This is a genomic window from Stappia sp. MMSF_3263 (assembly GCF_030733745.1).
Lineage (GTDB): Bacteria > Pseudomonadota > Alphaproteobacteria > Rhizobiales > Stappiaceae > Stappia.
This window is the reverse complement of record NZ_JASHIK010000014.1, coordinates 1-53,450: the sequence shown is the minus strand read 5'-3', so window position 1 is coordinate 53,450 and position 53,450 is coordinate 1. Positions and strand designations below refer to the sequence as shown.

The 53,450-nt window shown below is 67.5% G+C and carries 56 protein-coding genes (1 of these 56 running past the window's edge); 28 read left to right on the top strand and 28 right to left on the bottom strand.

All coding sequences use genetic code 11. From position 1 onward, the window contains the following. Positions 1 to 2,060, bottom strand: partial view of a S9 family peptidase gene (locus RBB46_RS15675; protein WP_306030024.1) — the 5' portion only. The gene continues 88 nt to the left of window position 1, outside the view; only the first 2,060 of its 2,148 coding nucleotides appear in the window; it begins with the start codon at positions 2,058 to 2,060; its stop codon lies off the left edge, out of view. Positions 2,061 to 2,159: 99 nt separating this feature from the next. On the opposite strand from RBB46_RS15675, the gene clpS reads away from it, so the two are divergent. Further along, positions 2,160 to 2,465 (top strand): ATP-dependent Clp protease adapter ClpS, encoded by a 306-nt coding sequence (gene clpS, locus RBB46_RS15670; protein WP_306029962.1) that lies wholly within the window; start codon positions 2,160 to 2,162, stop codon positions 2,463 to 2,465. Positions 2,466 to 2,508: 43 nt separating this feature from the next. On the opposite strand, the gene RBB46_RS15665 is transcribed toward clpS, so the two are convergent. The 3 genes from RBB46_RS15665 to RBB46_RS15655 form a co-directional block, all read right to left on the bottom strand. Next, positions 2,509 to 3,090, bottom strand: a complete 582-nt coding sequence (locus tag RBB46_RS15665; protein ID WP_306029961.1) for a TIGR00730 family Rossman fold protein — start codon at positions 3,088 to 3,090, stop codon at positions 2,509 to 2,511. A gap of 4 nt (positions 3,091 to 3,094) precedes the next feature. Then, the gene (locus tag RBB46_RS15660) at positions 3,095 to 4,498 is read right to left on the bottom strand and encodes a M20/M25/M40 family metallo-hydrolase (RefSeq protein ID WP_306029960.1); all 1,404 of its coding nucleotides are present in this window, start codon (positions 4,496 to 4,498) and stop codon (positions 3,095 to 3,097) included. A 168-nt stretch (positions 4,499 to 4,666) separates the two neighbouring features. Next, the gene (locus RBB46_RS15655; protein WP_306029959.1) at positions 4,667 to 6,223 is read right to left on the bottom strand and encodes a helicase HerA-like C-terminal domain-containing protein; all 1,557 of its coding nucleotides are present in this window, start codon (positions 6,221 to 6,223) and stop codon (positions 4,667 to 4,669) included. A 157-nt stretch (positions 6,224 to 6,380) separates the two neighbouring features. On the opposite strand from RBB46_RS15655, the gene RBB46_RS15650 reads away from it, so the two are divergent. Both RBB46_RS15650 and RBB46_RS15645 read left to right on the top strand, forming a co-directional pair. Then, complete coding sequence (locus RBB46_RS15650; RefSeq protein ID WP_306029958.1) at positions 6,381 to 6,776, top strand: DUF2267 domain-containing protein; 396 nt, start codon at positions 6,381 to 6,383, stop codon at positions 6,774 to 6,776. Positions 6,777 to 6,859: 83 nt separating this feature from the next. Beyond that, the gene (locus tag RBB46_RS15645) at positions 6,860 to 7,267 is read left to right on the top strand and encodes a DUF4332 domain-containing protein (RefSeq protein ID WP_306029957.1); all 408 of its coding nucleotides are present in this window, start codon (positions 6,860 to 6,862) and stop codon (positions 7,265 to 7,267) included. 162 nt (positions 7,268 to 7,429) lie between these two features. Here RBB46_RS15645 and RBB46_RS15640 read toward each other — a convergent pair whose 3' ends face one another. Together RBB46_RS15640 and RBB46_RS15635 are read right to left on the bottom strand one after the other, a co-directional pair. Beyond that, on the bottom strand, positions 7,430 to 7,789 hold the full coding sequence (locus RBB46_RS15640; RefSeq protein WP_306029956.1) for a PAAR domain-containing protein: 360 nt from the start codon (positions 7,787 to 7,789) through the stop codon (positions 7,430 to 7,432). Positions 7,790 to 7,866: 77 nt separating this feature from the next. After that, the gene (locus tag RBB46_RS15635) at positions 7,867 to 8,919 is read right to left on the bottom strand and encodes a sensor domain-containing diguanylate cyclase (RefSeq protein ID WP_306029955.1); all 1,053 of its coding nucleotides are present in this window, start codon (positions 8,917 to 8,919) and stop codon (positions 7,867 to 7,869) included. 332 nt (positions 8,920 to 9,251) lie between these two features. On the opposite strand from RBB46_RS15635, the gene RBB46_RS15630 reads away from it, so the two are divergent. Beyond that, a complete protein-coding gene (locus tag RBB46_RS15630; RefSeq protein WP_306029954.1) occupies positions 9,252 to 9,542 on the top strand; it encodes a hypothetical protein in 291 nt (96 codons plus the stop codon). Positions 9,543 to 9,546: 4 nt separating this feature from the next. Here RBB46_RS15630 and RBB46_RS15625 read toward each other — a convergent pair whose 3' ends face one another. From RBB46_RS15625 to RBB46_RS15610, 4 genes are all read right to left on the bottom strand, one after another. After that, the gene (locus RBB46_RS15625; protein ID WP_306029953.1) at positions 9,547 to 9,900 is read right to left on the bottom strand and encodes a hypothetical protein; all 354 of its coding nucleotides are present in this window, start codon (positions 9,898 to 9,900) and stop codon (positions 9,547 to 9,549) included. Positions 9,901 to 10,028: 128 nt separating this feature from the next. Then, the gene (locus RBB46_RS15620) at positions 10,029 to 10,736 is read right to left on the bottom strand and encodes a class I SAM-dependent methyltransferase (protein ID WP_306029952.1); all 708 of its coding nucleotides are present in this window, start codon (positions 10,734 to 10,736) and stop codon (positions 10,029 to 10,031) included. A 7-nt stretch (positions 10,737 to 10,743) separates the two neighbouring features. Next, on the bottom strand, positions 10,744 to 13,674 hold the full coding sequence (uvrB, locus tag RBB46_RS15615) for an excinuclease ABC subunit UvrB (RefSeq protein WP_306029951.1): 2,931 nt from the start codon (positions 13,672 to 13,674) through the stop codon (positions 10,744 to 10,746). A 102-nt stretch (positions 13,675 to 13,776) separates the two neighbouring features. After that, positions 13,777 to 14,679: an HNH endonuclease gene (locus tag RBB46_RS15610; RefSeq protein ID WP_306029950.1), complete on the bottom strand. Its 903-nt coding sequence runs from the start codon at positions 14,677 to 14,679 to the stop codon at positions 13,777 to 13,779. A 167-nt stretch (positions 14,680 to 14,846) separates the two neighbouring features. Between RBB46_RS15610 and RBB46_RS15605 the strand changes: the two genes are divergently transcribed. Further along, complete coding sequence (locus tag RBB46_RS15605) at positions 14,847 to 15,167, top strand: type II toxin-antitoxin system PrlF family antitoxin (RefSeq protein ID WP_306029949.1); 321 nt, start codon at positions 14,847 to 14,849, stop codon at positions 15,165 to 15,167. Between the two features lie 30 nt (positions 15,168 to 15,197). Further along, a complete protein-coding gene (locus RBB46_RS15600) occupies positions 15,198 to 15,662 on the top strand; it encodes a type II toxin-antitoxin system YhaV family toxin (RefSeq protein ID WP_306029948.1) in 465 nt (154 codons plus the stop codon). Positions 15,663 to 15,714: 52 nt separating this feature from the next. Here RBB46_RS15600 and RBB46_RS15595 read toward each other — a convergent pair whose 3' ends face one another. Then, positions 15,715 to 16,014 (bottom strand): SelT/SelW/SelH family protein, encoded by a 300-nt coding sequence (locus RBB46_RS15595; protein WP_306029947.1) that lies wholly within the window; start codon positions 16,012 to 16,014, stop codon positions 15,715 to 15,717. 299 nt (positions 16,015 to 16,313) lie between these two features. Between RBB46_RS15595 and RBB46_RS15590 the strand changes: the two genes are divergently transcribed. The 4 genes from RBB46_RS15590 (at position 16,314) to RBB46_RS15575 (ending at position 18,150) form a co-directional block, all read left to right on the top strand. After that, on the top strand, positions 16,314 to 16,727 hold the full coding sequence (locus RBB46_RS15590; protein ID WP_306029946.1) for a nuclear transport factor 2 family protein: 414 nt from the start codon (positions 16,314 to 16,316) through the stop codon (positions 16,725 to 16,727). Further along, positions 16,724 to 17,164, top strand: coding sequence for a MerR family transcriptional regulator (locus RBB46_RS15585; RefSeq protein ID WP_306029945.1), 441 nt, complete (start codon positions 16,724 to 16,726; stop codon positions 17,162 to 17,164). The genes RBB46_RS15590 and RBB46_RS15585 overlap by 4 nt, the downstream gene beginning before the upstream one ends. After that, positions 17,161 to 17,535 (top strand): carboxymuconolactone decarboxylase family protein, encoded by a 375-nt coding sequence (locus RBB46_RS15580; RefSeq protein ID WP_306029944.1) that lies wholly within the window; start codon positions 17,161 to 17,163, stop codon positions 17,533 to 17,535. The genes RBB46_RS15585 and RBB46_RS15580 overlap by 4 nt, the downstream gene beginning before the upstream one ends. Positions 17,536 to 17,691: 156 nt before the next feature. Further along, on the top strand, positions 17,692 to 18,150 hold the full coding sequence (locus RBB46_RS15575; RefSeq protein WP_306029943.1) for a hypothetical protein: 459 nt from the start codon (positions 17,692 to 17,694) through the stop codon (positions 18,148 to 18,150). Positions 18,151 to 18,186: 36 nt separating this feature from the next. On the opposite strand, the gene RBB46_RS15570 is transcribed toward RBB46_RS15575, so the two are convergent. After that, positions 18,187 to 19,239 carry a hypothetical protein gene (locus RBB46_RS15570; protein ID WP_306029942.1) on the bottom strand — a complete coding sequence of 351 codons (1,053 nt, stop codon included), beginning with the start codon at positions 19,237 to 19,239 and terminating at the stop codon, positions 18,187 to 18,189. A 38-nt stretch (positions 19,240 to 19,277) separates the two neighbouring features. Then, on the bottom strand, positions 19,278 to 20,747 hold the full coding sequence (locus RBB46_RS15565; protein WP_306029941.1) for a hypothetical protein: 1,470 nt from the start codon (positions 20,745 to 20,747) through the stop codon (positions 19,278 to 19,280). A 208-nt stretch (positions 20,748 to 20,955) separates the two neighbouring features. Between RBB46_RS15565 and RBB46_RS15560 the strand changes: the two genes are divergently transcribed. Continuing rightward, complete coding sequence (locus tag RBB46_RS15560) at positions 20,956 to 21,858, top strand: GyrI-like domain-containing protein (RefSeq protein WP_306029940.1); 903 nt, start codon at positions 20,956 to 20,958, stop codon at positions 21,856 to 21,858. Positions 21,859 to 21,939: 81 nt separating this feature from the next. Here the strand turns inward: RBB46_RS15560 and RBB46_RS15555 are convergent, their stop codons facing one another. From RBB46_RS15555 to RBB46_RS15545, 3 genes are all read right to left on the bottom strand, one after another. Next, positions 21,940 to 22,260, bottom strand: a complete 321-nt coding sequence (locus tag RBB46_RS15555) for a 2Fe-2S iron-sulfur cluster-binding protein (protein ID WP_306029939.1) — start codon at positions 22,258 to 22,260, stop codon at positions 21,940 to 21,942. Positions 22,261 to 22,436: 176 nt separating this feature from the next. After that, positions 22,437 to 22,820, bottom strand: coding sequence for an Hpt domain-containing protein (locus RBB46_RS15550; protein ID WP_306029938.1), 384 nt, complete (start codon positions 22,818 to 22,820; stop codon positions 22,437 to 22,439). A 276-nt stretch (positions 22,821 to 23,096) separates the two neighbouring features. Then, entirely contained in the window at positions 23,097 to 23,417 is a 321-nt protein-coding gene (locus tag RBB46_RS15545; RefSeq protein WP_306029937.1) for a hypothetical protein, read from the bottom strand. A 256-nt stretch (positions 23,418 to 23,673) separates the two neighbouring features. Here RBB46_RS15545 and RBB46_RS15540 point away from each other — a divergent pair, with 256 nt between their 5' ends. Beyond that, complete coding sequence (locus RBB46_RS15540; RefSeq protein ID WP_306029936.1) at positions 23,674 to 28,965, top strand: antitoxin; 5,292 nt, start codon at positions 23,674 to 23,676, stop codon at positions 28,963 to 28,965. Between the two features lie 118 nt (positions 28,966 to 29,083). Here RBB46_RS15540 and msrB read toward each other — a convergent pair whose 3' ends face one another. Continuing rightward, positions 29,084 to 29,491, bottom strand: a complete 408-nt coding sequence (gene msrB, locus RBB46_RS15535) for a peptide-methionine (R)-S-oxide reductase MsrB (RefSeq protein ID WP_306029935.1) — start codon at positions 29,489 to 29,491, stop codon at positions 29,084 to 29,086. A 238-nt stretch (positions 29,492 to 29,729) separates the two neighbouring features. On the opposite strand from msrB, the gene RBB46_RS15530 reads away from it, so the two are divergent. From RBB46_RS15530 to RBB46_RS15495, 8 genes are all read left to right on the top strand, one after another. After that, positions 29,730 to 32,120 carry a putative monovalent cation/H+ antiporter subunit A gene (locus RBB46_RS15530; RefSeq protein WP_306029934.1) on the top strand — a complete coding sequence of 797 codons (2,391 nt, stop codon included), beginning with the start codon at positions 29,730 to 29,732 and terminating at the stop codon, positions 32,118 to 32,120. After that, positions 32,117 to 32,536, top strand: a complete 420-nt coding sequence (locus RBB46_RS15525) for a Na+/H+ antiporter subunit B (RefSeq protein WP_306029933.1) — start codon at positions 32,117 to 32,119, stop codon at positions 32,534 to 32,536. Before RBB46_RS15530 ends, RBB46_RS15525 begins: the two co-directional genes overlap by 4 nt. Then, positions 32,536 to 32,913: a Na+/H+ antiporter subunit C gene (locus RBB46_RS15520; RefSeq protein WP_306029932.1), complete on the top strand. Its 378-nt coding sequence runs from the start codon at positions 32,536 to 32,538 to the stop codon at positions 32,911 to 32,913. The genes RBB46_RS15525 and RBB46_RS15520 overlap by 1 nt, the downstream gene beginning before the upstream one ends. A gap of 3 nt (positions 32,914 to 32,916) precedes the next feature. Continuing rightward, positions 32,917 to 34,500, top strand: a complete 1,584-nt coding sequence (locus tag RBB46_RS15515; protein WP_306029931.1) for a Na+/H+ antiporter subunit D — start codon at positions 32,917 to 32,919, stop codon at positions 34,498 to 34,500. Continuing rightward, on the top strand, positions 34,497 to 34,973 hold the full coding sequence (locus RBB46_RS15510; RefSeq protein WP_306029930.1) for a Na+/H+ antiporter subunit E: 477 nt from the start codon (positions 34,497 to 34,499) through the stop codon (positions 34,971 to 34,973). Before RBB46_RS15515 ends, RBB46_RS15510 begins: the two co-directional genes overlap by 4 nt. Next, positions 34,970 to 35,326, top strand: coding sequence for a cation:proton antiporter (locus RBB46_RS15505; RefSeq protein ID WP_306029929.1), 357 nt, complete (start codon positions 34,970 to 34,972; stop codon positions 35,324 to 35,326). The genes RBB46_RS15510 and RBB46_RS15505 overlap by 4 nt, the downstream gene beginning before the upstream one ends. Further along, entirely contained in the window at positions 35,323 to 35,658 is a 336-nt protein-coding gene (mnhG, locus tag RBB46_RS15500) for a monovalent cation/H(+) antiporter subunit G (protein ID WP_306029928.1), read from the top strand. The genes RBB46_RS15505 and mnhG overlap by 4 nt, the downstream gene beginning before the upstream one ends. Before the next feature lie 312 nt (positions 35,659 to 35,970). Further along, on the top strand, positions 35,971 to 36,387 hold the full coding sequence (locus RBB46_RS15495; RefSeq protein ID WP_306029927.1) for a MucR family transcriptional regulator: 417 nt from the start codon (positions 35,971 to 35,973) through the stop codon (positions 36,385 to 36,387). Between the two features lie 90 nt (positions 36,388 to 36,477). On the opposite strand, the gene RBB46_RS15490 is transcribed toward RBB46_RS15495, so the two are convergent. The 3 genes from RBB46_RS15490 to RBB46_RS15480 all read right to left on the bottom strand — a co-directional run bounded on the left by RBB46_RS15490 (position 36,478) and on the right by RBB46_RS15480 (position 38,883). Then, positions 36,478 to 37,536, bottom strand: coding sequence for an ABC transporter ATP-binding protein (locus RBB46_RS15490; RefSeq protein ID WP_306029926.1), 1,059 nt, complete (start codon positions 37,534 to 37,536; stop codon positions 36,478 to 36,480). Between the two features lie 146 nt (positions 37,537 to 37,682). Beyond that, on the bottom strand, positions 37,683 to 38,579 hold the full coding sequence (locus tag RBB46_RS15485; protein ID WP_306029925.1) for a hypothetical protein: 897 nt from the start codon (positions 38,577 to 38,579) through the stop codon (positions 37,683 to 37,685). A gap of 79 nt (positions 38,580 to 38,658) precedes the next feature. Then, positions 38,659 to 38,883: a hypothetical protein gene (locus RBB46_RS15480; RefSeq protein ID WP_306029924.1), complete on the bottom strand. Its 225-nt coding sequence runs from the start codon at positions 38,881 to 38,883 to the stop codon at positions 38,659 to 38,661. Between the two features lie 304 nt (positions 38,884 to 39,187). Here RBB46_RS15480 and RBB46_RS15475 point away from each other — a divergent pair, with 304 nt between their 5' ends. The 3 genes from RBB46_RS15475 (at position 39,188) to RBB46_RS15465 (ending at position 43,145) form a co-directional block, all read left to right on the top strand. Further along, on the top strand, positions 39,188 to 40,315 hold the full coding sequence (locus RBB46_RS15475) for a DUF2336 domain-containing protein (protein ID WP_306029923.1): 1,128 nt from the start codon (positions 39,188 to 39,190) through the stop codon (positions 40,313 to 40,315). Positions 40,316 to 40,444: 129 nt separating this feature from the next. Continuing rightward, positions 40,445 to 41,425 (top strand): ABC transporter substrate-binding protein, encoded by a 981-nt coding sequence (locus tag RBB46_RS15470; RefSeq protein WP_306029922.1) that lies wholly within the window; start codon positions 40,445 to 40,447, stop codon positions 41,423 to 41,425. A 10-nt stretch (positions 41,426 to 41,435) separates the two neighbouring features. Then, on the top strand, positions 41,436 to 43,145 hold the full coding sequence (locus RBB46_RS15465; RefSeq protein WP_306029921.1) for an iron ABC transporter permease: 1,710 nt from the start codon (positions 41,436 to 41,438) through the stop codon (positions 43,143 to 43,145). Here RBB46_RS15465 and RBB46_RS15460 read toward each other — a convergent pair. After that, the gene (locus RBB46_RS15460; protein ID WP_306029920.1) at positions 43,093 to 43,509 is read right to left on the bottom strand and encodes a hypothetical protein; all 417 of its coding nucleotides are present in this window, start codon (positions 43,507 to 43,509) and stop codon (positions 43,093 to 43,095) included. The genes RBB46_RS15465 and RBB46_RS15460 overlap by 53 nt on opposite strands. A gap of 194 nt (positions 43,510 to 43,703) precedes the next feature. Here RBB46_RS15460 and RBB46_RS15455 point away from each other — a divergent pair, with 194 nt between their 5' ends. Both RBB46_RS15455 and RBB46_RS15450 read left to right on the top strand, forming a co-directional pair. Continuing rightward, positions 43,704 to 44,114: a helix-turn-helix domain-containing protein gene (locus tag RBB46_RS15455; protein WP_306029919.1), complete on the top strand. Its 411-nt coding sequence runs from the start codon at positions 43,704 to 43,706 to the stop codon at positions 44,112 to 44,114. After that, complete coding sequence (locus RBB46_RS15450) at positions 44,111 to 44,962, top strand: DUF6456 domain-containing protein (RefSeq protein WP_306029918.1); 852 nt, start codon at positions 44,111 to 44,113, stop codon at positions 44,960 to 44,962. The genes RBB46_RS15455 and RBB46_RS15450 overlap by 4 nt, the downstream gene beginning before the upstream one ends. Before the next feature lie 18 nt (positions 44,963 to 44,980). On the opposite strand, the gene RBB46_RS15445 is transcribed toward RBB46_RS15450, so the two are convergent. Together RBB46_RS15445 and RBB46_RS15440 are read right to left on the bottom strand one after the other, a co-directional pair. Next, positions 44,981 to 45,412: a SufE family protein gene (locus RBB46_RS15445; RefSeq protein WP_306030023.1), complete on the bottom strand. Its 432-nt coding sequence runs from the start codon at positions 45,410 to 45,412 to the stop codon at positions 44,981 to 44,983. Positions 45,413 to 45,692: 280 nt separating this feature from the next. Then, the gene (locus RBB46_RS15440) at positions 45,693 to 46,166 is read right to left on the bottom strand and encodes a DUF5330 domain-containing protein (RefSeq protein WP_306029917.1); all 474 of its coding nucleotides are present in this window, start codon (positions 46,164 to 46,166) and stop codon (positions 45,693 to 45,695) included. 307 nt (positions 46,167 to 46,473) lie between these two features. Between RBB46_RS15440 and RBB46_RS15435 the strand changes: the two genes are divergently transcribed. Genes RBB46_RS15435 through RBB46_RS15425 form a run of 3 tightly spaced genes read left to right on the top strand, consistent with a single transcriptional unit; the run spans position 46,474 to position 49,629 of the window. Next, positions 46,474 to 48,297, top strand: coding sequence for a PAS domain-containing sensor histidine kinase (locus RBB46_RS15435; protein WP_306029915.1), 1,824 nt, complete (start codon positions 46,474 to 46,476; stop codon positions 48,295 to 48,297). A 17-nt stretch (positions 48,298 to 48,314) separates the two neighbouring features. Then, a complete protein-coding gene (locus RBB46_RS15430; protein ID WP_306029914.1) occupies positions 48,315 to 49,247 on the top strand; it encodes a peptidoglycan-binding domain-containing protein in 933 nt (310 codons plus the stop codon). A gap of 40 nt (positions 49,248 to 49,287) precedes the next feature. Beyond that, positions 49,288 to 49,629: a DUF1491 family protein gene (locus RBB46_RS15425; RefSeq protein WP_306029913.1), complete on the top strand. Its 342-nt coding sequence runs from the start codon at positions 49,288 to 49,290 to the stop codon at positions 49,627 to 49,629. Between the two features lie 533 nt (positions 49,630 to 50,162). Here the strand turns inward: RBB46_RS15425 and RBB46_RS15420 are convergent. From RBB46_RS15420 to RBB46_RS15400, 5 genes are all read right to left on the bottom strand, one after another. Beyond that, positions 50,163 to 50,450 carry a GIY-YIG nuclease family protein gene (locus RBB46_RS15420; RefSeq protein WP_306029912.1) on the bottom strand — a complete coding sequence of 96 codons (288 nt, stop codon included), beginning with the start codon at positions 50,448 to 50,450 and terminating at the stop codon, positions 50,163 to 50,165. A 461-nt stretch (positions 50,451 to 50,911) separates the two neighbouring features. Beyond that, positions 50,912 to 51,547 carry a LysE family translocator gene (locus RBB46_RS15415; RefSeq protein WP_306029911.1) on the bottom strand — a complete coding sequence of 212 codons (636 nt, stop codon included), beginning with the start codon at positions 51,545 to 51,547 and terminating at the stop codon, positions 50,912 to 50,914. 71 nt (positions 51,548 to 51,618) lie between these two features. After that, entirely contained in the window at positions 51,619 to 52,242 is a 624-nt protein-coding gene (locus RBB46_RS15410) for an FMN-binding negative transcriptional regulator (protein WP_306029910.1), read from the bottom strand. A gap of 126 nt (positions 52,243 to 52,368) precedes the next feature. Beyond that, entirely contained in the window at positions 52,369 to 52,656 is a 288-nt protein-coding gene (locus RBB46_RS15405; RefSeq protein WP_306029909.1) for a YciI family protein, read from the bottom strand. 58 nt (positions 52,657 to 52,714) lie between these two features. Next, positions 52,715 to 53,290 carry a TetR/AcrR family transcriptional regulator gene (locus RBB46_RS15400; protein ID WP_306029908.1) on the bottom strand — a complete coding sequence of 192 codons (576 nt, stop codon included), beginning with the start codon at positions 53,288 to 53,290 and terminating at the stop codon, positions 52,715 to 52,717. Between the last annotated feature and the right edge of the window lie 160 nt (positions 53,291 to 53,450).

The window sequence follows — 53,450 nt, the reverse complement described above, 5'->3', positions numbered from 1 at the left end:
CCGGCCTCCATGTTGGTCTTCAGGTAGAGCGCCGCGTCGTTGCTGCGCAACTCGCGCAGCCGCGCCACCCACTTCGCCGGTTCCCAATAGGTGACGCGCGGGTCCGTCAGCCCGCCGACGGCAAGCAGCGCCGGATAGGCCTGCGCCGTGACGTTGTCATAGGGCGAATACGCCGCGATCGTGCGGTAGTCGGCCTCCGAGGCGATCGGGTTGCCCCATTCCGGCCATTCCGGCGGGGTCAGCGGCAGCGTGTCGTCGAGCATGGTGTTGAGCACGTCGACGAAGGGCACTTCGGCGATGATGCCGCCAAAGGCCTCCGGTGCCATGTTGGCGACCGCCCCCATCAGCATGCCGCCGGCGGAGCCGCCCTGGGCGACGATCCGGTCGGCGGAGGTAAAGCCCTCAGCCACCAGATGCCGGGCGGCGGCGATGAAATCGGTGAACGTGTTGGCCTTCTCCGCCCGCCGTCCGGCGGCATACCAGCGAAAGCCCTTGTCCTTGCCGCCGCGCACATGGGCGATGGCGTAGACGAAGCCGCGGTCGGCGAGCGACAGGCAGTTGGTGTTGAAGCTCGCTGGGATGGCGATGCCGTAGGAGCCGTAGCCGTAGAGCAGGCAGGGGGCGGAGCCGTCGAGCGGCGTGTCCTTGCGGTAGAGCAGGGAGACCGGCACGCTCTCCCCGTCCTCGGCCGGCACGTGGATGCGGCGGGTCACATAGTCGGCCGGATCGTGGCCGGAGGGCACGTCCTGCGTCTTGCGCAGGGTGCGCGCCCGGGTTTCCATGTCGTAGTCGAAGACCTGGCCGGGCGTCGTCATCGACGAATAGGTAAAGCGGATCCGGTTGGTGTTGAACTCGTAGCCGTCCGACATGCCCAGCGAATAGGCCTCCTCGTCGAAGGCGATCGCATGTTCGAGACCATCGGCGAGCCGGTGGATGACGATGCGCGGCAGCCCGTCCTCGCGCTCCAGCCGCACCATGTGCTTGGCATAGACGGTGTGGGAGAGGATCAGCCGGCCGGACCGGTGGGCGACAACGTCCCGCCAGCCATCGCGCCCCGGTGCTGCCAGCGCCGTCTCGGCGTCGACGGTGACGATGTGGAAATCCTCGGCGCCGCCGGCATTGGTGAGGATGAACAGCGTTCCGGCGCCGTCGTCCTCGACCGAATACTCGGTGCCCGTCTCGCGCGGTGCGACGAGGCGCGGCTCGGCGGTCGGGTCTCCGGCCGGGATCAGGCGGACTTCCGAGGTCTCGTGGTCGTGGATGTCTACGGTGATGAAACGGCCCGACTGGGTCTTGCCGACGCCCATGAAGAAGCCGGGATCGGTTTCCTCGTAGACCAGTACGTCACCGGCCGGGTCGGATCCTACCTCGTGGCGGAAGAGCTTGGAGGGCCGGTGATTGGCGTCGAGGCGGACATAGAAGATGTGGCGTCCGCAGGCGGACCAGACGCCGCCGCCACCGGTGTCCTCGATGCGCTGGTCGAGGTCGCGCCCGCTCTTCAGGTCGCGCACCAGCAGCGTGTAGAATTCCGATCCCTTGTCGTCGAAGGCCCAGGCAAGCTGCGAGTGGTCGGGCGAGTGCATGGCGCCGGCAAGACGGAAATAGGCCTTGCCGCTGGCTTCACTGTCGCCGTCGATCAGCACTTCCTCGGCTTCGCCGCCCTTGTCCGCCGCCTCGCGGGCCATGCGCACGAGGCGAGGATGCTGGCCGCCGGTGACATAGGAAACGCCATAGGCGAAGGGGCCGTCGGGCGAGGGGACGGAGCTGTCGTCCTCCTTGATGCGGCCCTTCATCTCGGTGAAGAGCGTGCCCTGCAGCGCTTCCGTGTCGGCCATGCCGGCTTCCAGATGAGCGTTTTCCGCCTCCAGATAGGCGCGGATGTCGGCGTCGAGCGTGTCGGGCGCGCGCATCACCTCCTGCCAGTTTCCGGCCCGGAGCCAGGCATAGGGATCGTGGCGGGTGATGCCGTGGATCTCGTGCGTCGTGTCGCGCTTTTCAGCGCGGGGAGCGGAGGCCCGGGGAGCGGCGTCGGCGGCGGGGGATGAGGAGTTTTTCAGCATCACGCGGAGGTAGGCACTTTGGCCCGGGAAGGCAAGAGCGCAAGAGCACCGACGCGGGATGGATGCATGCCGCCGCGCCCTGTGGTAAAAAGCGCAATCATGAGCGACAAGTCGACCATCCTGAAGCCGGAGCGCAAGACCCGGACCGAGCGGCCGCGCCTGCACAAGGTGTTGCTGGTCAATGACGACTTCACGCCGCGCGAATTCGTCGTGGCCGTGCTCAAGGCGGAGTTCCGCATGAGCGATGACGAAGCCTTCCAGGTGATGCTGGCCGCCCACAAGCTGGGGCTCTGCGTCGTTGCGGTTTTTCCGCGCGACGTGGCCGAGACCAAGGCGGGCCGGGCGACCGATGCCGCCAAGGCGCACGGGTTTCCGCTGCGCTTCGAGACCGAGCCCGAGGAATAGGGGCCGGAAGAGCTGGGCTCTCCCGGTCCGTTCGCGTGGCCGCTCACGTCTCGGAGCGTTCGATCCATTTTGGCGTCGCCGGCGGCGTGTAGCCCTCGAACAGGTCGAGGAGCGCGGCCGGCTTGTCCGCCACCAGCACCATGTCGCGCATTTCCGGCTTCACGAACGCCTCGTCCCGCTGCAGGTCGAGGAACGTCAGCAGCCCGTCATAGAAGCCGTCGACATTGAGGAAGCCGCAAGGCTTGCGGTGATAGCCGAGCTGGCCCCAGGTCCAGACCTCGAACAGCTCCTCCAGCGTGCCGGCGCCGCCGGGAAGGGCGATGAAACCGCCGGAAAGGTCGGCCATCATCGCCTTGCGCTCATGCATGGACTTGACGACGTGCAGCTCGGTCAGGCCGGTATGGGCCAGTTCCTTTTCCTGCAGGGCGATCGGCAGCACGCCGATCACCTCGCCGCCGGCGGCGAGCGCCCCGTCGGCGACCGCCCCCATCAGCCCGACCCTGGCCCCGCCATAGACGAGGCGACGACCGGAGCGGGCGATCGCCTCGCCGGTCGCCACCGCCGCTTCGCGATAGGCGGGCTTCGCGCCCATGCTGGAACCGCAGAAGACGCAGATGGATTTCATCGGCTCAGCCCTTCGCCAGCTCGCCGAGGACGCGCGCCCAGGAGCGGATGCCCTTGTGGTAGCTCGTCATCTCGTATTTCTCGTTGGGCGAGTGCACCCGGTCGTCGTCGAGGCCGAAGCCGATCAGCAGCGAATCCATGCCGAGCATGGTCTTGAAATCGCCGACGATCGGGATCGAGCCGCCGCAGCCGATCAGCGCCGCCTCGCGGCCCCACTCGTCGGCCAGCGCCTTGCGGCCCTTGGCCAGCGCGTCGCTATCGAACGGCAGGCGCAGCGCCGGACTGCCACCGTGCTTGGCAAAGGTGACCGTGCAATCGTCGGGCAGGTGCTCGCGCACATAGGTGCGGAAGGCGAGGCGGATCTGGTCGGGATCCTGGTCGCCGACGAGGCGGAAGGACACCTTGGCATGGGCCTGGGACGGGATCACCGTCTTGAAGCCGGCGCCGGTATAGCCGCCCCACACGCCGTTCACCTCGCAGGTCGGCCGCGTCCAGATCTGCTCCAGCGCGCCGCGATCTGCCTCGCCGGCCGGGTGTTTCAGGTCGACGCCGCCCAGGAAGGCCTCGTGGTCGAAACCGAGCTTGTCCCAAAGGGCGCGCACGTCCTCGGGCATCTCGATGACACCGTCGTAGAAATGCGGCAGCGTCACCCGGCCGGTCTCGTCATGCAGGCCGGCCAGAACCGTGGACAGGACATGCAGCGGGTTGCGCGCCGCCCCGCCATACATGCCCGAATGCAGGTCCTTGTCGGCGGCGGTGACGGTGATTTCCTCCCCCACCAGACCGCGCAGCATGGTGGTGATGGCCGGCGTCTCGCTGTCCCACATGCCGGTGTCGCAGACAAGCGCCAGGTCGCAGGCAAGCTCGTCCTTGTTGGCGGTCAGGAAGGGATGCAGCGAGGGCGACCCGGACTCCTCCTCGCCCTCCAGCAGCACGGAAACGGGGACAGGCAGGCCCCCGGTCTCCGCGATCCAGGCACGCGCCGCCTCGACGAAGGTCATCAGCTGGCCCTTGTCGTCGGCGGCGCCGCGCGCGACGATCATCTTCGAGCCGTCCTCGCGGGTCACGACCACCGGGTCGAACGGATCGCGCTCCCACAGGTCGAGCGGGTCGACCGGCTGCACGTCGTAATGGCCATAGAACAGCACATGCGGACCGGTCTTGCCGTCATCCTTGTCCTCGGACTTTCGATGACCGACGACCATCGGGTGGCCGGTCGTGTCGCGCACGTCCGCATCGATGCCGAGCGCGGTCAGTTCCCTCGCCAGCCAGTCCGCCGCCTGCCGGCAGTCGGCCTTGAAGGCCGGATCGGTGGAGATGCTCTTGATGCGCAAGAGGTCGAAGAGGCGGGCGAGTGAATTGTCGAAATCGGAATCGATTCGAGACAGGACCCGGTCGAGATCGGACATGGGGAAGCTCCGCTGTGAAGGGTGCGGCGACCGGTTCTTGCAATCTCCGGCGGCGCGAATGAGGACGCCTAGAAGGACACAGAACGGCAGGCGTGGCAAGGCGCAGCAGCGGTTTGGAACCTCCGTCGCGCGGCACGGCGCGCTGCACGGCGATGTCCCCTACGCTGCTCAGAAGCCGCGCTTGAACGAGCCCAGGACGCCGCGTGCCAGGGCCCGGCCGAGGGCCGAACCGAGCGAGCGCACCACCGACTTCACCGCCGCGTCGGCAACGCTGTCGGAGCGCGAGCGGCTGCTGCGCGTCCGGCTGCGCGAAGGCGCCGGGCGGTCGCCGAGGCCGAAATCGGGGATCTCGAAGCCGGAGCGCGTGCGCCGGGGCGCGCCGCGCCGCGCGGTCTCCTGTTCCTCGCGTTCCTGCTGTCGCGCCTCCATGCGCGCCGCTTCCTCGGCCCGGCGCTTCAGCACCTCGAAGGCCGAATCGCGGTCCACCGTCTGGTCGTAGAGATGGCCGACCGGGCTCGCCGCCAGGATCTCGCGCCGTTCCGCGTCGCTGATCGGGCCGAGCCGGGAGGAGGGCGGGCGGACCAGCGTGCGCTGGACGATGGAGGGAATGCCCTTGCCTTCCAGCGTCGAGACCAGCGCCTCGCCGACGCCCAGTTCCATGATGGTGCGTTCCGTGTCGAGGTCGGGATTGGGGCGGAAGGTCTCGGCCGCCGCCTTCACTGCCTTCTGCTCGCGCGGGGTGTAGGCGCGCAGGGCATGCTGCACCCGGTTGCCGAGCTGGGCGAGAACCGTGTCCGGCACGTCGAGCGGGTTCTGCGTGACGAAATAGACGCCGACGCCCTTCGAGCGGATCAGCCGCACCACCTGCTCGACCTTTTCCAGAAGCGCCTTGGGCGCCTCGGCGAACAGCAGGTGCGCCTCGTCGAAGAAGAAGACGAGGCGCGGCTTTTCAGGGTCGCCGACCTCGGGCAGTTCCTCGAACAGCTCCGACAGCAGCCACAGGAGGAAGGTGGCGTAGAGGCGCGGTGCGCCCATCAGCTTGTCGGCGGCAAGCACCGAGACGACGCCGCGCCCGTCGCGGGTGGTGCGCATCATGTCGCGGATGTCGAGCGCCGGCTCGCCGAAAAAGGCATCGCCGCCCTGCCGGTCGAGCACCAGCAACTGGCGCTGGATCGCGCCGACGGAGGCCTTGGAGACGTTGCCGTAGACCCGCGACAGTTCCGAGGCGCGCTCCGCTACATGGGCGAGCAGCGCCTGCAGGTCCTTCAGGTCCATCAGCAGCAGGCCCTCGTCGTCGGCCAACTCGAAGGCGACATTGAGGACGCCTTCCTGGGTCGCGTTGAGGTCCATCAGCCGGGCCAGCAGCAGCGGCCCCATTTCCGAGACGGTGGCGCGGATCGGATGACCCTGTTCGCCGAACAGGTCCCAGAAGATCGTCGGGAAGTTCTCGTAGATGTAATCCTGCGTGAAGCCGATCTGCGCGGCGCGCTTTTCCAGGAAGTCCTTCTTCTCGCCGGGCGCTGCAATGCCGGAAAGATCGCCCTTCACATCGGCGCAGAAGACCGGCACGCCGGCATTGGAAAACCCTTCCGCGAGGATCTGCAGAGAGACGGTCTTGCCGGTGCCGGTGGCGCCGGTGATCAGCCCGTGCCGGTTGGCCAGCTTCAGCGTCAGATATTCCGGCTTGTCCGAACCGCCGATGAAGATCCTGTCTGCGTCCTGCACGTTTCTCGCCTCCGCTGCCCTGAAGATCGCGCGCCCCGTCGCGGCAAGTGCGCGTTTGTCATGTAACGCGCGCATGGGGCTCTGTATAGCGGTTGTGAACGGCCCGGCTCTCGTGTCAGATTGGACTGACACTTTCTTTCGATTCCAAGGGGGAAGAATGGAAGAGATCATCAGGCGGATTGCCGCCGCGGCCGGAATCAACGAGGACCTGGCGCGCGAGGCGGTGGGCATCATTCTCAATTTCCTCAATCGCGACGGACCGCAGGACAAGGTGAGCCAGCTGCTGGACGCGTTGCCGGGCGCCCGCGACCTTGTCGCCGGCACGGATGCGCCGGGCGGTCTTCTCGGCGGCCTTGCCGGCAAGCTCGGCGGCAGTCTCGGCGGCGGCATGGGCGCCATGGCGGCGCTCAACGAGCTGACCAGCGCCGGCCTCGACATGGGCCAGGTGCAGACGGTAACGCGCGAGCTTGTCGGCATCGCCCGCGAGAGGGCGGGAGCCGATGTGGTTGACCAGGTGGTCGACGCCATTCCGGGCCTTGGCCAGGTGTTGTGAGGCCGGGTGTTGTGAAGCCGGGCGGCATCGTCCGGTCGTTTTGAAATCCGGCATGGTGCGCCGGGTCATTGTGGAGATGCGAGATGTCCTATTCCATTGACGAGATCGAGGGTATCGGCCCGGTCTATGCCGAGAAGCTGAAGGCTATCGGCATCAAGACGACGGAAGCCTATCTGGAGCGTGCCAAGGACCCCAAGGGGCGCAAGGCGCTGGCCGAGGAAACCGGCATTGACGACAAGCGCATCCTGAAGTGGGGCAATATGGCCGACCTGATGCGCATCAGCGGCGTCGGCGAGGAATATTCCGAACTGCTCGAGGCCGCCGGCGTCGACACGGTCAAGGAACTGAAGCACCGCAACGCGGCCAATCTCCACGCCAAGATGGCGGAAGTGAACGAGGAGAAGAAACTCGTTCGCCAGCTTCCCAGCGAATCCGCGGTGGAGAAGTGGGTGGCCCAGGCCAAGGACCTGCCGCCGACGATGACCTACTGATCGACTGACGTGCCGATCGGCGGTGCGCGACGGACGCGTCCGCGGTCGGGATATTGCAGCGCCGGGCTGGCAACAGTCCGGCGCTTCGCGTTTGCGGAGACAGCCGGCGCGCCGGGTCCGTGGACGTCAGCCGGCCCGCGCGCGAACCGCCTGGCGGCGATCTCAGCCCGGCGGGCAGACGGCATCGCCGCCACGCGTTGCCGGGGCGCCGTTCATGATCACGTCGGCCGATCCGCCCGCGACGCAGCCCTTCACCGGCGCGACGAAGCGCACCGCAGGCTGACCCTCGATGGAAATCCCCGGCACCGGCTCGAACATGCCGGCCGGGCAGGTCGCAACATCGGAAAGCCGCAGCGCCGGCCGGCCGTTGATGATCACCGACGATGCCCCGCCGACAGCGCAAGGTGGCAGGGGCTGGGCATGGGCGGCAAGGGGCGCAGTCAGGAGCGCGAGCGCGGCGGCGAGCGGTACGGCGGCAAGCGGCGCGAGGCGGCGGGGCGCATGTCGGATCTTCACTGTCATCCTCTCCGCATGAAGGTCGCGCCGGACGATGCCGCGCGGGCGGGCAAGGTCGCACGGAGAGGGTGTTGCCGACAAGGTCAGGCAGGTCTGCCGGGTTGCGTGAACTCGATCCGGTCGCGCCCTGCTTCCTTGGCGCGGTACATGGCCGCATCCGCATGGCGCATCAGCAGACCGAGATCGGCAGTGCCGTCCTCGATCAACAGGGCGCCGATGCTCGCGGTCACGGTGATCGGCCGCCCTGACCCGAGCAGGACGGTGTCGCGCAGCGCCGTGATGATGTCGTCCAGAACGGCCTGCAGGCCCTCGCGATCGATATCGTCCATCACGAGGCAGAACTCCTCGCCGCCCATCCGCGCCACCAGGTCACCCTTTCGGACAGCGTCTTGCAGGATTTCGCCGACCCGCACCAGCACGCTGTCGCCAGCCTCGTGGCCATGGGTGTCGTTGACCTCCTTGAAATGGTCGAGATCGATCAGAGCGACGCCGAGGGTGCCCGAACCCGGTTTGCGTTCCCGTATCAGTTCGGCAAAGATCCGCCCAAAGGCGCGCCGGTTGTAGGTGCCGGTGAGAGGATCCGTGTCTGAAAGCACGGCCATTCGCTCCACCTGTCGGTGAATGCGGACGCTGGCCGCCACCCAGTGGGCCATTGCCTCAAGCCGGTGCATGTCGGCCTGCGTGAAGGCATGTCTCTCCACATCGCCGACATTCATCGTGCCGAAACACTGGTTGCCGCTCACGAGAGGCACGTCCAGACAGGATTGCAGCCCCTTCGCTTTCAGCATTGCGCAGTCGAGGTCGCCGGAGGTTGAAAAGTCGGGGCAGATCTCGGGGCGGCGCTGCGTGAAGACGCGGCCGATCATCGTGCCCTCTATCGGCACCGGCATGTCGATCGGTATGGCATTGTTGCCCTGCATCGCGATCAGCTTGAGATGCGTGGGCGTGTCCTCCAGCGCGATGGTGGCGCGATCGGCATTGAAGACGACGCGCGACCATTGCGCGACGGTGTCGAGCACGTCGTCCAGGGTTTCGGCTGCGGACAGCTGGTGCACGAAGCGCACCGGCAGCTCGATGATCAGATCGCCGGCGGTTTGGGTGGCACCTTCAGTCTGCCCTGAGGTGGCTGGTTGCATGGCCATCTGTCCTTCCGTCCGTCGTGCGGTCGCCCCGAAACCGCCTGCATAGTCGCTGCCCGCGCCAAACCTGCCATGCGAGATGTAAAGATTTCGCGACCCCGGCCATCCAAGGGCCGGGTTCCGTGTCGGTGCGGAACGAGGGCAGGGGCAGGCCGTTTGGTGCTACGCTGCAAGGACATGCATGTTGTGTCCCGACGCGTTCCGGGCGGGCGCCGCCTTCAGGCGCGGTGCCGGTGCTTGGGGGCAGGGGTGACGCCACAGGTGAGGGCCGGGAGCCGGAAGGTGCCGTTCGTCTCTGCTTTCACCTTCTGCAAGCAAGGATGCAAGCTGTGACAGGACCCCACCTCGTCTTCATGACCTTCATGACGCTGGCCCTGCTTTTGATGGTGGCCGGCTATGTCCGCACGCTGCTCTTCGCCCGCCGCCTGCGCCTGCTGGAGGACGCCGCGTTCAATCCGTTGGACGGCGTTCGCCTTTGGTTGCGCATCTTCCGTCCGAACGGCTTCGGCCCGGATCACGAACCGGCCCGGCGCGGCATCGTCCGCCTCTACGCGCTCGCGCTTGCCGCTTTCGCGGTCGCGGTGCTGCTGTTTCTCGTGCTGCCGGTGGTGCCGGGGTGAGGGGCTATTTCGTCCGGTCGGACACGTAGCATTTGTCGGGGTTCTTCGCCACCTTGCGGCATTTCGCGATCGCGACCTTGTCCGCCGCAGCCTGACTCTTTTCGTTCCAGGTCATGCCACATCCCATCATCCCGGTGATGGTGAAGGCGCGGCCTTTGGCGAAGGCGGCGTATTTCTTTGTCTGCAGTTCCCTTCGGAAGTGGTGCAGCCTGTAGGTGCAGCCGTAATATTCGTACTGGTTGAGCTTGACCTTGGCCTGCGCGGGTGGCGGCGACAGCTGGAACCCGCCATCCGGCGAGATGCCGCCGAGGGCAAGGAAAGCGGCGAAGGCCGCGAGCAGTCCGGTGGTCCTGAACATCTTCATCCGTCCAAACCCTTTCTGAAAAGTGCTGTTGCAAAAGCCGGCTCGCGCAGGCGCGGGAGCGCTCCCGACAGGAAAGTCGACTGCCCCCGGACTCCAGCGATCATCATGCCAGATCTCCCGTTTCAAAAGGCCTTGCGCATGAGCGCGATGTCCTTGCGAGGGATCTCGCATGACCACCCGAAGAGCGCGGCGAGGTATCGCAGCGTCTCCTCCCTGTAGAAAACCACATGGGTCGGGTCCCGGCGATAATGCCAGTTGGCAAAGCGGCTGTCCTCCGTTCGGAAGCACGTCATCAGGCCGAGCCAGCCGCCTGGCTTCAACAGCCGGTCGAGAAGGGCAAACTCGCGTGCCGGCTGGTGAAAATGCTCCACGACCTCGCTGCAAACGACAAAGTCGTAGCGCTCGGCAAGCGCGCTTCGATCCGGCGCGAAGAATGGGTCATAGGCAGCGACCTGATGGCCGTCTTCGCGCAACATCGCCGCAAGGCCGGATCCCGGCCCCGATCCAAAGTCGAGACCACGGCTTGTGGGTTTCAGTCGTTCCCGCAAGGGGTCGGCCAGTCTTGACAGGAAACGCCGGTATCCGGGGTCCTGCGGGTCGTTCTGGTGTGTGAGATAATGCGCACGTTCCTCTGCCCCCGTGGGCAGTTTCGAGCGCCCGACAAGGACGGCCTCGCAGGTCTCGCAGCGCCAGTAGTCGGTGCCACCGACTGTCTGGAACGGACGGCAGGCGCGGGCGAGGCAGACACGGCAAGGTTCGCCATGCCCCTGGTCGTGCCCGTCGGCGTTCTCCAGGGGTGTGGTCTTGAGGGACAGGGGCGGGGAGATCATCCGCCACTCATCTTCCCGGCCGTCCGCTCTTCTTCGAGCGGCCGCCCCGGCGGCGTTCCTCGCCCGGGTCCTCGTAGGAGCCCGCGCCGATCTTGCCGCGCGCCACCGGCCTGACGTCGTCTTCCGGGCTGCCGCCGGGCTTTTGCGGCAACGGGCCCTTCGACATCGGCACCTCGGTGCGCCCGACGGTCATCTCGTCGAGCGTGTTCTTGCGCGCCTTCGATTTGGCGGGAACATTGGCGCTGGCGCCATATTTCTTCTCGCCGCGATAGCCGCCGCTGCGGTCCTCCACCGCCGACTGGCGGGCAAGCGGGTCGTCGGCCAGCGCCAGTTCGGTTTCCTGCAGCCGCTTGACCTCGTCGCGCAACCGCGCGGCGGTCTCGAACTCCAGATCGGCGGCCGCCTCGCGCATCTGCTTTTCCAGGTCCTGGATATGCGCCTTGAGATTGTGGCCGACGAGATTGCCGCTTTCGGAAAAGCCCGCCTCGACGGTGACGTGGTCCTGTTCGTAGACGGACTGCAGGATGTCGCCGATGGAGCGGCGCACGCTTTCCGGCGTGATGCCGTGCTCGGCATTGTAGGCTTCCTGCTTTTCGCGCCGGCGGTCGGTCTCGGCGATCGCCCGCTCCATCGAGCCGGTGATGCGGTCGGCATAGAGCAGCACCTTGCCGTCGACGTTTCGCGCGGCGCGGCCGATGGTCTGCACCAGCGAGGTTTCCGAGCGCAGGAAACCCTCCTTGTCGGCGTCGAGGATGGCGACGAGCGCGCATTCGGGAATGTCGAGCCCCTCGCGCAGCAGGTTGATGCCGACCAGCACGTCGAAGGCGCCAAGACGCAGGTCGCGGATGATCTCGATCCGCTCCAGCGTGTCGATGTCGGAATGCATGTAGCGCACCCGCACGCCGTTCTCGTGCAGGTATTCCGTCAGGTCCTCGGCCATCCGCTTGGTCAGCACCGTGACCAGCGTGCGCATGCCCTTCGCCGCGACGGCGCGTACCTCGCCCAGGAGGTCGTCGACCTGGGTCTTGGCCGGGCGGATGTCGATATGCGGGTCGACGAGGCCGGTCGGGCGGATGACCTGCTCGGCGAAGACACCGCCGGACTGCTCCATCTCCCAGGAGCCGGGAGTGGCCGACACGCAGACCGTCTGCGGCCGCATCGCGTTCCACTCCTCGAAGCGCAAGGGCCGGTTGTCCATGCAGGAGGGCAGGCGGAAGCCGTATTCGGCCAGCGTCGCCTTGCGGCGGAAGTCGCCGCGATACATGGCGCCGATCTGCGGAATGGTCACATGGCTCTCGTCGGCGAAGACGAGGGCGTTGTCCGGCAGATACTCGAACAGGGTGGGCGGCGGCTCGCCGGGCGCGCGGCCCGTCAGGTAGCGCGAGTAGTTCTCGATGCCGGCGCAGGAGCCGGTCGCCTCCAGCATCTCCAGGTCGAACAGCGTGCGCTGCTCCAGCCGCTGCGCCTCCAGCAGCCGGCCATGGGCGTTCAGTTCCTCCAGCCGCTGGACGAGCTCCGCCTTGATCGACTTGATCGCCTGGTTGAGCGTCGGCTTCGGCGTCACGTAGTGCGAGTTGGCGTAGATCTTGACGCTCTTCATCTCCGCCGATTTCTGCCCTGTCAGCGGATCGAACTCGGTGATCGACTCGATCTCGTCGCCGAACAGCGAAATGCGCCAGGCACTGTCCTCGTAGTGGGCCGGGAAGATCTCCACCGTGTCGCCGCGCACCCGGAAGGTGCCGCGCTGGAAGGCGGCGTCGTTGCGCTTGTATTGCAGCGCGACGAGATCGGCGAGCAACTGGCGCTGGTCGATGCGCTCGCCGACCTCGATGGCGAAGGTCATCGCCGTGTAGGTCTCGACCGAGCCGATGCCGTAGATGCACGAGACCGAGGCGACGATGATGACGTCGTCGCGCTCCAGCAGCGACCGGGTGGCCGAGTGGCGCATCCGGTCGATCTGCTCGTTGATCGAGCTTTCCTTCTCGATATAGGTGTCGGTGCGCGGAACGTAGGCTTCCGGCTGGTAATAGTCGTAATAGGAGACGAAATACTCGACCGCGTTGTCCGGAAAGAAGCTCTTGAACTCGCCATAGAGCTGGGCGGCCAGCGTCTTGTTCGGCGCCAGGATCAGCGCCGGGCGCTGGGTGCGGGAGATGACCTGGGCCATCGTGTAGGTCTTGCCCGAGCCGGTGACGCCGAGCAGCACCTGGGTGCTGTCGTCATTGGCGAGCCCGTCGAGAAGGTCGGCGATGGCGGTCGGCTGGTCGCCCTTCGGCTCGTATTCGGAAACGAGCTTGATCGGGATGCCGCCTTCCGACTTTTCCGGCCGCGAGGGGCGGTGCGGCACCCAGGCCTCGCCGTTCTTGTGCAGCGGGTTGCCGGAGGTGATCAGGTCGGTCAGCGCCTGCACCGTCGCCGTATGGCCGGTGGTGCCGTCCGACATTTCCGGCGGCGGCTTCTTGCCGCCCTTGCGCGCCTTCTTCGTCTCGGCCACCTGCCTGGCCAGCAGCGCCTCGGCCTCCTCCAGGCTCATGTCGAGCCCGGCGACCGGATTCAGTCCGCCGGCGGCGCGCTCGCGCGGACTGCTGGAGGAGCCCATCGACGTGCCGCGTGCGCTGCGGGCTGGCTTGTCCGCCTTGGTCGCGCCCTTGCCCCCGCTGTTGCCAACGTCCTTGCCCTTGTCGGCCGTCCCTTTCGCTGGAGCCGTGGCCGGCGTCGCCTTGGTCGCCGGAACATCCTCCTCGATCTGCCGGGCCCAGTCGGACACGGATCCCGACAGGGGCGTGCCCTCGAAGGCCGCCTGCGGTGCCTCGCCGAAGCCCTCCGGCGCCGGGGGGGCACCTGCTCCGCCTGCGGACGGCAGGGCGTCACCGTCGCCTTTGCTGTCGGCGCGTTTGGCGGAAAGGTCGGGGGAGGAAGACGAGGGTCGCTTGGCCATGGCGGCAATATGGTCCGAAAGCCCGGTTTCGGAAACCCCGCGTTCCGGCTTTGTCCGCCGGAATCCCGCACCATGCTGACACAACGGTGTCAGGAGGGGGGATCAGTGTTTGAAGATCTCGTTGCGGTGCCAGGCGAGATAGTGCGGATGAGGGCGTAGATGCGGTGCTTCCGGCACGCGTGCCGTCATGTCTTTGTGCAGAAGATGCGAAACATCGTAGTTCAGATGGCGCGATGGCAAAATGCTGAAGTCGTCGCCCAGCGACAGCAGGCCCCTGTCGAACATCCAGTGGACGGTTCCTGACAGGGCGATACCGTTCTGGATCGAATCCGATCCGCCGTGTTCCACGGGCTGGATATGGGCGGCCTCCACCTCGGGACGGCCATGGCCATTGATCAGGCGCAGGCCCGTGAAGGCACAGGTCCGATCATAGATCTTGCGAATGTTCTGGCGGAACTTTGCATCCCGGAACGGTCGGTTGAGCAGTTGCGTGATGATCGGTCGTTCCTGCTCCTCTCCGATAAAAGGAGCCTGTGCCACATCACCGAAGCCGGGTATGGAGTTGGCGGCTTCGGGCGGATCGACCCGGTCCGGCCATTCGTCCGGATTGGCAAGCCCCGCATGAATGATGGCGGCGAACTCGGAGGGTTCCAGGAGACGGACGGCCTGGACCGATCGTCCACCGTTCACCGACCCGTCCGCTCGGAACATCTTCTTCTCAAAGCCGCCGTTTTCCGCGTAGTCGACGAGACGATCGAAATCGAGATACCCGTCGAGTTCGGCGTAGAAGTGGTTGTCTTGTTTTTGGTCGGGCCTGACCGATACCACTTTGGCGATACCGGAGTAGAAGCGACCCTTTTCCTTCGGAACAGGGCCGTAATAGACGATCCAGTCGCCCACCGTCTGCTCGATACGGCTCAGATACATCTTCGGGAAATGGTACTGCTTCCCGGTGATGTCGTCATAGACGCTGTCAAGCTTGTGATAGAGAACCGCCTGAGCCATGCGAGCCTGCTCCTCCTGTCTCAAGAAGTAGGCCGAAAGCGGTTGTGGTGACAATAGCTTGGATGCGGGCCGGGGTCATTGGAGCGTGGCCGGCCGGTGGCCGTGATGCTTGACGCTGGTAATGCATCTGCATTACATTAACATCGCCCTTCGCCCGGAGAAAAGCCATGGCCGAGCAACTCGCCTTCGAGGCGACTCTTACCGACAAATATCAGAACACGGTGCCTTCGGCGGTGCGGCGAGCGCTCGGTCTCGGCAAGCGCGACAAGGTTCGCTATGTCATTCGCGACGGCGAGGTGCTGCTGCAGAAGGTTGAGGGCGGCGCGGACGACGATCCGGTGGTTGCCGCCTTTCTCGACTTTGTCGAGAAGGACATGATCCGCCATCCGGGTCGGGTCACCCCGCTTTCCGCCGCGCTGATTGATGAGGCGCAGGAGCTTGTGAGCGGCGTTGAGATCGACCTCGACGCGCCGCTCGAAGACGACTGACGCAGGATGCGGCCCGAAGGTGCGCTGAGGGTGAACTGCTGGCTGCTGCTTCAGCATCCCGCCTTTCAGGAGGCCTTTGAGGCATCAACGGAGGCAGTCAGGAACCTCGCCGAAAAGGACCCGGAAGGCTACCGGTCAAAGGCGGAAACCAAGCTCCTCGCCGCAATCCTGAAGCTCACCACCGAGGACATTCCGGCCAACCCTGCCGATGAGAAATACCGTCTCGGAAACACGATCGGCAAGGAACGTCGTCACTGGCGCCGGGCCAAGTTCTTTCAGCAATACCGGTTGTTCTTCCGCTTCGACGCGGCCCGCAAGATCATCATCTATGCATGGGTCAACGACCGGACGACGAAGCGCGCGTATGGCAGCAGGACGGATGCCTATGAGGTTTTCCGTAAGCGCCTCGGCAGGGGGCATCCGCCCGATGATTGGGACGAACTGCTCACTGAGGCACGGGCGTTCAGGGGAGGTAGGGAGCTTCCTGTTCGGTAGGTGCGCGCAAGGCGCGCGTCTTGCCTCTTGCCCCCTCAGGCCTCTCTCCCCCTCACTCCTCTCCCTTGTGCCCGTCATTGTGGCCGAGGCTCATCTGCGGCCAGACGAGGTCGCGGACGCGCTGTTTCAGCACCTTTGCCTCCGGGAAGCCGCCGTCCGTCTTGCGGTCCCATATGGCCGCGCCGTCGCAGGTGATGGTGAAGGTGCCGCCGGTGCCCGGCACCAGCGTCAGCGAGCCGATCTCCTCGGAGAAGGTGGAGAGCAGTTCCTGCGCCATCCAGGCGGCGCGCAGCATCCAGTTGCACTGGCGGCAATAGGTGATGGTCACGGCGGGTTTGGGCGTCTCGGTCATGGCTGGTCCGCATGTCGCAAAGGGGGAAGGCGCGCCGTCCGGCCCGGCCGGCTGGCAGCGGGGCAATCGGCGGGGCAGGGTGTTCCGGCTGGAGCGGGGCCGCGTTCCACAGGCGCGGGCGCCTGTCGCGGACGGTCTGGCTGGACCCCAATATGGCGGGAAAGCGCGGCGCGGCAAGACTCTTTCCTCCGGTTTTGCCGGCGCGGCGGGCTTGCCGGAAAAGTTCTGAAAAAGCCTGTTGACCTGGAGTGCGCTCCAGCTCCCAGGATGCGACGCTGTTCACACAAGGAGACAGCGCCATGAGCGTCATCGAAGCGTTTTTCACCGCCCTGAAGTCCGGCGACCCGGACAGGGTCCTGCCGATGATCGCGGAGGATGCCATCATTGTCGGCGTCAGGGGGAAGGCCGATCCGCGCCTGCCGATCTATGGCACCTATCGCGGCCGCGAGGGCATGCGCGCCTTCCTTGGCGAATTGCGCAAGGCCTTCGACACCGAGGCCTTCGAGGTCGACGAGATGCTGGAGAGCGAGGCACTGGGTTTTGCCTCCGGTCGCTTCCGCCACCGCGTCCGGCACACGGGACGGCTCTTCGTCTCGACCTGGGCCTTGCGGGCGAAGCTCGCGGACGGGAAGATCGCGCATTACCTGTTCTTCGAGGACACGGCCGCGCTGGAAGCGGCCTTCGGGGTTTCCACGGCGGAGGAAGCGGCATGATGATCGGCGACCTTGCGCAGCGCACCGGCCTCAGCGTCGACACGCTGCGCTATTACGAGAAGATCGGGCTTGTGCCGGCTCCCTTGCGCGACAGCGGCGGCCGCCGCGTCTATGACGAGGCGATCCTCGGCTGGCTGCGCTTCCTCGACCGGCTGAAGGCGACGGGCCTTGGCATGCGCGAACGGCTGCGCTACGCGGACCTGAGGACACGTCCCGGCGTTGCCTCGGTGCGCGAGCGGCGGGAGATGCTGGAACGCCACCGCGACAAGGTGGCGGCGGATCTGGAAAGGCTCGCCGACACGCTGAAGCTACTCGACGAGAAGGTCGACCTCTACCGCCGGATCGAGAGCGGCGAGGTGGCCGATCCGGTCGTGCCGCTTGCCGAGGCGGTGGCCGTCCCGTCCCCTGCCGGCGCACGCGGGAGGGCCGCGTCATGAGCACGGCTCTTGAAAAGGGGCGGGACCTCGCGGCCCGACTGAATCCCGACCTCGAACAGGTGTTGGCGGAGCGCTACGATGCGCTGCTGCCGGGCTTTTCCGAAAGCCTGATCGAATGGGCCTATGGCCGCCATTACGCGCGCGGCACGGTCGACCTGAAGACACGGCAATTGTGCACCGTCGCGGCGCTCACCGCGCTGGGCGGCCAGACCGAACCGCAGCTCAAGGTCAATATCGAGCACACGCTGGCCGCCGGCGCCAGCGAGGCGGAGATCCTCGAGGTGATCTGGCAGATGGCGGTCTATGGCGGACTGCCGGCGGCGATCAACGGGCTCAACGCCGCGCGCGAGGTGTTCGAGGCACGGGTCTGAGATGAGGTCCTGAGATGAGGTCCTGAGAGGAAGGGGCAGGGCGCGCAGAGTCGCGCCCTGTCAAAAATACTGATATAATTCTGCGGCAGAGGAGATGACCGCCTGCACGGACGGGCGCGCAGACGGATTGTGCACTCCAGCCCATGGAGATCTGCCATGTCCGCAACAGTCCTTGCCAGATACATGTATGCCACCGACCGCCGCCGGCTGTTCCTTGACGGCTGGCGCGCCGGGTTTGTCCCGGCTGCATTGCTTGCCTTCGCCGCGCTGGCGATCCTGGCCGGCGGGGTCGCCCGGGCCGGTTCCCTCGAGACATGTCCCGCACCGGCCGTGGCCGCCTCGGAGGCCGCCCCGGGAGCGGCCTTGATCGTCCTTGCCAGTCTCGCGGCGGGCGATGCCGCACCTTCGGCTTCCTCGGCGCCGATCACAACAAGGCGTGTCGTGCCGGTCTTCGGCGACGCCGCCGGCACCGCCATCGAGGCGGCGCCGATTGTTGTCGCCGGTCGCTGCGGCTCGTCGCAATACAGTTGCACCAGCCCGGGCTTCACCTATTGCTGCGGCAACTCGACCGACGGGTTCTACTGCGCCGCCGACGTCAACGGCTGCACGAAGTAGACGCGCCTGTTCGTCCGCGCGGCCTCGGGCTGAGGCTCAGCCGTGCGGACGCGCCAGCTTCAGCCCGAGCAGCAGGATCAGCACATAGGGCCAGATGACGAGCGCGATGAGCCCGGCCTCGCGTGGCATCACCAGCCGCGCCGCGTCGATCGTCGTGTCGGCCGCGCTTTTTTCGCGCTCGTAGACCTGCTCGGCCTGCGCCAATGCGATTTCGAGCCGGTCGCGAGCGGCGTCCTCCGCCGCCGGGTCATCCGGCTGGCGCAACACGGCGCGCAAGTCGCCGACGCTGACGACGAGATCCTCGCCAAGCACGAGGCGCCGGTCGGCAATGCCCTCGAAGCGGTTGCCATCGGCCAGAAACCGGTCGCGCGACAGGGTGCTGGCCCGGGCGGCCGCGATGCGCTGTTGCTGCATCTCGATCGCCGTGTCGCAGGCGGCGCGTGCCATTTCGCGGGCGAGCGTCTCGCGGGCCTCGCGGGTCGGGTCGAGACGCTCCTCGTCGGCGGGATCGAGCAGTCCGTGAAGGGGGAGACCCCCGGCCTGCTGGCAGGCCAGCATTTCGGCCTGGCTGAGCCGCACGGTGGCGGCCACTTCCATGCGGCGGATTTCGGCAAGGATCTCGGTCGCGTTGCCGGCGAAGGCCGAGCGGATGCGCGCAGAGCGGGCACTGAGAAGGATATGGTCGCCAAGTGCCTCGCGCGCCGCCTCGCGCCGCTCCGCATGAGGGCGCAGCGCCTCCAGCGCCTCGTGCTCGATCCGCTGCGGATATCCGCTGGCGAAGAAGACGAGAACGCCGACAAGGCCGAGCGAATAGTAGAAGACATCGACCGCTTCCTTGTTGAACAGCGTGCTTTGATGCGCCGCCCGCCGGGCGAGAAGGAACGTCGCCAGCGCGACCAGGGCGACGAAGGGAACGGCGGAGGCAAGAAGATAGTGGCCGAGCGCCGCCACCCCGGCCATGGCGAGCGCGGCGAGAAAGCAGGCGGCGATCCCTCGGCCGAAGGGCGTTCTTGGCCAGCGACTGGGCCCTTCGCTGTCAGGCCCGTTGCGCTGTCCGCCGCTGTTTGCCTCCCTTGCCGCCTCCGCCATGCCCGTTTCCCCCCGGAACGCTCATGAGATGAACGCAATCATAGATGGCTTGATGGTTCATCCGCAACTTCTGGGGCAGACAACGGATGACCGGTCCTTCCGGCTTTCAGAACCAGACCCGCCATCAGTTGCAGCGCTGCCTGGGTGGTCGGGTGATCCTGCGTCAGAACCCGCGCAAGCTGCGGCGCGACGGCCCTGATCTCGTCAAGGGCGGCCTCGTCCTCGCCTTGTCCGGCCAGGGCTTGAGCCTTCAGGTAGCGAGTCGTCAGTACGGCCGGGTGATCCTCCCCCAGCTTCTTGCCCTCGAGGGACGCGATCGCGTCGAGTTCGTCGTGAGCGGCCTTGTGGTCTCCCATCACGTCCAGCACCTGCACCTTGAGGCAACGGGTTGCCAGGACCCCCGGGTGGTCCGGAGACAGGGCCTTTTCCTCGCGTGGCGCGAAGTCCTCGATTTCGGCGAGCGCGGCCGCGTGCTCGCCCAGATTGTTCAGGATGCGCGCCTTCAGCCGCCGGCTCGCCAATACGTTCGGGTGATCCGCCGTCAACGCCGCCTCCTCGAGCGGCAGGACCGCCTCGACTTCCGCGAGCGCGGCCCGGTGGTTCTCCAGGTTGTCGAGGACCCGCGCCTTCAGCCGCCGTGTCCCCAGGAGGTTCGGATCGTTCTCCGGCAGGGCCCTCTTCTGGTCGGGCAGCAGGGCATCGATCTCGGCTAGGGCCGGTTGATAGTCGCCCAGATGGTTCAGGATGCGGGCCTTGAGGTAGCGTGTCGCAAGGACGCCGGGATGGTCGGGCTGCCCGATCCGTTCGGCGATGATGCCGGCCCGCCGGTTGATCAGCTTGGCCACATGGTAGCGCCCCTCCTCAAGCTGCTTGTAGGTGGCCGTGTGCAGGGCGGCGAGGGCCGGCAACCCGTCCTGGCTGCCCGGATAGGCATCGTGCAGGTCGTCCCAGGTGGTGAACTCGCGCGCTGCCGGGATGCCTGAAGCCGCCGCCAGGAGATCGACTTCGCCCAGAAGCCCCTCGCGGGAGGGCGTCGGCCCCCCATGCAGGAGGGCGAGGCGGGCATGGCGGCGCGCCTCGGAAAGATGCGCGGGGTCGCCGTCGAAGGCCATGGAGACGTGATGCCGGGCGAGATTGTCCGCCGCCTCCGCCAGCGGCCGGGCGATGGCCCGCATCTCGTCGCGCAGGAAGCCGAGCGCCAGTTCCTCGTTGCCGTCGCGGCGCTCCCTCGTGACGACGTCCATCCAGAAGGCGGGCAGCCCGCGCTTGAGGGATGCCAGTTCCGCCTCGGCCTCGTTGAATTTCTTCAGCCATCTGCGCGAGGCATCCTTTTCCTCGGCCAGCTCGACGGCGAGATTCTTGTTGGCGCCCAGGTAATAGCGACGCATGCCGGCAAGCGAAGCGAGCACCGGCCCGAGGACGGTCAGGGCGGCCAGGGCCTGTTCGGCCGGGGTGAGGTCGGTGAGATAGGAAACCCAGATGGAGGCAAAGAACTCCATAAATCCCATTGCTGAACCTCTTGCGTCAAATCGATGGAAAAGAACCGATTGGCCCGAACGAGTGCGGCGCAATTGAATCCGCTCTTTGCCGATTGGGCAAGCCTCTCGCCGGCGCCGCAACCGGCAGCGCCGGCTTGCTCCCCCTTCCTCCTCGCGCGCAAATGCGCAAGTTCTGTCAGGTGGCCTCGTTTAGCGAGGAGTGTGAACGGAGGAGCGCATGCCGAAGCAGGAAGCAGACCAGGAAACGGAGCGTGGCCCACGGCCCGCGACCGCCCGCGACTATGCCAGGCGGATCGCCCGCGTCGTCGATCACATCGCGGCGCATCTCGACGGTCCGCTCGACATCGCCACGCTCGCCGATGCGGCGTGTTTCTCCCCGTTTCACTTCCACCGGATCTACCGCACCCAGACGGGAGAGACGGTCGCCCACACGGTCCGGCGCTATCGCCTGCACCGGGCGGCCACCGATCTCGTCGCCGGGCGCCTGTCGCTTGCCCGTGTGGCGCGGCGGGCGGGCTATGGCAGCACGGAGGCCTTCTCGCGCGCCTTTGCCGGGCATTACGGCATGGCGCCCGCGGCCTTTCGCGACATGCCGCGCGATCCGGTGCTGGAGTTCCCCAAACGAGGAGAAAGCGGAATGACTGAAAAGCTGGATGTCAGGATCGAGACGCGCGAACCGCTGCGTCTCGCCGGCCTGCCGCACACGGGCCCCTATATCGAGATCGGTGGGGCGTTCGAGAAGACCTTCGCCCATGCCGGCGCGGCCGGGCTGCTGGGTGGCGGGACGCGAATGATCGGGCTCTACTATGACGACCCGAAGTCGGTACCGGAGCGGGAACTGCGCTCCTTCGCCTCGGTGAACGTGCCGGCCGGTGCCGATCCGGCCGCGCTGGCGCCGCTGGAGGTCAGGGACCTGCCCGGCGGCCGCTACGCCGTCGCCATCCACAAGGGCCCTTACGCCGACCTGCACCTGACCTGGGATCGGCTGTTCTCGGCCTGGTTGCCGCAAAGCGGCGAGGAAGCGGAGGACCGGCCGGCGGTGGAGGAATATCTCAACAATCCCCGCGATACGCCGCAGGCGGATCTCATGACCGCGGTGTGCCTGGCGCTCAAGGGCTGACGCGGCGGACATCCTGGCGCGAAGAAAGCAGGGACGGGGCGTGCGGCCGGGCGGGTCCCGTCGTCGCGCCCCGTCCGGGCGTCAGGCCTGGCGTTCGGGAATGCGCACCACGAGGCCGTCCATGGCTTCGGTCACCTTGACTTGGCAGGACAGGCGCGAGTTCGGCTGGACGTCATAGGCGAAGTCCAGCATGTCCTCTTCCATCGGCTCGGGCGCCCCGGCCGTGGCGGTCCACGCCTCGTCCACATAGACATGGCATGTGGCACAGGCGCAGGCCCCGCCGCATTCGGCCTCGATCCCCGGAACCATGTTCTTGATGGCGTTTTCCATCACGGTGGAGCCGACCGGCGCGTCCACGGCTGTCTCGGCGCCGTCGGCGGTGATGTAGGTGATCTTGGGCATGGGCGGAGGATCTCGACGCTGGAATTGCGGAAGGTCGTGTCAGGCTCCGACATAACCATTCGCGCCGAAACGTCAAGCGCCCGCCCCGGACGAAGCGGCCCGGACCGTCATTCGTGGCAGGTTGCCGCGCCGGAAAAGGGCCGGCGCGGTTTCGCCGACGGCGGGTGCCGCCGCCGTCAGGCGTCGAGAAGGATCTCGATGAAATCGGCGGATTCGGCGACGGCAGCACTCACCGCGACGAGATCGGCGCCGCCGGTCTCGCGCAGCGCCTGCTGGGCCTGTTCGACCGCCTCGGCCACCTTCCAGGCGCCGATGCCGCGTGCCGAACCCAGCAGCGTGTGCAGGCAGCGCTCCAGCGCCTCGCCCTGGCAGCCTTCCCGCATCCGTTCCGTCATCATCCTTGCCTGGCGGGAGAAGAGACGCAGCACCTCGCGCTCCAGCTCCCGGTTGCCCAGCGTGTGACGGGCGAGGTGCACCAGATCCACCGGCGCATCGGGCATACCCGCCCGCTCGGCCGCCTGCGCCGTTCCGTCCAATTGTCTCGCGGTTGCCTGCATCATGGCAGAACCTTTCCTGGTCGCGATGCCGGCCGCCGGAAAAGCCTCCGCGCCCTTGCATCTGTCTGCCATCAAGCCTCGTTAAAATTCGCGAAAACGAGGTTAAGCATGGCGGGCGAAACCCGGCCGCCGGCCAACAAAGTGAATCTTTGGTTAACACGCGTTCACACATCCGCGGGATCGACCGGCCGCCGATCCGTCTCCCGCCGACATGCGGACCCCTTTCGTGGATGTGCCCGCATGTCCTTCACGCTCGTCGCTGCGGGGCATGTGGGCCGGTCAGCGGTGGCTGCCCTCAAGCGCGGCACGGCCGGCATCGGTGAGCCGGCAGACCAGCCAGTCGGGCTTTATCGGGTTGGAAAACCAAGGCTCTGCCCATCCCGCGGCGATGCAGGCGCGGATGGTTTTTTCGGCCACGCGGCGTCCCTCGGCGTCGAACAGGGGAAGTTTTCCACCTGCCTGATCGAGCCCGCGACCCAGCCAGAGCGCCTGTGCCGGGGAGGGGCCGCGCGATGCGGGTGACGTGCCGGATGCGGCCTTGTCGCCGCGCTTGCCGCCTGTTGCCGCCGTCCGCGCGGGACGCTTCGACGCCTCTGCCATGCCCCTCATCTCCTTGTCATGACTCTGCAAATTGTTGTTCGAGCCGGCGGATTGTGTCATTAGGTTTATGTGTGCGGCAAGTTTGGGAGAGGTGTGTTTTCGAACCAGAGGCCGGTTCGTCACGCCGTTTTCACTCCCCGGCTATCGATTCCGGCGTGTTCTGCCGGAACCGCCTGCCGTGCACGGTCTTGCGGCGCCACAGTGAAGCGCCGTGGCACCCGATGTGTAACGAGTACGGACGCGAGGCGAACTGACCATGGCAAATCCCCCGAAGGCGAAGGATCCCGCCGAGGCTGCCCTTTCGGCTGTCGAGGAGGCGCTGAAGATCGATTTCGGCGACCTGGAAGACGGCGGTAAGGCGGCTTCCGCGACCAGCACTCCGGAGAGCGCGAACGCCGGGGCTTCAAGCCCGGTGCGCGGCGACGCGGAGCGGACCGGTTCGGCCGGCAAGGCGTCGGGTGAAGCGGAAGGCCAGCGCGGCAACGGCCGGCGCGGTCGCGGCGGCGGCCGGCCCACCTCGGCGGCGAACGACGATCGCCGCACCATCGGAAATCTCATCTATGCGCTTCAGCGGCGTCCGACCTCGGCGCCGTTCTGGTTCGCGCTCGCCCTGTCCATCCTGTGGGTGGGCGGTGGCTGGTGGCTCGCCTCGGCCGCCTTCTCCAGCGAACTCGCGGCCGTTCAGGGCATCGGTGACATCGCCTCGTCGCCTTCCCTGATCCTGTCCGCCGTCGCCATCGCCGTGCCCGTCCTGTTCTTCTGGACCATGGCGCTGATGATTTTCCGCGCCCAGGAAATGCGCATCGTCGCGCGCGGCATGACCGAGGTTGCCCTGCGCCTCGCCGAGCCGGAGGACGTTGCCAAGGAATCCATCCTGAGCGTCGGTCAGGCGATCCGCCGGGAGGTCGCCGCCATGGGCGACGGCATCGAGCGGGCCATCGCGCGGGCCAGCGAGCTGGAGGTCCTCGTGCACAACGAGGTGTCTTCGCTCGAGCGTTCCTACAATGACAACGAACTCAAGATCCGCGCGCTGATCGACGAACTCGTCACCCAGCGCGAGGCGGTCGTGTCCAATGCCGACCGGGTGCGCGACAGCATCACCGGGGCGCATGAAAGCCTTGCCGCCCAGCTGCAGGCGACGTCCGAGAAGATCGGCGAAGTCACGGACACGGCGACCGAGCGCCTCACCGGGGCGATCGAATCGCGCGTCGGGGATTTCAACGCCACGGTCGACGGCCGCGTGCGCGAGATCGCGGACACGTTCAGCACCGCCGGCGGCGAGCTGATCGAGAGCCTTGCCTCCCATGGCGAAAGCTATGTCTCCCGCCTGACCGGAACCGGCGAGACGCTGGTCGACAGCATGAACCGCACCGGCCAGGAATTCGCCTCCACGCTGGAGGCCCGCGGCACCGAGATCAACGACCGCTTCGCCTCCACCGCGGACGGTTTCGTCGAGACGCTGACCTCGCGTGGCGAGGAGATCACCGCCAACCTGTCGCTCACCGGCGGCAAGCTGATCGATACGATTACCACCCGCACCGACGATCTGCTGTCGACACTGGACAGCCGCGTCACCGGGCTCGATGCCTCGCTGGCGGAAACCGGCGACCGTGTCGTCGAGAGCATTTCCCTGCGCGGTCAGGAAGTTACCGACACGATCTCCGTCAAGGGGGCGGAAATCGTCGAGACGCTGTCCTCGCGCACCAACGAGGTCGCGGAGATCCTGCGCGGCACGGGCGAGTCGATTGTCGTCGACCTGTCGCTGCGCGGCGGCGAGATCGCGTCCAAGCTGGACGAGACGGCCGGCAGCCTGACCGAGACGATCACCGTGCGCGGCACGGAGCTTGCCGACCGGCTCGGCGCCGTCGGCGACAAGATCCACGAGGCGATCTCCGTCAACGGCGAGGCGCTGGACCAGCGCCTGGAGAACCGCAGCCAGGAAATGGCGGACCTCATCGACAGTCAGACGCGGGCTTTCCGCTCGGCGCTCGAGGATGCGTCCTCTACGCTCGGCACGTCGTTGTCGATGCACACCAGCGACTTTGCCCGTACCCTGTCGGAGACCGGCACCGAGCTGGCCCATCTGATCGGTTCGCGCGGCGAGCGCGTCGCCGGCGAGCTGTCGGCGATCGGCGACCGCCTCGATGCGACGCTGGAAGAGCGCGGCGGCGCGCTGCAGAGTGGCCTGGGCGGTCATCTGGAGCAGATGGAAATCCTGATCGGCGAGCGCGGCCACCAGCTGGTCGCCTCCTTCGACCAGCGCACCGCCGAGCTCGGCGCGACGCTGGACGGGCGTATCGAGTCGCTCAACTCGACGCTGGACCTGCGCGCCTCGTCGATGGCCGATGCCCTCGACACGCGCATCCACGGCTTCGATGAAACCCTGTCGGGCGGCATCGAGAAGCTGTCGGCGACCCTCGACCAGCGCACCGGCCAGTTCGAATCGACCCTCAACGAGCGCACCGTTGCGCTGTCCGACGTTCTGGAGAACCGCTCGCAGGCGATCACCATCCAGCTGTCGGACAAGGTCGACGAGGTCGGCGCGACGCTTGGCGCCCGTGCCGAGGAGATCGGCACCAGCCTTTCGGAACGCTCGCGCATCATCGGCGAGGCGATCGAGCAGCATCTCGTCACCTTCGAGGGCTCCATCGGCACCAAGGTCGAGCAGGCCGCGACGTCGATGTCCGAGAAGGCCGAGCATCTGGCCAACACGATGTCGCTCGGCACCGAGCGCATCGACCAGGCGCTCGATGCCCGTGCCCGCCAGATCAGCGAGACGCTGATTGCCCGCACGCGCGAGATCGCCTCGGCCTTCGTTGACGGCCAGACCGAGATGTCGAAGTCGCTCGACCAGCGCCTGACCGATGCCGGCGAGGTCCTGTCGCGCCAGAGCCAGGATCTCACCGACACGCTGTCCGACCGCATCGCGGAGATCAACGTGTCGCTCGGCTCCAAGGTGTTCGAGGTGGCCGAGACACTGGACAACCGCTCCGCCGAGCTGGAACGCATCCTGGCCGAGCGCCTGGCGGCGATCACCGGCACGCTGACCAGCGAGAGCGAGCGGGCCCGCGAGACCTTGTCGGAGGTGATCACCGAGGCCGGCGGCACGGTCGAGCGCCTCACCGGCATGCTGTCGGGCGAAAGCGGCAAGCTGCGCGAGATCGTCGAGACGACGCTCGGCGATGCCACCCAGAAGCTGGAAGACGAGGGCGCACGCCTGCGCCAGATCGTTCTGGGTTCGGTCGGCGAGGCGCGTGGCGCCCTGCAGAGCGAAAGCGAGAAGGCGGCCGAGACCATCGTCGCCTCGCTCACCAGCGCCACGGATTCGCTCTCGGGCGAAAGCGACAAGCTGCGCGACCTCTTGTTCTCCGCCGTCGGCGAGGCTGCGCGTTCGCTGGCCGCCGAAAGCGAGAAGGCCCGCACGCTGTTTGTTGGCACGCTCGGCGAGATGAGCGGTGCGCTTGGCAGCGAAAGCGACAAGGTTCGCGAGGACCTGACCCGCACGGTGACCGATGTCGCCGGCATGCTGTCGAGCGAGAGCGAGCAGGCCCGCATGGTGCTGGCCCGCACGGTCGAGGAGATCCGCAACACGGTCTCCGGCGAGGCCGACGGCGTGCGTTCGGAAGTGGCCGGTGCCGTTCGCGCCGCCGCCGACCTGCTGGCGGAACGCGGCAACGCGGTCGCCGAGGACCTTGTGGCCCGCGCCGATGCACTCAACCAGGCGCTCGAGGAACGCTCCGGCACCCTGTCCCAGATCCTCGGTACGGACGGCAATGCCGTCGTGGCGGCGATCGAGGAACGCGCCCAGGCGCTCACGACGCGGGTCTCCGAGATCCACGACGCGATCCTGGACGCGATCACGGTCAAGGGCCGCGACGTCACCGACAGCTTCGCCCGCACGGGTCTGGATGCCACCCGCAAGCTGGTCGAGGCCGGCGACGCGCTGGTTGCCAAGCTCGACGAGCGCAGCAGTTCCGCCGCCGAGATCCTGACCCTTACCAAGACGCAGCTGGAGAGCGACATCACCGGCCTGCTCAACCGCCTGACGGAATCGAACAGCCTGCTGAGCGATGTCGTTGCCAATGCGGGCGAGAATCTCGGCAATGTCGAGACGTCGCTGTCGCGCAGCGCCGGCGAGTTCCGCACGGCGATCGACCGCGCGGTCAGCGAGACGACGGCCTCCACCGGCACCCTGGAGAACCAGACCGCGGTGCTGCGCAAGGTGTCGGAATCGGTCCTTGCCGACATTGGCTCGCTGTCCGGCCGTCTCGAGGAGCATGGCTCCATGCTGAGCGAGGCCGCCCGCAATCTCGACGAGATCAACCGCTCGGTCGATGCCCGGGTGGGCGAGCGCAAGACCGCGATCGAGGAGGTGGCCGACACGCTGCTGGCCAAGACCGAGGCGATCGACAGCCTGATGCGCAGCTTCTCCAAGCAGCTCGAGGCCTCGCTTGCCGGCGCCGACGAGAAGAGCCGCGAGGTGACCCTGCAGCTCACCGCCGCCGCCGAGGCGGCGACCGTGGCGGTCACCGAGCAGTTCGAGTCCATGCGCATGTCCGCCGGGCTCGAGGGCCAGAAGGCCCGCGAGGCGGTTCGCGCGGCGCAGGATGATGTGGTCTCGGAGATGACCAGGACCCTGTCGGATGCGTCCGAGCGCTTCACCGAGGCGACCACGCGCATGCGCGACGTGGCCCGCGGCGTGCACAGCGAGCTGGAGAAGACCCGCGCCGAGCTGAAGCGCGGCATTCTCGACCTGCCGGAGGAGGCCGAGCAGTCGACCTCCGCGCTGCGCAAGGTGGTCAGCGAACAGGTGCGCGCGCTCACCGAGCTCTCGGAGATCGTCGCCCGCCAGTCCAATTCGCTGGACATCTCGCGTGCCGGCGAGAAGGCCGTGGCGCAGACCGCGACGCTGGCCAGCGTCGGATCGGCGGCCCCCGCGCCCTCACGTCCGGCTCCCGAGCCGGCGCCGCGGGCACAACAGGCACAGGCGCCGGCCGCAACCCCGGCGCGCGGCGAACTGCGCGGCGAGTTGCGGCGCAAGACGCTCAGCGACTTCGACACGCCCAAGGCGCAGCCGGCGGCGGAAACGCGTGGCGGCAACGCCCAGGGCGGCGGCAAGGGTTGGGTCAGCGACCTGCTGCGCCGCGCCTCGCAGGACGAGGCGGGGTCCGGCGACCAGGACCAGCAGGGGCGCTCGCCGCTGCAGATGGTGGAGAGCCTCAACTCCCTGTCCATCGACATCGCGCGGGCGATCGACCACGAGACGTTCATCGACCTGTGGGAGCGCTACAAGCAGGGCGAGCGGCATGTCTTCACCCGCCGTCTCTACACCCTGCAGGGTCAGCAGACCTTCGACGAGATCCGCCAGAAATACGCGCGTGACGCGGAGTTCCGGGGGGCGGTCGACCGTTACCTGACCGACTTCGAGCAGTTGCTGGCCCAGGTGTCGCGCAATGACCGCGACAACATCATGAGCCAGACCTACCTGACCTCGGACACGGGCAAGGTCTACACCATGCTCGCCCATGCCAGCGGCCGTCTCGACTGAGGCGCCCTGCCGGCCTGACGGTTGAAACGAAAACGCGGCCCCCGGGGCCGCGTTTTTGCTTTGCGGGGCGCGGGTCCGCCGCTTTGCCGGCTCCCGTGCGCGCGGTCCTTGCCGGGGCCTATTCCTCCTCGAAGGACAGGGCCGTGCCGTTCATGCAGTAGCGCAGGCCCGTCGGCGGCGGTCCGTCGGGAAACACATGGCCGAGATGCCCGTCGCAGGTGCCGCAGCGGATCTCGGTGCGCACCATCCCGTGCGAACGGTCGACGATCTCGGTGACGGCGTCCGGGCTGACCGTCTCGTAGAAGCTCGGCCAGCCGCAGCCGGCGTCGAACTTGGTGTCCGAGCGGAACAGCGGCGAGCCGCAGCCGAGGCAGGAATAGAGCCCCGTGCCGAAGGTATTCCAGAACGGCCCGGTGAAGGGGCGCTCGGTGCCGGCGCGGCGCAGCACGTGAAACTGCTCGGGGCTGAGCTGCGCCTGCCACTCGGCATCGCTCTTCTGCAACTTGGGGCGGTCGGCGTTCGACATGGGCAGGACCTCGGGTGTGAAGTGACGTTTCCAACGTCCGGAAATAGGTCCTTCCTGCAAGGGCGACAATAGGGCGCGCGGCTTTTGCCGAAAGCTGTCCCTCCGGGGGCGTAAATCACTTGCCCGTCGGATTGTGCTGGTTATATGTGGGGCAAATCTTAGCAAACACTCGGTAAGATGGGCCGAATCGATTTGATTCTCCGATTGCCCGGCGTGTTTCATCTTCCAGGGGAGGCTCATGGCGCTCACAGGTTCCGAGGCGACTGTCTTCGCCGTACTGGCCCCGTTCGCGGCCGCGCTCGTGGCGCCGGCCCTGACCCGGCTGATGGGGGCGAACGCGGCCTGGCCGCTGGCGCTCGTGCCCGCCGGCATCTTCCTGTTCTTCGCCGGCCTGGTGCCGGACGTCGCGGCAGGCGCCCGCTATACCCCGACGCTCGAATGGGTGCCGTCCTATGGCGTAACTCTCTCCTTTTACATCGACGGCCTGTCGACGCTGTTCGCGCTGCTGATTTCCGGCATCGGCACGTTCATCATCCTTTATGCGGGCGGCTACCTGAAAGGCCATCCGCACCAGGGGCGGTTCCTCTCCTTCCTGTTCATGTTCATGGGCGCGATGCTGGGCCTGGTGCTCGGCAACGACCTGATCACGCTGTTCATCTTCTGGGAACTGACCTCGATCACCTCGTTCCTGCTGATCGGCTTCGACCATCTGCGCGCCGCCTCGCGCCGCGCCGCCATCCAGGCGCTGGTGGTTACCGGCGGCGGCGGGCTGTCGCTGCTGGCCGGTTTCCTGGTGATCATGAGCGTGACGGGCGAGGCGAGCATGTCGGCGGTGCTGGCCTCCGGCGACGTGCTGCGCGAGCATGCGCTCTATCCGCTGATCCTGCTGCTGGTGCTCGGCGGCGCCTTCACCAAGTCGGCGCAGTTCCCGTTCCATTTCTGGCTGCCCAACGCCATGGAGGCGCCCACGCCCGTCTCCGCCTTCCTGCACTCCGCCACCATGGTCAAGGCCGGCGTCTACCTCTTGATGCGCATGCATCCGGTGCTCGGCGACACGGTGCTGTGGACGACGATCCTGCCTCTGTTCGGCGGCGCGACGCTGATCGTCGGTACGCTGCTCGCCGTGCGCCAGACCGACCTGAAGCTGATGCTCGCCTACACGACGGTCGCCTCGCTGGGTCTGCTGGTGATGCTCACCGGCACGAGCTGGGAGAAGGCGATCGAGGGCGCGGCGCTCTACCTGCTTGCCCATTCGCTGTTCAAGGGCGCGCTGTTCATGGTCGCCGGCACCATCGATCACGAAGCCGGCACCCGCGACGTGACCAGGCTCGGCGGCTTGCGCAAGGCGATGCCGATCACCTTCGCCGCCGCCTGTCTTGCCGCGCTTTCCATGTCGGGACTGCCGCCCTTCGTCGGCTTCATCGCCAAGGAATATCTCTATGCCGGCATCTGGGGCGAGGGAGGCGTGCCGCTGACCTTGACCGCCGTCGCTGTGATCGGCAACGCGCTGATGCTGGTGATTGCCGCCGCGGTCGCCATCAAGCCGTTCCTGGGGCCGAAGGTCGACACGCCGAAACACGCCCATGAAGGGCCGTTGCTGCTCTATGCCGGTCCGGTTGTGCTGTCGCTCACCGGTCTGGCGGCCGCGCTCCTGGCGCACGATACCGGCGTCTACTTCATCTCGCCGGTCGTCTCCTCGATCCTCGGCAACCAGGTCGCGGTCGACGTGCATCTCGTCCCCGGCTATATCGGCGCGGCGCTGATCCTGTCTGTCGTCACCGTTGTCCTCGGCATCGTCCTGTTCCTGAAGATCGACGCTCTGCGCGATGCCATGGCCCGTCTCCTGGCGGCCATCGGCTGGGGCCCCGACAAGGGCTTCGACCAGGCCATCGCCGGCATCGTCGCCTTCTCCGGCTGGCTGACCCGGCGTCTCCAGGGCGGGCGGATGGACGTCTACATGACGATGACCTTCCTGGTCACGGCGGCGGCGCTGCTGGTGCCGCTCACGCTCACCGGCAACTGGCCCGACACGCTCGAGATGCCCGGTTTCCGCTTCTACGAATGGGGCGTGCTGGCAATCGCGCTGAGCGGCCTTTTCGCCGTGTTGGTCGCCAGGACGCGGCTGACCGCCATCGTCTCGCTCGGCATCCAGGGATTTGCCGTTGCGCTGGTGTTCATGCTGTTCGGCGCGCCGGACCTGTCCTTCACCCAGTTCATGGTCGAGACCCTGTCGGTAGTGATCCTGGCGCTGGTGATGACCCGGCTCAACCTGCAGCCGCGCGACCATCGGCCGATGCTGCCGCGCCTGTTCCATGGCGCCATCGCGCTCGCCATCGGTGTCGGCCTTGCCGGACTGCTGATCCGCATCACGCAGATGCCCTTCGACCGGTCGCTGTCGGACTTCTTCGAGCAGTACAGCCGCACCATCGCCCATGGCCGCAACATCGTGAACGTCATCCTCGTCGACTTCCGCGGTTTCGACACGTTCGGCGAGATCGCGGTGGTGATGCTTGCCGGTCTTTGCGTGCTGGCCCTGATCCGGGTCCGGCCGACCAAGGACCGGGCGGCGGCGCTCGACCATGCCGCCGGTGACGAGGCGCTGCAGAAAAGCGGGGAGGCACGCCTGTGAGGACGATCATCTTCCGCACCATCGCGCCCTATCTGGCGGCGCTGATGGTGCTGTTTTCCATCTTCGTGCTGCTGCGCGGCCACAACGAGCCGGGTGGCGGCTTCATCGGCGGGCTGATCGCGGCCTCCGCCTTCGCCATCTACGGCATCGCCTGCGGCGTCGCCGCGGTGCGCCGGGCGATTTCCCTGCATCCGATGAGCATTTCCGCCGCCGGGCTGTTCGTCGCCGGCCTGTCGGGACTGCCCTCGCTGTTCATGGCCCAGCCTTTCATGACCAGCCAGTGGTGGTATCTGAACCTGTTCGGTGTCGAGGTGCCGCTGTCGACCCCGCTGTTCTTCGACATCGGCGTCTATCTGGTTGTCGTCGGGTCGATCACCTCGATCGCCCTGGCCCTTGAAGAGCGGGAGAGCGACTGATGGAAGGCGTCTTTTCGATCGTCATCGGCATCTTCTTCGCCGTCGCCGTCTACCTGCTGATGTCGCGCCAGCTGGTGCGCGTGCTGCTCGGCATCGCCATCCTGGGCAATGCGGTCAACCTGCTGATCTTCACCTCCGGGCGGTTGCTGCGCGAGGTGCCCCCGATCATCCCGGAGGCGCTGCAGGTGCCGGACGAGACGATCGCCAATCCGCTGCCCCAGGCGCTGATCCTGACGGCGATCGTGATTTCCTTCTCCTTCTTCGCCTTCCTGCTGGTGCTCGCCTTCCGCGCCTATCAGGAACTCGGCACGGACGACACCAGCGAGATGCGGGTGGCCGAGCCGACGGGCGAGACCTCGCCGCCGCAAGGGTACTGATCGATGGCCGCTTCGAACTACAACGTTGATCTGTCGCTGGCCATGCGGATGGACCCGGTGGCGCCGGGCGACTGGCTGCTGGTCGCCCCGCTGGTCATCACCGTGCTCGGCGGTGCGCTCTGCCTGATGACGCGCAAGAACACCGACGCCCAGCCGAAGGTGGCGATCATCTTCCTGTCGCTGCTGGTCGCGGCCTGCGCGGGACTGCTGGCCAGGGTGCTCGACAAGGGCGTGATCACCATGGTCGCCGGCAACTGGCTGCCGCCCTTCGGCATCGCCTTCACGGTCGATGCGCTCGGCGCGACGCTGGCGCTGACCTCATCGGTCGTGGCCCTTGCCGCCGCCGTCTACGGCATCGGCGATGTCGACAGTTCCGGCCGGCGCTACGGCTTCTATCCGTTCCTGATGCTGTTGATGACCGGCGTCTGCGGCGCCTTCCTGACCGGCGATATCTTCAACCTCTATGTGTGGTTCGAGGTGCTGCTGATCTCGTCCTTCGGCCTGCTGGTGCTTGGCAACGAGCGCGCCCAGCTCGACGGCGCGGTCAAATACGCGCTGCTCAACATCATCGCCACGACCCTGTTCCTGATCGCCACCGGCCTGCTCTACGGCATTCTCGGCACGCTCAACATGGCGGATATTGCCATCAAGGCGCGCGAGGCCGGTCTTCAGGGTCCGCTGATGACCGTCGCGGTGCTCTATTTCCTCGCCTTCGCCATGAAGGCGGCCGCCTTCCCGGTGAATTTCTGGCTGCCGGCCTCCTATCATACGCCGCGCATCGTCATCGCCGCCGTCTTTGCCGGCCTGCTGACCAAGGTCGGCGTCTATGCGCTCTTGCGCATCTTCGCGCTGCTGCTGCCGGATGCCCGCGTCGCGCTTGCCGACGTCATCGCCCTGGTCGCCATCGCCACCATGCTGACCGGCGTGCTCGGGGCGCTGGCGCAGACCGACATTCGCCGCCTGCTCGGCTATCTGGTGATCTCCGGCATCGGCTCGATGCTGGCCGGTCTTGCCATCGGCACCACGCCGGCGCTCGCCGGCACGATCTTCTACGCGGTGCACTCGATCCTGGTGATGACGGCGCTCTACATGGCGGCCGGCGTCATGCGCGGGCTTGGCGGCTCCTACTCGCTGCGCGAGCTTGGCGGCCTCTACCGGGCGAGCCCGGCCTTCGCGGCGGTCTTCCTGATGCTCGGTTTCGCCGTTTCGGGCCTGCCGCCCTTTTCCGGCTTCTGGCCCAAGGTGCTGCTCGTGGACGCGGCGCTGGTCGGCGGCCACGGCTGGATCGCCGCCTCGATCCTTGTGACCGGCCTGCTGACCACGATCGCCATGGGCCGGGTCTGGATCTATGCGTTCTGGCGCGGCGGTGCGGAGGGCACGGCCGACGGCCAGCTCACCAGCGTGCTCGTCCCGGCGCCCGGCATGACCAGCGCCAGCATCTGGCTGCCGATCGGGCTCCTGCTCGGCCTGGTCATCCTGCTCGGCGTGCAGCCTGAATTCATGATGCAGGTCTCGGGGCGCGGCGCATCGACGCTGACCGAGCCGCTCGGATATCTTCGCTCCGTCTTCGGAGGCGCTGTCCAATGACAAGCCTGTTCCTGATCAACATTCTGCTGGCCCTCGCCTGGGGCGCGGTGACCGGCAGTTTCGCCGAGGTCAACCTGCTCTTCGGCTTCCTGCTGGGTACCTTCGCGCTCTACATCATCCGCGAGCAGGTCGGCACCAGCCGCTATACCCGCCGGCTGTGGCAGATCGTCAGCCTGGCCCTGCTGTTCGTCTACGAGCTGCTGCTGTCGGCGCTTCGTGTCGCGGTCATCGTGCTGCGCCCGAAGATCGAGCTGAAGCCCGGGATCATTGCCTATCCGCTGACGGTGGACCGGGATTTCGAGATCACCATGCTGGCCAATCTCATCACCCTGACGCCGGGGACCCTGTCCGTGGATGTCTCGGATGACCGCAAGACGCTCTATGTGCACTGCATCGACGTGCCCGACAAGCAGGCGACCATCGACGACATCAAGAACGGATTTGAACGCAAGATCCTGGAGGCTTTCCGATGAGCGGAGTGCTTGGCTACTCGTCGCTGTTCCTGGATATCTGCGTCAACATCTCGCTGGCGATCCTGACGGTGTCCTTCTTCCTGATCGTGGTGCGCATCGTGCGCGGGCCGACCCTGCCCGACCGGGTGGTGGCACTCGACATGCTGGTTGCCGTGGGCATCGGCTTCATCGCCGCGATCGGCGTTCAGACCGATTATTTCCTCTATGTCGACATTGCCATCGCGCTCGGCCTTGTCGGCTTCCTGGCAACCGTCGCCTTTGCCCGTTTCGTCCTCAATCGCGGACTGGCGAGGGACGCCACGATCGTCGACGAGATCTCGCAGACGCAGACCGAAGGGGAGGGTGGACGATGATCCCGGTTTTCGAGATTGCCGTCGGTGTGGTGCTGGTCGTCGGTTCGATCTTCTCGCTGATTGCCTCCATCGGCCTGCTGCGGCTCAAGGACGTCTACATGCGCATGCATGCCGGCTCCAAGGCCGGCACGCTGGGATCGGGTCTGATGCTGATCGCGCTGGCCATCCATGCCCACCAGATCGACGTCATCACGCGGGCGCTGGCCGGCGTGGTTTTCTTCCTTCTGACGGCTCCGGTGGCCGCCCACCTGCTTGCAAAGGCCGCCTATGAGGCCGGTTACAGGCCGTGTTCGGATACCCATATTGACGAAATGGCCAAGAATGACGACTGAGTGAGGCCATCAGGTGCTTCGTTGACGGGGCGTCATGTGTTTTATTCACGATTTGCTTGATCTGGAATTCGCGAAAACTAACCACCGGATGGCAATTAGACCAGCAATAAGGCTGCCCTACATGAGAAACTGATGGAAATTTCTCTTGTGGTCCCGATTAGGTCGATATATACGACACGCATGCCTTTTGGTCGGCAGAATCGAAGTCAGATCCTCACGCGCGTTAGTATCGGGACAGTACGCTGAGTGAGCCTGGCGGTTCTTTTTGTCGGTCTATTTCGTTAGTGTTCCGACTTAACTGATGGGTGGAAAATGACTGAAACGGTCGCCGACGACAATCTCATCGACCTGACTGCCGACATCGTTTCGGCTTATGTGTCGAACAACACTGTTGCCTCTTCCGATCTGGCCAGCCTGATCAACGAGGTCTACAACGCGCTGCACCGCACCAGCAGCGCGGCCGTTGAGCCGGAGCCGGAGCCTCTGCGTCCCGCCGTTGCCGTCAAGAAGTCGGTCACGCCGGACTACATCATCTGCCTCGAGGACGGGAAGAAGTTCAAGTCGCTCAAGCGGCACCTTCGCACCCATTACGACATGTCGCCCGAGGAGTACCGCGAGAAGTGGGGCCTGGCGAGCGACTATCCGATGGTGGCGCCGAACTACGCGGCGGCCCGTTCCGAGCTTGCCAAGAAGATGGGCCTCGGCCAGCAGCGCAAGCGCGCCAAGTAAGCCGTTTCCCTGTCGAGACAAAAGGCCGCCGTGGTATCCACGGCGGCCTTTTTCATGCGGCAACGGCTCCGCGCGCCGGCGCGTGGCGGCTCACGCCGTTTCGGGCAGGACCCATCCGCCGGCAAGGGTCAGCGGCACGCGTTCTCCGGCAGCGGCGGGGCGGGGCAGATGCAGAACCAGCGGTTCGGCATGGCCCTCGAGCGTGGCCGTCGCCTCCCAGAAGCCGCCGCGATAGCTGGTATGCACGATCCGTGCGTCAAGCGTCTCGCCGGCATCCCGTGTGCCGATGCGGATGTCCTCCGGGCGCAGCATCAACCGGGCGGCGCCGGTCCGTGCGGGGTCGCCGCAGCTTGCCTCAACCGTGGTCGCACCGATCCGCGCCAGCGCCCGGCCGCCGTCGCAGGCCTCCACATGCGCATCGAGAAGCGCGGAGCGGCCGATGAAGCGGGCGACCTTCTCGCCGGCCGGCCGGCGGTAGACGGTCTCCGGGCTGTCCGCCTGCAGAAGCTGCCCCTCCCACAGGATCGCGATCCGGTCGGCAAGCGCCATCGCCTCGCGCTGGTCGTGGGTGATGTAGAGCGTTGTCGCTCCGGTCTTGGCGTGGAAGGCGGCCAGTTCCTCTTCCATCGACTGGCGCAGGTGCGGATCGAGATTGGCCAGCGGCTCGTCCATCAGGATCGTGCCGGCGGCCTGGGCAAGGCAGCGGGCGAGCGCGACGCGCTGGCGCTGGCCGCCGGAGAGCGAGGCGGGCTTGCGCGCGGCGAGGCCCGAAAGCCCCACCGTGGCGAGCGCGCTTGCCACCCTTGTGCGGCGCTCCTCTGCCGAAAGCGCGGTGCCTTCCACCGGGAAGGCGACATTGTCGTGAACGCTCATGTGCGGCCACAGCGCGTAGGACTGGAACACCACGCCGACATTGCGCGCTTCCGGCGGCACATGCAGCCGCGGACCCGCGACCGGGGTGCCGCCAATGTCGATTTCGCCCGCGTCGGGTGTCTCCAGCCCGGCAATGAGGCGCAGAAGCGTCGACTTTCCGCAGCCCGAGGGACCGAGAATGGCGAAGAAGCTGCCGTCCTCCACCTTGAGGGAAATGTCGGAGATCGCGGCGAGGGTGCCGAAACGCTTGGCGAGGGAACGGAGGGAAACCGACATGCGATGCGGGACATCCGGTTGCTGGAGAGGGCCGGCCCTGTGCTTAGCCGGTGCGGGCGGTGGCCCGCAAGTGCGCCCCAATGGCACGCCGATGTGAGGATCGCATGACACTTGCCACCGGACCGCGCTCCGGATGGGCGCGCGCCCTACTTGACCGGCGCGGGACGCTCCGTTCCCCAGTTGGAAAAGATGCGCGAGCGCTGTGTTTCCTCGACCTGGCCGTAGCGATTGCCGGTCTCGCAGCCCTTTTCAAGCTGCACCACCTCGGCGGCGAGCTTCTTCCAGGCCGTGTTGGCATCCCAGACCTTGCCGCTCGAGGGCGTCTCGATCTCCAGCGCGTCGATGGCATTGCGGTAGGAGACCAGGCGGAAGCGCAATGCCTGGCTGGCCCAGTCCATGTAGCGGCGGTTCTCCCAGACCCGGGCCTGCGCGCCGGCAAGTTCCTCGCCGGTCGAGATCTCGCGCCGCCCGAGCGCGCGCAGCCGCTCCTCGTCGGCTGTCGTCACCCGCAGCGCGATCTCGCAAAAGGGAGGAATGAGGGCCGCATCGGCGACCGCGTCGGCCGCCACCCGGTCGTAGCGCACTTCGCTGGAGCGATAGCGGTCGGAGCGCAGGAAGGCGTAATAGCGGTCGGGATCGCCGGCCCCGCCGGTCTCCGGCAGCACGCGGGTGCGGATCAGCTCGGTGCGGCTGCCCTCGATCCAGTCCTCGGCCGAGGGCGGACGGATCAGCGACCATGCGCGGTTGCGCATTTCCTTCTCGTCGTCCGTGAGATTGAAGCGCGACACCGGTTCGCCGCGATTGATGGCGAGCTCGTCTCCGGCCGCCGGCAGGATCGTGTCATGCAGGACGGAGGGGGCGGCACGGCCGAAATCGCCGGTGGGGCGCTGGCACGCAGCGACCAGCAGCAGCGCCGGCAACAGGGCGGCGAGGGCGAGTTGCGGACGCAGGCGAGCGGTACGCGCGGCTCCCGCTGCCACCTGCGCGCAGGTCTGCAGGGCGCCTTCGCGCTTGCGGTCAACGTCTGCTCGGCGCTTCGTCACCTTGTCATCTTTCCCGTCGCGGGCGCGACACGTTGCCGGCGGGCAGGCTTGATGCCGCCGGACCGGCGGAAGATCGCCTTCAGTGCGTCTTGCCGGGGTCGCGATCCTTGCCGGAAAAACCGGCTCCTTCCTGTTTGCGCCCGATTCGCGCGCTCAGATCAAGAGCCGTGGCGGTGTCATGGCGTTCAATCCGCACGCCCGGAAAGATGACGATCTCGGCCGGCGCATGCCGGCCGGACTGCATTGGCCGCCGGGCGAAGCGCCCCGGTCTGGCCTGGTTGTGGAAGTTCAGCACGGTGCCCATGGCATCCTCCTGAGCCCTGCGGGGCGGCAGGATCGCCGGCCCTTGAACCCTGGCAGGTCACGCAAAACCATCTGCCGTAAGGGTAGTAGGAATGAGTCACGGTTAATAAGTTGCTAACGCTTTTGCTCCAGTTTGAAGCGGTTCGTGCGTCCCTTGTGGGGCCAAGCGAGCGCGTGTGTAACTGCGTAGCGTAAGCAAGTCCGGCCCAGTGTCCTGTCCTCCCGAGCAAAAAGGGCCCGCCAACGGCCCTCCGGTATCGTCGAAGGACCCGGTTTCACCGGGGCAGCCGAGCGCGCACAGGCAGATGGAAGGCGTGGTGGATCTGTCGCTCGAACCCGAACGCAAACGCAAGGCCGGCGTGCTGCTGGCGGCGACCGAGCTTTATGTCGCGCGCGACCGTCACGACACGGCCGAGCAGCGCATCTTTTCCGAACTGTTCCGCCAGCTCCTGCCCGACGCGCCGGTGCAGCACCGCCGCATGATCGCGAGCCTTCTTGCGGACTATGCGCACACGCCGGCCGATTGCCTCTCCCTGCTTGCCGCCGATGCCGACGCCGATGTCGCCGCACGCGCGCTGTCCTCGGCCGGCCCGCTGGCCGAGACCGACCTGATGACGGGCGCCGCCAGGGGCGCGGAGACAGTGCGCCGGGCGATCGCGGGGCGCTCCGCGATGCCGGCGGGCGTCGCGCAGGTGTTGCTGCGTCATGCCGATGCGGAAACGCTGAAGGTGCTGCTCGCGCGCCCCGACTGCCCGCTGGACGACGAGGCGTTCGCCATTCTCGCCGCGCGGCCGCAGGTGCTGGCCGCGCTGGCGCCCGAACTTGCCAGCCGCCGGGCACTGCCCGCTCCGCTTCTGTTCGCGCTGTTTCTCGATCTCGACCCGGCCGGGCGCATGGAGGCGATTGCCGCCGCCGAGGCCCGGGCGCTCGGCGAACTGGCCCGCAAGGGCGATCCGCGCGTGCTCAATGCCGCCTTCAAGCCGGCGGTGCTGAAGTCGCTGGTCGATGCGGCCCTGTCCGGCGGCGTCGCGGTGTTCGCCGCCCATCTTGCCTATACGCTGGCCTTGTCCGGGGACACGGCCGCGCGTCTGGTCGACGACACGGGCGGTGAGGCGCTGGTGGTGGCGCTCCGGGCGCTCGGCACCGGCGACAGCGAAAGCGGCCGCATTCTCGTGCGTCTGCTCGGCCAGAGCGTGCCGCTGGATCGCTTGCGCCAGCTGATCTCCCTGCATGACCGGATCACGCCGCGCGCCGCGATGCTGCTTGTCGAGGGCCTGCGCGCAGGCATCCCGGCATCCGTTGTCCGTCCGGCATCCGGCATTGCCTCGCCGTTCGGCGGCATCGCCCATGCGGACCGGCGCGAGGTCGGCGCCCCGCGCCAGACGGGAAGCGGAACCAACCCGCTGGCGACAGGCCGCCGCGACGTCGGCTAGATCGGCGTAATCGGCAAATTTTCCGGGGCCGGTGGGCGGACGCACAAGAAACTGTTACATGCGGCTGATATGGCCCCGGGATCGCCCGCTCCGCCGGGCCGGGACAGACCACGCCGAATGGGGATCCGCATGTTCAAGACCAAGCTGCTCGCAGCGCTTCTCACCGTGTCGCTCGCAACGCCTGCCATGGCCGACGTATCGGGCAAGCTGGTGCTCTACACGTCGCAGCCCAATGCCGACGCTCAGCAGACCGTCGACGCGTTCAAGGCGAAGCATCCCGGCGTCGAGATCGAATGGGTGCGTGACGGCACCTCCAAGGTGATGGCCAAGCTGCGCGCCGAGTTCGCCGCCGGCGACCCGCAGCCGGACGTGCTGCTCATCGCCGACACCGTCACCATGGAAGGCCTCAAGCAGGAAGGCCGTCTTCTCGCTCACGAGGGCGCAGACGTCTCCGCCTATGATCCCGCGATCATGGACAAGGACCGGACCTACTTCTCCACCAAGCTGATCACCACCGGCATCATGTACAACACCGGCGCCGAAATGGTGCCGGCCTCCTACAAGGACCTGTTGAAGCCGGAAGCCAAGGACAAGCTGGCGATGCCCTCGCCGCTGACCTCGGGCGCGGCCACCATCCACATGGTGGCGGTGACCGGTCATCCGGATCTCGGCTGGGACTTCTACGAGGGTCTGGCGGAGCAGGGCGCCAACCCGCAGGGCGGCAATGGCGGCACCTACAAGGCGATTGCCGGCGGCGAGAAGCTTTACGGCTTCATCGTCGACTTCCTCGCCATCCGCGGCGCCGCCGAGGGCGCGCCGGTCGCTTTCGTCTTCCCGCAGGAGGGTGTTTCGGCGGTGACCGAGCCGGTCGCGATCCTGAAGACGGCGAAAAACCCGGATGCGGCCAAGGCCTTCGTCGACTTCCTGCTGTCCGAGGATGGCCAGAAGCTCGCCGCCAGCCAGGGCTACCTGCCGGCGCATCCCGCCGTTGACGCTCCCGAGGGCTTCCCCTCGCGCGACAAGATCAAGCTGCTGGACTTCGACGCCGCCAAGGCGCTTGAGGGCGACACCGCCAACAAGTTGAAGTTCGAAGAAATCTTCGGCGGATAAGGCGTTTCCCTTGCGCAACGCCATCGCCTTTCGCGGCGGCGAGGGCCTGTCCCTCGCCCCCGTCTGCATTCTCGTCACCGCGCTGTGCGGGCTGCCGCTGGCCTTGCTGTTTGCCGTCGGGCTTGCCCCGGACGGCGTCCTGTCGCTGGCGCCGCTCAGCGAGACGCTTGCCAGCCGCTCGGTGCAGCGGGCGCTGTGGAACTCGCTGGAAAGCAGCTTCCTCTCCGCCGTGCTCGCGACGGTCCTCGGCACCGCGCTGGCGCTCGCCGTCGGCCTGACCAACCTGCGCGCCAAGGCGGCACTGGTCTTCCTGGTGCTGGTGCCGATGATGATCCCGCCGCACGTGACGGCGATCGCCTGGAGCCAGGCGCTCGGCCCGGCCAGCCCGGTGCTGCAATGGCTCGGCCTTGCGCCTCCTCCCGGCGCGGCCCATCCGGTCTATTCGCTGCAGGGGCTTGTCGCTCTGCTTGCCCTGCAGCACATGCCCATCGTCTTTCTCGTGGTGCGCGCGGGCCTGCGAGCCTTTCCGCGCGAACTCAGCGATGCAGCCCGCGTCAGCGGCGCCCGCGCGCCGCGCCTGCTCTGGCGGATCACCCTGCCGTTGCTGGCGCCCTCGCTGCTTGCCGGCTTCGTTCTGGCCTTCGTCAGCGCACTCGGAAATTTCGGCATCAACGCGCTGATCGGCATCCCGGCCCGCTACACCACCTTGCCGGTGTTGATCTGGCGCCGGCTTGCCGGCTTTGGCCCCGACATCATCGGCTCCGTCGCTCTGGTCGCCATCGTGCTGGCACTGGTGACGCTGGTGCTCGTCGCCCTGCAGGGCGCGCTCCAGCGGCGCCTGCGCAACGCGCTTGTCGGCCTGCCGCAACAGCCGCTGGCGGTCGATCTCGGCCGCGCCCGCCTGCCGGTGGAGATCGGCGTGTGGACGTTCCTGGCCCTGACCTTGTTGCTGCCGGCGGCCTCGCTGGTCGCCACCTCGCTGGTGCGCACCTACGGATTGCCGCTGGCCGCCGACAGCTTCACCCTGGAAAACTACGCCGAGATCCTGTTCCGCCAGTCGGTGACGCTGCGCGCCTTCGCCAATTCGACCTTCGCCGCTGCCGTCGCCGCCATCCTGATTGCCGCCATTTCGGTGATCCTGGGCTATTTCCTGACTGTCGGGCGCGGCGCCTCGCGCCGGCTTGCCGGCCTTGTCGCGGCGCAAGCCGATGTCGCCTACGCCGTGCCCGGCCTTGTCATGTCGATTGCCTTCATCCTGATGTTCCTGCGGCCGCTGCCCCTTGTCGGCGTTGGCCTTTACGGCACGCTGGCGATCATTCTCATCGCCTATGTCGCGGTGTTCCTGTCGATCGGGCTGAAATCGGTGAGCGCCGCCTACATGCAGATCGATGCCAGTCTCGACGATGCCGCGCGCGTGTCCGGCGCGGGGTTCACCCGCCGCATCGCGCGCATCTATGCCCCGCTCGTGGCACCGGCGGCCGCCTCGGGGGCGATCCTCGTCTTCCTCACCTCCTACAACGAGGTGACGGTCTCCGCGCTGCTCTGGTCGGCCGGCAACGAGACCATCGGCACCACGATCTTCAATTACGAGGACGGCGGCTACACGACGCTGGCCGCGGCCATGGCAAGCGTCACGGTGGTGGCGACCGTGGTGGTCATGCTGGCGGTCAATGCGCTTGCCCGTCACGTGCCGGCGGGAACGATTCCCTGGAAGGACTGAACGCGGGCCGGTGCGGGGCCGGCTGCCGCCGCGAAGCTTCGCACTCCGGGCCGCGTGTCAGCTCGCGCGCCGGCTTGCGGGCGAGAGTGCGCGCCAGGTCGCGCGCCTGTTGCAGCGCCAGCAGGCGATTGGGATCATGCGCCCAGGAGCCGTCGCACCCCAGTTGCCGCTCGGCGCGCTCGGCCTGATCGAGCCACTTCAGCTGGCGGGCGAACTCGGCGGCGGTGAGCCCGCTCTCCTTGCCGGACCTGCTCGCGTGGGGGACGCCAAGGCGTTGCGCGACCCGCTCGTAAAGCGCCGGAAGGTCCGTGTCCTTCGGACATGGTCGTGACGATGTTCCTGCATCCCGCTGCTCTCCCGCCATGCCTCGCCCCTTCCGTGCGCGCCTCGTCGAAAACGTCCCGCCAGGGCGCCAGTATCGCATCGCCGGAGCCTTGCGAGGATGCGGAACGGGCATCGGCGTGCCGTGCGGGGAGGGCGGGAAGACTTATCCCCGCCGGCAGGTTTTTCCCGTATTGATATAGGAATATAAACCTAAGATTGAATGTGGAGGCGAATATGCTTGAACCGGCGCAAGAGGCAGGGATGGCGCATGGCGAGGGGATGGGCGCGGCGAGGGCCGGGGCGGGGCGACGGCGTCGTCCGGCCCCCGGGGCCGGTCCGCTTGTCACCGCCTGCGTCATGTCGGTCTTCGATGTCAGCGAGGAGGATATCGCACGCGGCAGCCGCGGCCCGGCGCGTGTCGCGCTGGCACGCCAGGTCGCCATGTACCTGCATCACGTCATTCTCGCGCGGACGCTGACGGATATCGCCGTCGGCTTCGGCCGAGACCGCACCACGGTCGCCCATGCCTGCCGGCTGGTGGAGGACCGGCGGGACGAGCCGGAGTTCGACGCGATGATCAGCGAGCTGGAAACGGCCCTTCACGCGGGCCTTGCGCTGATCCGCGGCGCCCGGCGGGCGGCATGACGGCACCCGTGAGAAAGGAGCGCGCCGATACGGGGCGCGGCCTCGACCGGTTGCTGGCGCGGCTCTCGGCGGCACCGTCCTGGATTGTCGCGGCGCGCGACCGGGAGGAGGAAGGGGCTGGTGGCGCCGCGCCGGGGAGCGTGCGCCTGATTGCGCGGCGATGTGCCGGGCCGGGACATGGGCAGGGGGAGGCGACAGGCCCGGCGGGGTCGGCAGGGCTCGTCGTCGATGCCGGCCTGCTGCGCCTTCTGGCCGGCGAAGGGTTGGTGGAGCGCGGGTCGGGCGCGGCGCTTCATCTGTCGCAGGCCGGTCGCCAGAGGCTGAAACGGGCGGGGGCGGGGGAGGACCGGTTTCTGGAGCAGCACCGGGAAACGGGCACGCGCCGTCTGCCGGATGGCGGCGCCGGGGAGATTGTCACCGTCAATCACGCGGAAAGTCCGCTCGCCTGGCTGCGCAACAGGACGTCGCGCGACGGCCGGCGCCTGATCGATGCGGCGCAGTTCGAGGCCGGCGAGCGGCTGCGGGCGGATCACGCCTTCGGTCAGATCGTGCCGGGCATGCGCGGCATGGCCTGGTCGGCACTGGGGACCGGTGCGGGCGGCGCGCAAGGGGGCGGCGGCCGCGGCGGGCTGGCGGAACTGAGCGATGCGGCCATCGCCGCCCGGCAGCGGCTGGAGCATGCCCTAGCCGATGTCGGGCCGGAGCTTGCCGGCGTGCTGGTCGATGTCTGCTGCGATCTCAAGGGGCTGGAACAGGTGGAGCGCGCGCGCGGCTGGCCGCCGCGCTCGGCCAAGGTCATCCTGTCGCTCGGCTTGACCCGGCTGGCGCGTCACTACGGCTGTGGCTAGGCGGGTTTCGTGCCGGCCTCAGGCGTCCGCCAGGGCCGTGCGGGCATCGGAGCGGATCCGCTCGACCATGGACTTCAGCCCGTTGGCGCGTTGCGCGGAAAGGTGCTCCTTGAGACCGATCCGGCCGAAGATCCCGTCGATGTCTGTGGTCGCGATGGTCTGCGCGTCGCGCCCGGAATAGGTGGCCAGAACGATGGCGACGAGACCCTTGACGATATGGGCGTCGCTGTCGCCCTGGTAGACCAGCACCGGAGTGCCGTCCGCGCCCGGCTCGACATGCCGGGTGAGCCAGACCTGCGAGGCGCAGCCGCGCACCTTGTTCTCGTCGGTGCGCTCGTCCTCGGGAAACTCGGGAAGCATGCGGCCGAGCTCGATGACATAGCGGTAGCGGTCGTCCCAGTCCTCGAGAAATTCGAAGTTTTCGAGAATGTCGTCGAGCGGTGGGATCATGGTTGCCATCTGGTCGTGAACGCGTTCCGTCCCGCTATATAGGCCCTTGCCGGCCGGTTGGGAACCGCAAGCGGCCGGCGCGGGAGCGCGGACCGGAGGCGCAAAAGAAAAAACCCGCAGGTGGAAAGGGCAGCAATCCACCTGCGGGCGGCGGGATGTCCCCGCCGGGAGTTCGCGCAATGCAAAGGGCGTTCGCTGCGGGAAGCGCTGTCCCCGCAAGGGCTAAGGCGTCGCGTCAGGCATCGGCGGCCTGATTTTGGCTCTGGCTCTGAACTCAGGCTCAGGCCGGCCGGTCGCGCAGTGCGGGCTTGGGCATCGGCACCGCGGTGGTGCCGGGCACGTTTGCGGCTTGCGCGGCACGGCGCTCGCCCGTCCGGCCGGCGGCATGCTCCGCGCTGTCGGCCGGCACCGTCGCCACGGGCGCCGGCAGGGCCCAGTCCGGCTCGAGATCGGAGGCGGTCAGCGTGCCTGTCGCGCCGGTGGTCAGGTTGCCGTCCTCGTCGAGATACTCGTAGATCATCTTGGCGCTGACCTTGGCCTTGGCGCCGATCTGGGTGATCGCCTGGCCGCCCGTCTCGCAGGTCTGCGGGTTGCGCTCGCAGAAGCCGGACAGGTCGCTGATGGTCGATTGTGCGGCGAAGAACGCCGTCACGGGATTGATGCCGCTGCCGGATGTCTCCTCGCTGCCGGTGTCGATCGGCAGGAGCAGGAGGATCAGGCCGATCCAGAATGCGCTTCTGAGAAGAAAGAACATGGTTGCTGCCCTTGACTGTCTGTTCGTTCGCCTCGGAAACCGGTCGCCGAATGTCGGTCGCCGGGTCCGTTATGAAGACAATCTAGCACGCAGGTTCCAACGCCGGGTTGAGTCGGAAACCCGCATTTTCGACAAGTTCGACGCAAAATTTTCGAAAACTTGATTCAAATTTTATCGAAATTGTCGCCTCCTTTGTCGTGGGGAAGCATGGCTCCGAAAAGCGGTGGTTTCATGGTTCCTTAAGCCGTTCCTGTGACCATCGGGCAAGGTTCGATCAACGGGCGGCACGCGTGCCGGAAAGAGAATAATGATCCCAGGATTGCAGGACCGGCTGAGGCTTGCGGCAAGTCATGTCGACGCTTTGGTGCATCCCGGCGCGGCCCGCGACGCGGTTGCGCGGGCGCGCCACGGCGCGTTTATCCGCGGCCATCTGGCCTGCGGCGCGCTGGCGCTGGCCGTGCTGCCGATGCTGCTCGCTTTCAACGGCGTGACGACGCTGGCGCTGGCGCTGGTGCTCGGCTGGCTGACCGCACATCTGCCGCTGGCGATGTATGTCTCTCGCAGCGGCAACCTGGCGCGCGGCCATCTCGCCTCCGCCGTGCTGTTCGCGGTCTTCTTCGCCGGCCTTGCCGGCCTCACCGGCGGTCTCGAATCACCTGTCCTGCCCTTCCTCGTGCTGGCGCCGCTGGAGGCGGCCCTTGCCGGCTCGCGGCGCGTGGTTGTCGCGATGGTCGCCCTGGCGACGGCCCTTCTCGCCGGCCTGTGGATGTTCGCGCATGGCGCACCGGCAACCGGGGCGATCGCCGGCGTGCTGCCGGTGAGCGTTGTCGCCATCGTGCTGGCGCTGCTGCATGCCGCCCTGCTTGCCGTCCGCCTGACCTCCGACACACGGCTGCAGGCCGCGCGCCTGGCCGACGCGAGCCGCCGCGCCGACCTTCTCGGCGGCATGATCGGCGAGGCGGTGCTGGGCCATGCCCCCGGTGGCCAGGTCGAGGCGGTAACGCCGTCGGCCGCCGCGCTCTTCGAGCTTGCGCCCAACACCGGCGCGCGCGAGCTTTCCGGCGACGGGCTCTTCGCCCGTGTCCATGTCGGCGACCGCCCGGCCTATCTCAAGGCGCTCAGCGACACCGCCCAGGACGGCGCGCCGCGCCGCATCGAGATCCGCTTGCGCAAGGGCGCCAGTCAGCCGGGCGAGGCCGGACAGGCGGCCCATGCCTGGATGGAGATGAACTGCCGCGCCGACGCGCAAGGGCAGGTCGTTTCGGTGCTGCGCGATGTCGACGGCGAAAAGCGCCTGGCCGCCGAGCGCGACCTTGCCCGCACCGAGGCGGCCGCCGCGCATGACGCCCGCTCGCGCTTCCTGGCGACCGTCAGCCACGAGTTGCGCACCCCGCTCAACGCGATTCTCGGCTTTTCCGACCTGTTGCGCGGCCAACCGGCGGGCGAGGGCGGCACGGCGCCGGCGATCCTGCCCGTCGACCCGGCCCGCACGGCCGAATATGCCGGCCTCATCCACCAGTCGGGCAGCCATCTGCTGCAGATCGTCAACGACATGCTGAACATGGCCCGTATCGAGGCGGGGCAGTTCGAGATCCACGCCGAGAACTTCGATGTGCGCGCCTGTCTCGACGGTTGCCGGCGGATGCTGGAGCCGGAGGCGGAGAAACTCGGCCTGCGCCTCGCCTGCGACCTGCCGCTCGCGCTGGGGACGTTTTCGGCTGATGAGCGGGCCTGCCGCCAGATCGCCCTGAACCTTTTGTCCAACGCCCTGAAATTCACGCCGCAGGGCGGCCGCGTGGTGCTGTTCGCCCGGGCCGAGGCATCGGGCCTCGTCTTCGGCGTGCGCGACACCGGCATCGGCATCGCGCCGGAGGACCAGGACCGGGTGGCGCTGCCGTTCGTCCAGGCAAGTTCCGGCCTGTCGCGCCTGCATGACGGCGCCGGCCTCGGCCTGTCGGTGGTCAAGGGCCTGGCCGAACTTCACGGCGGACGCATGATGCTGGAAAGCAGGGTCGGCGAGGGGACCTGCATCAGCGTCGCGCTGCCACTCCGCGGGACGCGGACACGGCCCGCACGGGGCGACAGTGCCATCGTCCCGACCCTGCAACAGGACCTGAAGCGCAGCGCATGAGCGCAAGGAAGAAAGACATGAGCCGCTCGCCCCGCGATACGGGCGCCCCCGCGCCACGGCGCGGCCGCCAACACGAACCGCTGGCTCCCGCGCGCCCGGCGCCGACCGGGCTCGGCGCCGCCGCGCTCGACAATCCGGTCGCCGCCGGCGGCTGGCTGGTGATGGCGCTGACCGGCGTCCTGATCGTCGCCAATGCCATGGCCTTCCAACCCGGCCGCCATCCCGCGCCGCTGTTTGCCACCCGTGACGCGCCGAGCGCCCCGGTCGCGGAACCGGGAAGCGCGGCACCCAGCGCCGAGACGCTCGCCCGCCAGCGGCTGGTGCGCGACGTGCAGGTCGAACTGCGGCGCCTTGGCATGTATGGCGGGTTGCTCGACGGGTTGAGCGGTCCGGCCACCGAACGCGGCGTGCGCGCCTACCAGCGTGCGCGCGGACTGGCCGAGACCGGCCATGTCGACGAAGCGCTGCTGGCCCGCCTGGCAATGGATACCGGCGAGGGCGAGGCCGGCTTCGGCCATCCGCCGGTGCCCCCGCTGCCGCCCGAAACCGCGCCGCGCGCCGATGCCGGCCGCGCCGTGCCCCGTCCCTCCGCCGCCGCACCGGCCACCACGGCGTCCATCCCGGCCGCACTTCCGGCGGCGACGGCGAGCGTGTCCACCTCGCGCATCACCGCCGAGGGCGCCGCTCCGGTGCCGCCGGCGCCCGTCGGCGCGGCATCGCCCGCACCCGGTGCCGGCGCCAGCCCGGAACGGGCCCGCATTGCCCGGATCCAGGCGGCCCTGGCCCAAATGGGCTATGGCCCCATTGATATCGATGGCTATGCTGGCGAACAGACCGCCAATGCGGTGCGCCGCTTCGAACTCGACCGGGGCCTTGCCATCACCGGCGCGCCGGACGCGCGGATCGAGCGCGAGATCGAGCGCGTGCTGGGTCATCCGATCACCGGTTGAGCGCCAGGACGGCCCGCACCGTCAGCAGACAGGAACGCGCATGCGCCTCACCTCCGGCTTCTGGGTTTCCGCGCTGGTGCGCCGATGCTTTTCCGAAAACGCCTATGCCAGCGTCGCCGCGCGCGGCGCCGAGGAGGCCGGCGCGGTCTACCTGGTCGTCGACCGCCGCGACGGCACTCATGATTTCTATGCGCCCGCGCCGCAGAGCCTGTTCATGCAGGGCGGGCCGGGCGAGCGCCTGTTCGAAAAGCGGCTTGCGGGTGCCCCCCGCGAGGAGGTCGACGCCCGCCTTGCCTCCGAGCGGCGCATGGATCCGGATGTCTGGGTGGTCGAGATCGAGGATCGCGAGGGACGCGTCTTCTGGGACGTCGCCGAGGGCTGAGGCGCGCGCGAACCGCGTCTCCGTCGTTGCCATATGGCGGCGGAACTGGCCTTTTCCGTCCGCCCGGACGCCCTTCCTCCGCGCAGCCGGTGACACTCTGGCCTCGCCCCGTCCCGGACGTCATACCTCCGTGCTGCCGCTGACACTCCGGCCTTGCCTCCCGCTCAGGCGTCATCCCCGGCTCCGACCGGGGATCCATTGGCAACCCCGGCGGGTGTGATGGTTCTTGGCAGTAGCGGCGAGCGTGAAGGCTTCCACCGTCAGTGCATCGGACTGGCACGCGGCGGTCGCGTTTCCCGTCGCTCCCGCTCTGGGAACGAATGGGCCCCCGCTCTGCGCTGCGCTCCGGCGGGGGTGACGGCTTGAGGGCGGGATTTCGTCCGAGTGCGGGGTGACGGCCTGAGGGAGGGGGTGACGGCGTGAGGGAGGGGCGGCGTCGAGGTGCTGCCCGCAACCCCGGTGTGACGAGCGAGTGTGGGCCCCTACCGGAGTGGTCTCATGTTCGTTTTCGCAAAGGGTGAACTTGCTGTTTTTTACAGATTCAGGGTGCCGTAGAGATCGTCCCATTGGGGATTGAACGCGTCGATTGCCTGGATCTTCCATGCCCGGTTCCAGCGCTTTAGCCGTTTCTCCCGGGAGATCGCATCCAGGATCGCCGGATAGGTCTCGTAGTAGACCAGCCTGCTGACGCCATGTCGGCGCGTGAAACCGTCGACTGTTCCCGTGCGATGCTCGTGGATCCGCCGTGCGAGGTCGTTGGTAACGCCTACATAGAATGTACCGTTGCGCCGGCTTGCAAGGATGTAGACGAAGTATGCCATGCCGGCATGGTTGTATGCTTGTTGTCCCGCCGCAACTGTCCTGTGGTGCTCGGCGGATCGCCGGAGGTGCCTCTCAGGCTTTGTCTCTTCGAACCGGGGCCGTCACACCGGGCCTCGCCCCGTCCCGGACGTCATACCTCCGTGCTGCCGATGTCACTCCGGCCTTGTCTCCCACTCAGGCGTCATCCCCGGCTCCGACCGGGGATCCATTGGCAACCCCGGCGGGTGTGATGGTTCTTGGCAGTAGCGGCGAGCGTGAAGGTTTCCACCGTCAGTGGATCGGACCGGCTCGCCACCGCCGCGTTTCCCGTCGCTCCCGCTCTGGGAACGAATGGGCCCCCGCTCTGCGCTGCGCTCCGGCGGGGGTGACGGCCTGAGGGCGGGATTTCGTCCAAGTGCCGGCCGTGGGCGGGGGTGACGGCGTGACGAGCGCGTGCGGGGTGACGGCCTGAGGGAGGGGCCTACCCCCTCTGCAATGCCAGATGCGCGCCGAGGCCGATGAGGATCGCACCGCCCGTCCGCCGCGCCAGCTTCTGCGCCCGGCCCGAGCGGGCAAGCCGCGACCTGAGCGAGGCGGCGAAGAGAACGCAGGCAAGGTCGGCGGAGGAGAAGATCGCGTTGACCGCCGTGCCGAGGATCAGGAACTGCACCCAGACGGGAAAGGCGGCGCCCGGGTCGACGAATTGCGGCAGGAAGGCCAGGAAGAAGACCGCCGTCTTCGGGTTGAGAACTTCCACCGTGATGCTTTCCAGGAACGCCTTGCGCGCCGAACTCGTCCGCGCGGCCGTCTCCTCGCCTTGCGCGGGCTTGCCGGCATTGCGGATCAAGGTGAAGCCGAGCCAGACCAGATAGAGCGCGCCGGCGATCTTCACCGCCAGATAGAGCGGCGGCACGGCGTGGAAGAGGACCGAGAGACCGGCGGCGGCGGCCAGCACATGGACATAACCGCCAAGATGGATGCCGAGCGCGGCCATCAGCCCGGCGAAACGGCCGCGCGCCAGCGTCTGCGCCGCCGCATAAAGCATCGCGGGGCCGGGCATGTAGGCGAAGATCGCCGTGGTGGCGAGAAAGGCGAGAAGGATCTCGGTCGAGGGCATCGGGCGGGTTCCTTCCGCGGGGTTCCTTGAAAGGCGGTTCCAGGCGCTGCGCCGGGACCGCGCGAAGAGGCCTAAACGGGAATTCCGCCGGCAACCGCAAGCGCGCGCTCGCCGCCTTCGCGGCGCAGGCCTTCCGCTACCCCGGCGCGGTCCTCGGCGCTGCGGTTCTGGCTCATCTTGCGCTTGCCCTCGATCCGCGAAATCTCCAGCCGCAGGCCGACGATACCGCGCAATTGCGCGGCGATGAAAGCCCCGGGGGCATCGCCGACCTTCCAGGCCCCCTCGCGCCCCGCCTCGTGGCGGTTGGTCAGCCGGGTGACGAGGTCGAGAAGCCGCCCGGCATCCTCGAAGAATTCGGCCGTGCCATAGGCATGCACGGCGGCGTAGTTCCAAGTGGGCACCACCTTGCCGTGCTCGCGCTTGGTCGCATACCAGCCCGGCGAGACATAGGCATCGCTGCCGGAAAAAAGCACCATCGCCTCTCCGAGAACGGGCGTGCGCCATTGCGGGTTGGCCCGCGCCAGATGGCCGTAAAGCGTGCCGTGCGGTCCCTCGTGCGGATCGAAAAGCAGCGGCAGCGGCGTTGCCATCAGCCCGTCGGGCGTGGCGGTGACGAGGCTGGCAAGGCCCGCCCCTTCGATCATCGCCTGCAGGGCTTGCGGGTCGTCCTCGCGAAAGGCGGGGGGCGTGTACATGGTCTCCGTCTCCGGTCACGTCGGGATCGGCCGGCAGAGATAACCGATCCGCGCCGCGATCCGAAGGTCCGCCTGACCGGAGAAGGGGAGGGCCAGTTGCGCTCCTTCCCCTTCGCGCGGCCGGCATCAGGCGATGAGCGCCTGCAGTCGCTCCTCCGTCCTTGCCGGGGCGATCTCGTGGATCTCGGCGCTGACCACGCCTTCCGCCACGAACGGATCGGCGGCGATGCGGGCCTCCAGCGCGGCCCGGTCCTCGCCGCGCGCCAGCACGGCGCCGCCGAGCCCGGGCTTGAGGCTGCCGGCCATCAGGAAGATGCCATCCTCGAAGCCCTTGGCGACCCAGGCATTGTGGCCGTCCATATGCGCGCCGGCGGCGGCGCGGTTTTCGGCGAATTTCAGCAACACGACATACATGTTTTCAGGTCCTTTTCGTGAGATCGAGAAGAACGGGGCCGGGCGGGACCCGGCCCGCTCAGTGCCGGCCGGCGGCGAGCCCTTCGAGCCAGGCGCACATTTCGGCGACCTCCCGCTCGACGAACTCCGTGTCACCGAGGGCATTGGCGAGCGTCGCCACGCCTTGCGAGCGGGCGAGAAGATGCAGGGCGAGGCCGTCGGCCTCCGCCTGCCCGCGCCCGAGCAGGGTGAACTGCCGGGCAAGCCAGTCGCGAAACAGGGTGAAGAGCCTCGCCGCATCGCTCAGCGAGGGATGGGCAAGCTTGGCAAGCTCGCCGGTCAGCGTGCCGACCGGGCAGCCATGGCGCATGATCTTCGCCTGGTTGGCGATCAGGATGCGGATGAAGCAGCGGATGCGCACCGTGGGGCTGTCGCCCTCGCTCTCCCAGCGCGCCAGCATGGCGCGGGTGTTGGCCAGCCTGAGTTCGATGACGGCCGCCAGGATCTCGTCCTTGCTCTTGAAATGGTAGTAGAAATTGCCGCGCGAGATGCCCACCGCCGCCGCGATGTCGGCAAAGGACGTGTGCTCGAAGCCTTGTTGGTAGAACAGCCCGTCCGCCTCGCTGACGATCTCCTCGCGCGTCGTGCCGGCCATCTCCCCACACCCTTCTTTTCTTGTCGTTTTCGCGCCGCCCGGACGCGCCGCCTCATGAAAGCGGCGCCTCATGATGGCAGTGTTTTGGGACGCTTGTCCTAATGCGATGATTAGGACAAACGTCCTAATCCTGTCAAGCGGGGTAGCAGGGATACGGGGG

What these genes read in the sequence shown, in the direction of transcription:
- clpS (WP_306029962.1), top strand. Translation starts at nt 2,160, where the DNA reads ATGAGCGACAAGTCGACCATCCTGAAGCCGGAGCGCAAGACCCGGACC.
- RBB46_RS15665 (WP_306029961.1), bottom strand. Translation starts at nt 3,090, where the DNA reads ATGAAATCCATCTGCGTCTTCTGCGGTTCCAGCATGGGCGCGAAGCCC.
- RBB46_RS15660 (WP_306029960.1), bottom strand. Translation starts at nt 4,498, where the DNA reads ATGTCCGATCTCGACCGGGTCCTGTCTCGAATCGATTCCGATTTCGAC.
- RBB46_RS15650 (WP_306029958.1), top strand. Translation starts at nt 6,381, where the DNA reads ATGGAAGAGATCATCAGGCGGATTGCCGCCGCGGCCGGAATCAACGAG.
- RBB46_RS15645 (WP_306029957.1), top strand. Translation starts at nt 6,860, where the DNA reads ATGTCCTATTCCATTGACGAGATCGAGGGTATCGGCCCGGTCTATGCC.
- RBB46_RS15640 (WP_306029956.1), bottom strand. Translation starts at nt 7,789, where the DNA reads ATGACAGTGAAGATCCGACATGCGCCCCGCCGCCTCGCGCCGCTTGCC.
- RBB46_RS15635 (WP_306029955.1), bottom strand. Translation starts at nt 8,919, where the DNA reads ATGCAACCAGCCACCTCAGGGCAGACTGAAGGTGCCACCCAAACCGCC.
- RBB46_RS15625 (WP_306029953.1), bottom strand. Translation starts at nt 9,900, where the DNA reads ATGTTCAGGACCACCGGACTGCTCGCGGCCTTCGCCGCTTTCCTTGCC.
- RBB46_RS15620 (WP_306029952.1), bottom strand. Translation starts at nt 10,736, where the DNA reads ATGATCTCCCCGCCCCTGTCCCTCAAGACCACACCCCTGGAGAACGCC.
- uvrB (WP_306029951.1), bottom strand. Translation starts at nt 13,674, where the DNA reads ATGGCCAAGCGACCCTCGTCTTCCTCCCCCGACCTTTCCGCCAAACGC.
- RBB46_RS15610 (WP_306029950.1), bottom strand. Translation starts at nt 14,679, where the DNA reads ATGGCTCAGGCGGTTCTCTATCACAAGCTTGACAGCGTCTATGACGAC.
- RBB46_RS15605 (WP_306029949.1), top strand. Translation starts at nt 14,847, where the DNA reads ATGGCCGAGCAACTCGCCTTCGAGGCGACTCTTACCGACAAATATCAG.
- RBB46_RS15595 (WP_306029947.1), bottom strand. Translation starts at nt 16,014, where the DNA reads ATGACCGAGACGCCCAAACCCGCCGTGACCATCACCTATTGCCGCCAG.
- RBB46_RS15590 (WP_306029946.1), top strand. Translation starts at nt 16,314, where the DNA reads ATGAGCGTCATCGAAGCGTTTTTCACCGCCCTGAAGTCCGGCGACCCG.
- RBB46_RS15585 (WP_306029945.1), top strand. Translation starts at nt 16,724, where the DNA reads ATGATGATCGGCGACCTTGCGCAGCGCACCGGCCTCAGCGTCGACACG.
- RBB46_RS15580 (WP_306029944.1), top strand. Translation starts at nt 17,161, where the DNA reads ATGAGCACGGCTCTTGAAAAGGGGCGGGACCTCGCGGCCCGACTGAAT.
- RBB46_RS15575 (WP_306029943.1), top strand. Translation starts at nt 17,692, where the DNA reads ATGTCCGCAACAGTCCTTGCCAGATACATGTATGCCACCGACCGCCGC.
- RBB46_RS15570 (WP_306029942.1), bottom strand. Translation starts at nt 19,239, where the DNA reads ATGGCGGAGGCGGCAAGGGAGGCAAACAGCGGCGGACAGCGCAACGGG.
- RBB46_RS15565 (WP_306029941.1), bottom strand. Translation starts at nt 20,747, where the DNA reads ATGGGATTTATGGAGTTCTTTGCCTCCATCTGGGTTTCCTATCTCACC.
- RBB46_RS15560 (WP_306029940.1), top strand. Translation starts at nt 20,956, where the DNA reads ATGCCGAAGCAGGAAGCAGACCAGGAAACGGAGCGTGGCCCACGGCCC.
- RBB46_RS15555 (WP_306029939.1), bottom strand. Translation starts at nt 22,260, where the DNA reads ATGCCCAAGATCACCTACATCACCGCCGACGGCGCCGAGACAGCCGTG.
- RBB46_RS15550 (WP_306029938.1), bottom strand. Translation starts at nt 22,820, where the DNA reads ATGATGCAGGCAACCGCGAGACAATTGGACGGAACGGCGCAGGCGGCC.
- RBB46_RS15545 (WP_306029937.1), bottom strand. Translation starts at nt 23,417, where the DNA reads ATGGCAGAGGCGTCGAAGCGTCCCGCGCGGACGGCGGCAACAGGCGGC.
- RBB46_RS15540 (WP_306029936.1), top strand. Translation starts at nt 23,674, where the DNA reads ATGGCAAATCCCCCGAAGGCGAAGGATCCCGCCGAGGCTGCCCTTTCG.
- msrB (WP_306029935.1), bottom strand. Translation starts at nt 29,491, where the DNA reads ATGTCGAACGCCGACCGCCCCAAGTTGCAGAAGAGCGATGCCGAGTGG.
- RBB46_RS15530 (WP_306029934.1), top strand. Translation starts at nt 29,730, where the DNA reads ATGGCGCTCACAGGTTCCGAGGCGACTGTCTTCGCCGTACTGGCCCCG.
- RBB46_RS15520 (WP_306029932.1), top strand. Translation starts at nt 32,536, where the DNA reads ATGGAAGGCGTCTTTTCGATCGTCATCGGCATCTTCTTCGCCGTCGCC.
- RBB46_RS15515 (WP_306029931.1), top strand. Translation starts at nt 32,917, where the DNA reads ATGGCCGCTTCGAACTACAACGTTGATCTGTCGCTGGCCATGCGGATG.
- RBB46_RS15510 (WP_306029930.1), top strand. Translation starts at nt 34,497, where the DNA reads ATGACAAGCCTGTTCCTGATCAACATTCTGCTGGCCCTCGCCTGGGGC.
- RBB46_RS15505 (WP_306029929.1), top strand. Translation starts at nt 34,970, where the DNA reads ATGAGCGGAGTGCTTGGCTACTCGTCGCTGTTCCTGGATATCTGCGTC.
- mnhG (WP_306029928.1), top strand. Translation starts at nt 35,323, where the DNA reads ATGATCCCGGTTTTCGAGATTGCCGTCGGTGTGGTGCTGGTCGTCGGT.
- RBB46_RS15495 (WP_306029927.1), top strand. Translation starts at nt 35,971, where the DNA reads ATGACTGAAACGGTCGCCGACGACAATCTCATCGACCTGACTGCCGAC.
- RBB46_RS15490 (WP_306029926.1), bottom strand. Translation starts at nt 37,536, where the DNA reads ATGTCGGTTTCCCTCCGTTCCCTCGCCAAGCGTTTCGGCACCCTCGCC.
- RBB46_RS15480 (WP_306029924.1), bottom strand. Translation starts at nt 38,883, where the DNA reads ATGGGCACCGTGCTGAACTTCCACAACCAGGCCAGACCGGGGCGCTTC.
- RBB46_RS15475 (WP_306029923.1), top strand. Translation starts at nt 39,188, where the DNA reads ATGGAAGGCGTGGTGGATCTGTCGCTCGAACCCGAACGCAAACGCAAG.
- RBB46_RS15470 (WP_306029922.1), top strand. Translation starts at nt 40,445, where the DNA reads ATGTTCAAGACCAAGCTGCTCGCAGCGCTTCTCACCGTGTCGCTCGCA.
- RBB46_RS15460 (WP_306029920.1), bottom strand. Translation starts at nt 43,509, where the DNA reads ATGGCGGGAGAGCAGCGGGATGCAGGAACATCGTCACGACCATGTCCG.
- RBB46_RS15455 (WP_306029919.1), top strand. Translation starts at nt 43,704, where the DNA reads ATGCTTGAACCGGCGCAAGAGGCAGGGATGGCGCATGGCGAGGGGATG.
- RBB46_RS15450 (WP_306029918.1), top strand. Translation starts at nt 44,111, where the DNA reads ATGACGGCACCCGTGAGAAAGGAGCGCGCCGATACGGGGCGCGGCCTC.
- RBB46_RS15445 (WP_306030023.1), bottom strand. Translation starts at nt 45,412, where the DNA reads ATGATCCCACCGCTCGACGACATTCTCGAAAACTTCGAATTTCTCGAG.
- RBB46_RS15440 (WP_306029917.1), bottom strand. Translation starts at nt 46,166, where the DNA reads ATGTTCTTTCTTCTCAGAAGCGCATTCTGGATCGGCCTGATCCTCCTG.
- RBB46_RS15435 (WP_306029915.1), top strand. Translation starts at nt 46,474, where the DNA reads ATGATCCCAGGATTGCAGGACCGGCTGAGGCTTGCGGCAAGTCATGTC.
- RBB46_RS15430 (WP_306029914.1), top strand. Translation starts at nt 48,315, where the DNA reads ATGAGCCGCTCGCCCCGCGATACGGGCGCCCCCGCGCCACGGCGCGGC.
- RBB46_RS15425 (WP_306029913.1), top strand. Translation starts at nt 49,288, where the DNA reads ATGCGCCTCACCTCCGGCTTCTGGGTTTCCGCGCTGGTGCGCCGATGC.
- RBB46_RS15420 (WP_306029912.1), bottom strand. Translation starts at nt 50,450, where the DNA reads ATGGCATACTTCGTCTACATCCTTGCAAGCCGGCGCAACGGTACATTC.
- RBB46_RS15415 (WP_306029911.1), bottom strand. Translation starts at nt 51,547, where the DNA reads ATGCCCTCGACCGAGATCCTTCTCGCCTTTCTCGCCACCACGGCGATC.
- RBB46_RS15410 (WP_306029910.1), bottom strand. Translation starts at nt 52,242, where the DNA reads ATGTACACGCCCCCCGCCTTTCGCGAGGACGACCCGCAAGCCCTGCAG.
- RBB46_RS15405 (WP_306029909.1), bottom strand. Translation starts at nt 52,656, where the DNA reads ATGTATGTCGTGTTGCTGAAATTCGCCGAAAACCGCGCCGCCGCCGGC.
- RBB46_RS15400 (WP_306029908.1), bottom strand. Translation starts at nt 53,290, where the DNA reads ATGGCCGGCACGACGCGCGAGGAGATCGTCAGCGAGGCGGACGGGCTG.